A 57,671-nucleotide genomic window follows, 5' to 3' on the forward strand; every position below is an offset into this window, starting at 1 on the left:
ATGGTGTTGAGTTGTGCTTAATCCAGCCGGGCAAGCCAACGCAGAACGGATTTATTGAGAGCTTTAACGGACGATTTCGCGATGAATGTCTGAATGAGCACTGGTTCAGCGATATCGTTCATGCCAGGAAAATCATTAATGACTGGCGGCAGGATTATAACGAGTGCCGCCCGCACTCCACGCTGAATTATCAGACACCGTCTGAATTTGCGGCGGGCTGGAGAAAGGGTCATTCTGAGAATGAAGATTCCGACGTTACTAACTGAGTGTTGTATCTAATACTGGGGGCAGGTCACAGCGATAGACTTGCAATACAATCTCTCTGGCGTGCACAGCTGTCGCCGGTGCACCTCTCTCGACAATGTTATCGGTTAAGGCGCGTAAGTCTTCATGTGTAATCTCAGTCAGTTTCTGCTGGGCAAATTTTGCCTTCAACTCTCTTTGATATACCGAACGCCGCATATCACGCGTCGATTCAGCCATTTGATAGCCACGTAACCATTTCTCAGCCCATGCGCCAAAAGTCTCCGCATCTTTGATACGTGCTTTATCTCTGGCTTTTTCTCTCGCAGGCGATCTTCCACTAGCAACCATCTTTTTAGCTTCGTTGAGCCGTTCACGCGCTTCAGCAAGCGTAATCCCTCCGACACCATAGCGGCCAAACGTAACGGTCTCTTGTCTTCCGTTTATTGAATAGTTGTAGCGAAATGAGATCGTTCCAGCCGGAGTCACCGCAACATACAGACCATCGCGGTCATTAACTTTATAGAGTTTTTCCTTCGGCTTAAGGTGGCGCAGCCTGGTGTCAGTCAACATGGTTTATTGTTTTCCTATATCAATTAATACCATGTTGTAAAAAACTCAGAAAAGTCATTTAACTATCTGTTTTTAATTGAGTTATAAAAAATGAATACCATAACTCAACCGAGATTTATCACATGGTACTTTTTCAAATCTGAATTCAAAACCAGAGAGTACCATCAAAAATTCCATTGAAAAAACCGTGCTTCCCGTTGCTAACAGCTGCCAGAAAGTGCCAGACATAAAAACAAAAAGCCCGCAGTTACGCGGGCTTAGAGGTACTTTACTGCTTTTACGTGCAGGCTGTTGCCAGACGCGAAATCATTCCCACTCAATCGTCGCCGGTGGTTTACCTGAAATATCGTAAACCACACGGGAAATACCGTCGACTTCGTTGATGATGCGATTGGATACGCGGCCGAGGAAATCATATGGCAGATGCGCCCAGTGTGCGGTCATAAAGTCGATGGTCTCGACGGCACGCAGGGAAACTACCCAGTCGTACTTACGGCCATCACCCATCACGCCGACAGAACGAACTGGCAGGAAGACGGTAAAGGCCTGGCTGACTTTGTTGTACAGGTCGGCTTTATGAAGCTCTTCAATGAAGATCGCATCGGCACGACGCAGCAGGTCACAGTACTCTTTCTTTACTTCACCCAGTACGCGCACACCCAGGCCCGGGCCCGGGAACGGGTGACGGAACAGCATGGCGTGTGGCAGGCCCAGCTCCAGACCGATTTTACGCACTTCGTCTTTAAACAGCTCACGCAGTGGTTCAACCAGGCCCATCTTCATTTCTTTCGGCAGGCCGCCCACGTTGTGGTGCGATTTGATCACGTGCGCTTTGCCAGTAGCAGAAGCGGCTGATTCAATCACATCAGGGTAGATAGTTCCCTGGGCCAGCCACTTCACGTCTTCCAGCTTCAGAGCTTGTTCATCGAAGACTTCAACGAAAACGCGGCCGATGATTTTACGCTTGGCTTCCGGCTCATCTGTGCCTGCCAGTGCGTCGAGGAAGCGTTTTTCGCCTTCCACATGGATGATATTCAAACCGAAATGGTCACCAAACATCTCCATCACCTGCTCGGCTTCGTTCAGGCGCAGCAGGCCGTTGTCGACAAAGACGCAGGTCAGACGGTCGCCAATCGCACGGTGCAGCAGCATTGCGGTCACAGAGGAGTCAACGCCGCCGGACAGGCCGAGAATCACTTTATCGTTGCCGACCTGCACACGCAGACGTTCAACGGCATCTTCAATGATTTTAGCCGGAGTCCACAGGGCTTCACACTGGCAGATATCCAGCACGAAACGCTCCAGCAGACGCAGACCCTGACGGGTGTGTGTCACTTCCGGGTGGAACTGTACGCCGTAGAAGCGCTTCTCTTCGTTGGCCATAATGGCAAACGGGCAGGAGTCGGTGCTGGCAACGGTCACGAAGTCAGACGGGATCGCCGTGACTTTGTCGCCGTGGCTCATCCACACGTCCAGCAGCGGCTTACCGGCCGGGCTGATCGCATCTTCGATGTCCCGGATCAGCGCGCTGTTGGTCTGTACTTCAACCTGGGCATAACCAAATTCACGTTCGCTGGAGCCTTCCACCTTGCCACCCAGCTGCATTGCCATGGTCTGCATGCCATAGCACACGCCCAGTACCGGGACGCCTGCGTTAAACACGTAGTCCGGCGCACGCGGGCTGTCGTGCTCGGTGGTGCTTTCCGGGCCACCGGAAAGGATAATGCCGTTCGGGTTAAAACCACGAATCTGCTCTTCGGTGACGTCCCACGCCCACAGTTCACAGTAGACACCCAGCTCACGCACACGGCGGGCAACCAGCTGCGTATACTGCGAACCGAAATCGAGGATCAGGATGCGATGTTTATGAATATTTTCCGTCGTCATTGGGCTATTCCAGGCGATGTAGTACAAAAATTTCGGGGATTATACCCTAAGGGCATATTAAAACGCCCGGCTGTTTAGCCGGGCGTGGGGTTATCAGGAACCCATACGGTAGTTCGGAGACTCTTTGGTAATGGTCACGTCGTGAACGTGGCTTTCCTGGATCCCGGCACCGCTGATGCGCACAAATTCCGCTTTGGTGCGCAGCTCGTCGATGGTAGCACAGCCGGTCAGTCCCATACAGGAACGCAGGCCGCCCATCTGCTGGTGAACGATCGCTTTCAGGTAGCCTTTGTACGCCACGCGGCCTTCGATACCTTCCGGCACCAGTTTGTCCGCGGCATTATCGGTCTGGAAGTAACGGTCTGAAGAACCTTTGGACATGGCGCCCAGCGAGCCCATCCCACGATAGGACTTGAACGAACGGCCCTGGTAGAGTTCGATCTCACCCGGAGACTCATCGGTTCCCGCCAGCATTGAACCGACCATCACGGCGGCCGCACCGGCGGCGATCGCTTTGGCGATATCACCGGAGAAACGGATACCGCCGTCAGCGATAACCGGAATACCGGTGCCTTCCAGCGCTTCGACCGCATCAGAAACAGCGGTGATCTGCGGTACGCCCACGCCGGTCACGATGCGGGTCGTACAGATGGAGCCCGGGCCGATACCGACTTTCACCGCACTCACACCCGCTTCCACCAGCGCCAGTGCGCCCGCGCCGGTTGCCACGTTACCGCCAAGGATTTGCAGATCAGGATATTTCGCACGGGTTTCACGGATGCGCTGCAGCACGCCTTCGGAATGGCCGTGAGAGGAGTCGATCAGCAGCACGTCAACGCCGGCGGCGACCAGCGCATCCACGCGCTCTTCGTTACCGGCACCCGCGCCTACGGCAGCACCGACGCGCAGGCGTCCGTGCTCATCTTTACAGGCGTTAGGTTTACGTTCGGCTTTCTGGAAGTCTTTTACAGTGATCATGCCCAGCAGGTGGAAGCTGTCGTCCACCACCAGCGCTTTCTCGACGCGTTTTTCGTGCATTTTATGCAGCACCACTTCACGCGCTTCCCCTTCTTTGACGGTGACCAGACGCTCTTTCGGCGTCATCACCGCAGAGACCGGCAGGCTCAGGTCGGTGACAAAGCGCACGTCACGACCGGTGATGATGCCCACCAGCTCGTTTTCGCCGTTCACCACCGGGTAACCGGCAAAGCCATTGCGTTCGGTGAGCGCTTTAACTTCGCTCAGGGCGGTGGTCGGTAACACCGTCTGCGGATCGGTCACCACGCCGCTTTCGTGTTTCTTCACCTTGCGAACTTCTTCCGCCTGGCGCTCAATGGACATATTTTTGTGAATAAAGCCCAGGCCACCTTCCTGTGCCAGTGCAATGGCCAGACCCGCTTCGGTCACGGTATCCATAGCAGCGGACAACATAGGAATGTTTAAACGGATGGTTTTGGTAAGCTGGGTACTGAGGTCGGCCGTATTTGGCAGGACAGTCGAGTGGGCAGGAACGAGCAGAACGTCGTCAAATGTCAGGGCTTCTTTAGTGATTCTTAGCATGGCAATATCTCAACCTCAGGGTGAATGAGAACTTGTAAAATATTGCCGCGGCATTATACAGGGCGTAATCGATTGCCTCCAGCATTATTTTAAGAAAAATGCTTGATCCCCTGCGTGGGCCATGTAGTATCGGTTAATTAACCCTCTGATTTAAAGTTTGATCTTCATCACATGTCGCTACCGCCAACCGCCAATATTTTTACCGTCACCCGTCTCAATACAACAGTGCGCAAGCTGCTGGAGATGGAAATGGGCCAGGTCTGGCTGAGCGCGGAGATCTCGAATTTCTCCCAGCCTTCTTCCGGCCACTGGTACTTCACCCTGAAGGATGATGGTGCCCAGGTACGCTGCGCGATGTTTCGCAACAGCAACCGCCGGGTGACCTTCCGCCCGCAGAATGGCCAGCAGGTTCTGGTGCGTGCCACCATCACCCTGTATGAGCCGCGCGGCGACTATCAGCTGATTGCCGAAAGTATGCAGCCCGCTGGAGAGGGGCTGCTACAGCAGCAGTTCGAACAGCTGAAGCAGCGGCTGATGTCAGAAGGTCTGTTTGAGCAGGGCCATAAACAACCGCTGCCGGACCCGGCACATCAGGTTGGCGTTATCACCTCTGCCAGCGGTGCCGCGCTACACGACGTGCTACGCGTCCTGCAGCGACGCGACCCGTCCCTGCCGGTGGTCATCTACCCGACCTCCGTACAGGGCGCAGACGCGCCCTCAGGCATCGTACGGGCCATTGAGCTGGCGAATGCGCGCAATGAATGCGACGTGCTGATTGTCGGACGCGGCGGCGGATCGCTGGAAGATCTGTGGAGCTTTAACGACGAGCGCGTGGCGCGGGCAATTTATGCCAGCCGCATCCCCATCGTCAGCGCCGTCGGTCATGAAACCGATGTGACTATCGCAGATTTCGTCGCTGACCTGCGCGCCCCGACCCCTTCTGCGGCGGCAGAGCTGGTCAGCCGTAACCAGACAGAGCTGCTGCGTCAGCTTCTGTCCCAGCAGCAGCGGCTGGAAATGGCGATGGACTACTATCTTGCGCAGAAGCAGCGCACCTTTTCCCGCCTCCAGCATCGTCTGCAGCAGCAACACCCGCAGCTGCGTCTGGCACGGCAGCAGACCGCGCTGCTGACGCTACAGCGCCGGCTGGATGATGCCATGCAGCTGAAACTGCGCCAGGCGACGCGCCAGCAGGAGCACGTGGACCTGCGCCTTCGCGCCATTCGCCCGGAAATGCGCATTCAGCGCGCCGGGCAGCAGCTACAGCAGTGGCAGTATCGCCTGCAGCAGGCCATGCAGCAGCAGCTCAACAGCAATAAACAGCGCTTTGGCAATCTTGCCGCGCAGCTTGAGGGCGTCAGCCCGCTGGCAACGCTGGCACGCGGTTTCAGCGTGACGACGGCCGCCGACGGTCAGGTGGTGAAAAAGACCCAACAGCTGCACCCCGGCGATACGCTGAAAACCCGCCTGGATGACGGCTGGGTGGAAAGCGAAGTCACTGCCATCACCCCGGTGAAAAAACCGCGCAAACGCCGCTCCCCTGAATGACGGTTGAGACTGCCTGATAAGTCCGGGTCGTTACCCGGCAATCATCTGTCTGATATCGGCTAACACCTGCTGTTGATCCATTGGCTGCCGCTCGTTGATGCCCATATCAAAAGCTTCCAGGCTGGCATGAAGTTTCTGCAGTAAGGTTTCATCATCCCGCACAGCGATAATATAGGCATTTTCTAACGGCAGAAGATCGACCAGTCTGACCGCGTGTGGCTTGAGATAAAAATTAATATGTTCAAGCCAGGGCAGTGAATAGACGATTTCAGCGGGATCCATGCTGGCGGTTGACCAGTCGATCTCTTCAATCGCGGAGAAAATAAAATTCGCCGGATCTTCGGATATTGACAAATCAGACAACGTTTTCAGCTCCGGAATATAGCCGTTATATTCACTCCACTCCTCATAAACCATCAGGTTCTGTGCGCTAAGCTGTTGATAAAACCAGTCTAAAACCGTTAACGGCTCACTGTTTTCCGGGGTCTGACTCTGTAAGGGCGCGATATCCAGTTGCGGAATACACTGCTTCAGAACAGCGATCAGATTCTGTATCTTTTCCATTAACGTTTCCTGTTATTTATTATGCGTTACGTTGAACGCGCCGCCACGATAACGCCACCCGCACTTACGTTCTTTCGCCAGCGAACGGGCTGAAAGGATATTAACAAATAAAAAAAGCCCCTTCATTACTGAAGGGGCTTTGACTGTCAGGCCAGCGAGGGATCGCCAGGCTTTATTTGTCCAGGGCGTAAGCGATCACATAGTCACCGCGATCCGGCGACTGGCGTGCGCCACCGGCAGAAATGATGATGTACTGCTTACCGGTTTTCGGTGATTTATAGCTCATCGGACCGCCCTGGCTGCCGACCGGCAGTCGGGCTTTCCACACTTCTTTACCGGTTGAGGTATCGAAAGCGCGCAGGTAGTAGTCCTGAGTCCCGGCGATAAACACCAGACCGCCCTGTGTGGCCAGTGTCCCGCCCAGCGTCGGCATACCGACCGGCATTGGCGCATGCATTTTGATCCCTAATGGACCGGTATCCTGCACGGTACCCACCGGAACCTGCCACACGACCTTCTGCGTTTTCAGATCGATAGCCGACAGCGTACCAAACGGTGGTTTCTGGCAGGGAATGCCCATTGGCGACATAAAGCGGTTTTTATTCACCGCATACGGCGTACCTTTCAGTGGGACCGCACCCATACCGGCGTTGACCGCTTCCCCACCATCGCTGGCTTTCGCATCAGCCTGCACCGGTACCATCTGTACCCACAGGCCCAGGCGCATATCGTTGACGAAAATATAGTGGTTGTTCGGATCGGTCGACAGGCTGCCCCAGTTCATGCCACCCAGCGATCCCGGGAAGCTCAGAGACAGGTCAGTACCGGGTACGGTGTACAGGCCATCGTAACGCATGGATTTAAAACCAATACGGCAGGCCAGCTGATCGAACGGCGTCGCCCCCCACATATCAGATTCTTTCAGCGTTTCCGCACCAATCTGCGGCATGCCCACTGATTTTGGCTGGGTCGGCGTGTACTGCTCGTTGGGAATGTTGCCGGCTTTTACCGGGACTTCTTTCACTTCAGTCAGCGGCTTGCCGGTCAAACGATCCAGCACAAAAATCTGCCCTGCTTTCGTACCGAATACGATAGCGGGCCTGGTGCTACCGTCTTTCTGCGGGAAGTCGATCAGGCTAGGCTGCATCGGAATGTCGAAGTCCCACAGATCGTTATGCACGGTCTGATAAACCCACTTCTCTTTACCGGTGGTCGCGTCCAGCGCCAGGATGGAGGCCCCGTATTTGTGATCCAGCGCGTTACGGTTGGCGCCCCACAGGTCGACAGACGAGCTGCCCATGGGCAGGAACACGGTGTTCATGCCGGCGTCATAAGACATGGGGGCCCAGGAGTTTGGCGTACTGCGAGCATAGGTTTTACCCGCTTCCAGTGGCGCATTTGGATCTTCATTGCCCGGGTCAAACGCCCAGCGCATTTCACCGGTGATAACGTCAAAGCCGCGCAGTACGCCGCCCGGCATATCAGTCTGCACGTTGTCGGCCACACGGCCACCCACGACCACGGTGGTACCGGCCAGCGTCGGGGCTGAGGTTAACTGGTATTTCGGATCGCTGGCGTCGCCCAGACCGGCTTTCAGGTTAACTACCCCTTTGTCACCGAAGTTCTGACACATTTCACCGTTTTCGGCGTTGATCGCCACCAGACGTGCGTCAATGGTATTCATGAGAATACGGCGCTGACAGGTATCACCTGCGGCCAGCGTTACCGGCTTAACCGGCGTTGAGCCCGGTACCGTCGGCTGTTCAAGCGGTTTACTGGCGTCAAAGTAGGCCAGGCCACGGCAGCGATTCCATACCTGAGACTGCGCGTTGATCTCGGTTTTCCAGATCTGCTTGCCGGTATCGGCATCCAGCGCAATCACGTTGTTGTGGGGGGTGCAGAGGAATACGCGGTCACCGACCTGCAGCGGAGTTTGCTGATCTTCCGCGCCGCTGCCAGTCGGGCTTTCAGGAATATCACCGGTGCGATAAGTCCAGACTGGTTTCAGGTCTTTTACGTTATCACGGGTGATCTGATCCAGCGCCACAAAGCGGCTGCCGCCTGCGGTATTGCCGTAGTTATCCCAGTTTTTCTGTTCAGTGGACTTATCCACCGGTACCAGCGGCAGTTCATGGCCGTTGGCGACGGTCGGGTGCGGCTGGAACATGCCGTACAGCGTGGCCAGCAGGCCGACGACGGTCACGGCGCTCAACGCGTAAGCGCCTTTCGCCCCCGCAGGTTTGCCTTCATGCTTACGCAGGGATGGCCAGGTGACTAGCGTCAGCAGCAGTATTCCTGCCAGGAACATCAGGCGCGACACCAGCGGCCAGAAGTCGATCCCGGCATCCAGCACGGCCCAGATTGCCGATCCCACAAACACCAGACCATATATCACCACGGCGGAAGCCCGGCGGCGGAAGAACTGGATAGCAGAGAGCACGGTGACGATACCGGCGATCGCGAAATACCAGCTGCCGCCCAGGGAAACTAACTTTCCCCCCCCGATGACAAAGTAAAGGCCCGTTGCCAGTAAAATTAAACCCAGCAGGAAACACCACAGGCCCAGCCATTTTGATGACCCGGCATTGATTTGAGGCATAGCAGAAATACTCCTGGAGAAGACAAGGCTTTTTTTGATGAATACCTTATCTTTATTAACATGTTACACGGATAGCATCCGGTCCTGCATTGACTGCGGAGGCTCTGAAGTCACGGCTGGCGTGGCAGAGCACCGGGAGCAAGCGGCAGGATTGTACCATCAGGTTCGTAATTTGCTAAACACAAAATTAACAAGCGGCTGACTGCCAGCTTTATCAGGTCGGGAGTCCGCACAAAAAGATTAACGTGATAAAAAGAAAGGATTAGCCCTGTTCGGGTGCTACAGGCAGCCACAGCAGGCGCTTTTTAGAAATTAACCCATGACCCTGCTGACAAAAGTAGTCGATCGCGCCACAGGCTTTGAGCACGTGCAGTGGGTGCTGGCAGTCGGGGCAGCAGGCGGTGAAAGGGTGCTGGCATTCGGGGCAAACGCTGCCACCGTCGGTGGCGTTCTGGCGCTGACAGCGCGGGCAGGGTCTGTTCATTCAGTCTCTCCTTTGTCTTTGCGGTTAAGCATAAAACAAAGGGGGCCATCAGGCCCCCTTACGGATCAACGTTTGTTCTTTTTGAGATGACTCATCAGGCGCTGGCGCTTACGCTGCTGATTTGGCGTCAGCAGGTTACGCTTACCTTCGTACGGGTTATCCCCCTCTTTGAACTGAATACGGATTGGCGTACCCATAATTTCCAGTGAACGGCGGAAATAGTTCATCAGATAACGTTTGTAGGAATCCGGCAGGTCTTTAACCTGATTACCGTGGATCACGACAATCGGCGGGTTATACCCGCCGGCGTGCGCATATTTCAGCTTCACGCGGCGGCTACGCACCAGTGGCGGCTGATGATCGTCGGCCGCCATGTTCATAATGCGCGTCAGCATGGAGGTGTTAACACGGCGGGTAGAACAGTCGTAGGCTTCGGTCACGGATTCAAACAGGTTACCCACGCCGCTGCCGTGCAGGGCGGAAATAAAGTGAATGCGGGCAAAATCGATAAAGCCCAGACGGTAGTCCAGCTGCTCTTTCACCTCATCACGGATTTCCTGTGACAGGCCATCCCACTTGTTGACCACGATCACCAGTGAGCGCCCACTATTGAGGATAAAGCCCAACAGCGAGAGATCCTGATCGGAAATGCCTTCGTGCGCATCAATCACCAGCAGCACAACGTTGGCATCTTCAATTGCTTTCAGGGTTTTGATCACCGAGAACTTTTCGACGGTTTCAGTAATTTTCCCGCGCTTACGCACCCCGGCGGTGTCGATCAGAACATATTCACGCCCGTCGCGCTCCATCGGAATATAAATACTGTCGCGCGTGGTACCCGGCATGTCATAGACCACCACGCGCTCTTCACCAAGAATGCGGTTAGTGAGTGTTGACTTACCGACGTTCGGACGACCGACAATGGCCAGCTTGATCGGCAGATCCAGCGGGTTAAAGTCATCTTCTTCATCTTCCGGCATTTCACCGCTGGCTTTGGCTTCTTTCGCCGCGAACTCCGCCCAGTAGGCTTCGTTCTCTTCTTCTTCTGTCAGCTCACGCTCAGGCGCGACCACGTCCATCCACGGCAGCAGCACCAGCTCAAGCAGGCTGGTCACACCGCGCCCGTGAGAGGCGGCAATCGCATGGATTTCACCCAGCCCCAGCGACCAGAAGTCAGTGACGGCAGAATCCGCATCCAGACCGTCGGTTTTGTTCGCCACGATAAACGTTGGTTTGTCGCGCGAGCGCAGATGTTTGGCAATAGCCGTATCTGCAGGCATCAGCCCGGCACGCGCATCAACCATAAACAGCACGACATCGGCCTCTTCAATCGCCAGCAGCGACTGTTCCGCCATGCGCGTTTCCACGCCCTCTTCATTACCGTCGATACCACCGGTATCGATACAAATAAACTCACGCCCTTCTATTTCGGCGCGGCCATATTTGCGATCTCGGGTAAGCCCGGGAAAATCTGCCACCAGCGCATCTCGTGTGCGCGTCAAACGGTTAAACAGGGTGGATTTTCCCACATTGGGACGCCCGACCAGCGCGACCACAGGTACCATAGTGAAGCCTCATAACTAAAAAATAAGCGCCTGGCTGCGATATTATTCGCTGTGCAGGCAGATTAACTGCCGCTCTACTCAGGCCGATGGCGCCTAGAATAACACGCCTTGGATAAAACAAAACGGCCCCTGAACAATCAGGAGCCGCTTACCCTTCATCTCACTGCCTGCCGCGATGGTGGCAGACGGTGATTTTTGGGGCTCAAACTGACCGGCGAATTAACGCGTAATCGCGTAAACCTCACCGTCTTTGGACTGGATCAGCAGCTTATCGCTGGCAACCACAGGTTCAGTCTGGAAGCCAGAACTGTCCAGTTTCTGTTGCGCAACAAAACGCCCGTCATCCGTATTGATCCAGTGCAGGTAGCCTTCTGCATCACCGACCACCAGGTAGCCGTTATACAGCACCGGCGAGGTCAGGTTACGGTGCAGCAGATCGCTCTGACGCCACAGAGTCACTCCGCCGTCAGTATTCAGGGCAATCACGCGGTCATCCTGATCCACCAGGTAGATACGGCCTGCATCAACAATCATGTCATGGACTGAACCGATTTCGCGTTTCCACAGGATCTGACCAGAGCGCAGGTCCAGCGCCGTCAGGTTACCGTTGTAGGCCAGTGCGTAAACCACACCGTTAACAATAACCGGCGTGGTATCCACATCCGCCAGGCGGTCGATTTCAGTCGCTCCGCTTGGCTGGGAGATGCGCTGCTGCCAGATAATCTGGCCCTGGTTCATGATCACGGCGCTGACACGACCGTTATCGCCGCCAACAATGGCCGCGCCAAATGCCGTCGCTGGTGCAGACTCGCCGCGCAGGCTCAGCGCCGGAACATCGAGGTTAACGGTCCATTTGATATTGCCACTGGTCTGATCCAGACCCTGCAGCATACCGTTACTGGTGTGAACCAGTACCAGACCATCGCTGACGACCGGACGGGACAGTACTTCACCCGCCGCTTTGGTCTGCCAGGCGATCGAGCCATCGCTGGTGTTCAGTGCGAATACCTGACCGCGCTCGCTGCCGATATAGGCATGGCCCGCATCAACGGTCACACCACCGGAAAGCAGTGCAGGGATATTGCTGGAGAAGAAACCGGTTTTTTCCGACAGGTCCACTTTCCACTGTTCTTTGCCGTCGCCGGAGTTCAGGGCTTTCACCACGCCGTGGCGGTCAGCAGCATAGACGGTATTTTCTGCCCAGGCCGGGTGCAGGTTGGAGTAAAAATCACCTACGCCATCGCCAACCGAAGTGCTCCAGACTTTTTGTGGTTCGAACTGGTTTTGAACCGTTGGCAGTGGTGACATTTTCACCACGTCCTCTTCACCGCTGAACCATGAACATCCGCTGAGTAAAGTGACTGACATCAGTCCCGGCAGAAGTAACTTACGCAATTCCATGAAATCCCTCTTGTGCCTGTTCAGGCCAAATATTAGAGCCTTATACCAATCCCGCAGCAGCCAGCATTCGCCGTTGCTGCGGTGACAGGCTGGAAATTAACCCGGCAGATTATTCACTTTCATTTGCAGCATCTCTTTCAGCGACGATGAGGCATCAGAGTCGATCCCCTTAGTCCACGCATCACGTGCACCCTTTGCGTCGCCTTTGCTGAGTAACGCTTCGCCGCGCACGTCAGCCACGATAGCTGCCCAGCCGTCACCCTTAACGCTATCCAGGGTTTTTAACACGGCGTCAGGCTGTTTCTGCTGAAGCTGGATACGCGCAAGGCGCAGATTCAGCACGGCCTGCAGGTTGGCATCTTTGGTGCTTTTCAGGCCACTCTGCAGCTGCTGTACGGCTTTATCCAACTGATTATTATCAATATAGCGTTTTGCCAGATCCAGTGAAGCCAGCGCACCGTAAGTATTGCTGTTTTCACTGGCAAACTTCGCCACCGCATCAAGCGAGGCAGGTTTGCTGGCGTCCAGCGCCGACGTGACCTGCTGGTAAGAGGCAGAGACTTCGCGCGACCCGCTGTCCTGGTGATGACTCCAGTAACGCCAGCCAAGCAGTGCCCCAACCCCCAGAACGACGCCGACCACTAATGCTTTGCCATTTTGAGCAAAGAAGTTCTTCAGCGCATCTACCTGTTCGTTTTCGTTGCTATATACTTCCACGCAATCTTACTCCTTTAAATCGTGCCGCTGCAGGGGCTTAACGCTGTAACAGTGACGCCAGCGCGGTTGCCGCATCACGTTGAGCCAGCGTTTGCTGCTCACCATTACGCAAATCTTTAATCACCAGCTGGCTATTAGCCACTTCGTCTTCGCCAAGTACCAGTGCAATGCGGGCGCCCCACTTGTCTGCACGCGCAAACTGCTTCTTAAAGTTGCCGCCACCAAAATTAGTCATCAGCTTCAGTTCAGGCAGCGCATCGCGCAGCTGTTCTGCCAGCTTCATCGCAGCACTCTGTACGCCCTCACCCGAAGCGATAACATAGACATCAACAATGCGCGTCGGTTCAAACTCCGGATTAACGGCCTGCACCAGCAGGACCAGGCGCTCCAGGCCCATCGCGAAACCGACGGCCGGCGTTGCGCGCCCACCCAGCTGTTCGACCAGACCATCATAGCGGCCCCCGGCACAGACGGTGCCCTGGGAACCCAGGCTGCTGGTAACCCACTCAAACACCGTACGGTTATAGTAGTCGAGACCCCGCACCAGACGCTGATTGACGGTATAAGCGATGCCGGCATCATCCAGCAGGCTGCACAGCCCGGTGAAATGCTCACGGGATGCTTCATCCAGGTAGTCACCCAGCGTTGGCGCGTCATTAAGCAGCGCCTGAACGTCCGGGTTTTTGCTATCCAGCACGCGCAGCGGGTTAGTATACATGCGGCGTTTGCAGTCTTCATCCAGCACGTCAATATGCTGTTCCAGGAAGGCCACCAGTGCATCGCGGTAGTTCGCACGCGCGTCCAGGGAACCGATAGAATTCAGCTCCAGACTCACGTGATCGGCGATACCCAGCGCTTTCCACCAGCGGGCCGTCATCATGATCAGTTCGGCATCGATATCCGGCCCCTGCAGGCCAAACACTTCGGCACCAATCTGGTGGAACTGACGGTAGCGGCCTTTCTGCGGACGCTCATAGCGGAACATGGGGCCGATATACCACAGGCGTTGTTCCTGATTGTACAGCAGACCGTGTTCAATGCCCGCACGCACACAGCCAGCGGTGCCTTCGGGACGCAGCGTCAGGCTTTCACCATTGCGATCGTCGAAGGTATACATCTCTTTTTCAACCACGTCGGTGACTTCACCGATAGCGCGTTTGAATAACGGGGTCTGCTCTACAATCGGCAGGCGAATTTCGCTGAAGCCGTAGCTGCCTAACACCTGTTTCAGGATCTGTTCAATCCGCTGCCACACGACCGTGTCAGCGGGTAAATAGTCGTTCATGCCACGGATGGCCTGTATATTTTTCGCCACTGCAATGTTCTCATCAATGAGTGCCCGCCCCGGGATAACCCACCGTTGTGGTCCCCAGGGCATTACCGGGCGCGATTAATTATTTTTCGACCTGCTGGATATCAATCCGGCGTGATGCGTCCAGGATGGTGGCTTTCGCACGGATGCGCGCTTCCAACTGGTCAATCATATTGTCGTTATCAAGACGCTCGCGCAGACGCACGCCGTCCTCGTAGAAACCACTTTTTTTACTGCCGCCAGTCACACCCATGGTGGAAACGGTCGCTTCACCGGGGCCGTTAACTACACAGCCAATGATAGAGATGTCCATCGGGGTGATAATATCTTCCAGCCGCTCTTCTAGCGCATTCACCGTACCGATAACGTCAAATTCCTGACGTGAACAAGTCGGGCAGGCGATAAAATTGATCCCGCGTGAGCGAATGCGCAGCGACTTCAGGATATCAAAGCCGACTTTCACTTCTTCCACCGGGTCCGCCGCCAGCGAGATACGCAGGGTATCGCCAATGCCTTCAGACAGTAACAGGCCAAGACCAATGGCGGATTTCACCGCGCCCGCTCGGGCGCCACCGGCTTCGGTGATGCCTAAGTGCAGCGGCTGGTCGATCTGCTTAGCCAGCAGCCGATAGGATTCAACGGCAAGAAACACATCGGAGGCCTTGACGCTGACTTTGAACATATCAAAGTTCAGACGGTCAAGAATATCCACGTGACGCATGGCGGATTCCAGCAGCGCCTGGGGATTAGGCTCGCCATATTTTTCCTGCAGATCTTTTTCCAGCGAACCGCCGTTCACACCAATACGGATAGGAATATTGTAGTGGCGTGCACAGTCAACGACTGAGCGGATGCGCTCTTCGTTGCCGATATTGCCGGGGTTAATGCGCAGGCAGTCCACCCCATATTCGGCCACTTTCAGCGCGATACGGTAGTCAAAATGGATGTCAGCGACCAGCGGGACGTTAACCTGCTGTTTGATCAGACGAAAAGCTTCCGCGGCATCCATGGTCGGCACGGAGACACGTACGATGTCGACACCGACACGTTCCAGCGCTTTGATCTGGGCGACCGTCGCGGCAACGTCGGTGGTACGGGTATTGGTCATGGACTGAACGGCGATAGGTGCACCGTCACCCACGGGCACCTTGCCGACGTAAATGCGTTTTGATTTGCGACGGATAATGGGTGCTTCGTTATGCATATTCTTTCTCCACAATTACTCGAGACCAGAGAAGATGCGTTATTGCGCACCTAAAGTCAGGCGAGCAACCTGGTTAGTACGGATATAACGACTCAGATCGACAGGTTTGCCCTGATACTCAATCTGTACTGCGGCTGGCGCACCAATTTTTAAGCGATACGGTGCTGTACCAGCAAGGCTCAGTTTGCCCCCGCTGCGCTGAATACCGCTAAACAATTTCTTGCCTGCGGCGTCGGTCACTTCCAGCCAGCAATCGGCGGAAAAATTCATAATGACGGCATTCGGGTCAACTGCAGGCTGGCTGACGCCTGCGCTGCTGGTAGGCAATTGACCACTGGCACCGGTATCAACCGGTGCCTGGCTTGGTGAAACCACGGCAGGCTGAGTATTGTCAGCCTGCGTGTTCGCCACAGAGGGCGCTTCCGCCGTCGGCGTGGCAGCAGCAGGCGCACTGCTGGTGTTCGCCGACTCTGCTGGCGTAGTGTCTAACGGAATCGCCGTCTGCGAGCCGTTATCGGCACCGCTGCTGGCGTTATTGTCAGTTAAGGGGATGGACTGGCTGTTATCCCCTTCAGGTGAAGCATTCTGATCGGCCATCGTCACCAGATCATCCTGAGCGGCTTTATGATTCTGCCACCACCAGGCTCCCGTCAGGCCCACCACAACAAACAGCACCAGCCAGGTGAAGATCATCAACCAGCCGTCGCGTTTTTTGCGGCGTTTTCCGAGGGAGTAGCTTTGCATCGGTTCAACTTTTGCGGCTCTGACCGGGGCTTGTTTTGCCATCATCGGTAGCAGCTCTTCTTCCGGCACACGCACCAGGCGTGCGTAGGAGCGAATATAGCCACGCAAGAATGTCGACGCCAGATCGGCAGGCGACTTGTCCTCTTCAATATCACGAACGGTGGAAAGTTTCAGGCAGAGGCGTTCAGCAACATTCTGCTGAGTCAGGCCCATAAGCTCACGGGCACCACGCAGGCGCTCGCCTGTTGAATTTACGCTAGATTTTTCTTGAGTGGCTTCAGTATTCATTAGCTAAAAAATGCTGGTACTGTATCGAGTGTGGAAAAATTCGCGCAAGCTGTACCCCATAATGTTGAACGTCATCGAGTTGATTTGCCTGCGCGGCGAAGCGAATCTCTAACCACAGGCTTTCTGCCGAAACCGGAAAGTTTTGTCGGTAAATATCCAACAGAACCCGCGATTCTGCGCGTTTTCCCTTTCCAAATCGCCTTTCGGCTTCTGCCAGCATAGGCAATCCTTTGGCTGGTTCGGTCCGCACCGCGTCCATCAGTGCGTGATAGGCTTTTTCATGCTGCCCGGCATTCAAAAAGCAGTAGCCCGAATTTTCAACACTGTCAGCACGAAGCCCGTTGGTTGAATCATCCATGGCCCTGCGGAACTGCCGTTGTGCCGCATCATACTGCCCTAATCCGCAGAGAAACGCACCGTAATTATTAAGCACATAGCTGTTTTGCGCTGCTAATTTAAGGGCGCGGCGATAATGTAACTGCGCGCTGCGGGTATCGCCAGTCTGCTGTCGGTAACGTGCCATCGCCAGCTGGCTGCGGTAATCCCCAGGGGCAAGATCGAGCGCACGCTGTAAATTCCTGCGTGCGGCGTCATTGTTGCCGCGTGCCAGATACGCCATTCCTAACTGAATCCGTGTTTCAACCAGCCCGTCCGGCTGCGGTAATGTCCGGCAACTCGCCAGCAGCACCAGCAGCAAAACGGCAGCCCGCCCTGTTCGCATCTCTGTGACTCCCTGTCAGTATTAACGCACTATCGTACGCCAATCTCACCAGGGTCAACACGGTTCAACCGCGGATAAGGCTGGGTTTCAGATCGCCTTCACAGATATCGCTTCACCGGCCATTTTCTTTTTCAGTGTGCGCTTGGTACGGTCAATCACGTCCCCGGCTAACTGGCCGCAGGCAGCATCGATATCATCACCACGGGTTTTACGCACAATAGTAGTAAATCCATAATCCATCAACACTTTAGAGAAGCGATCGATGCGGCTGTTCGAACTGCGTCCATAAGGTGCGCCCGGGAAGGGGTTCCATGGGATCAGATTAATTTTACACGGCGTGTTTTTCAACAAGGCTGCCAGCTCATGGGCATTATCGGTACTGTCATTGACGTGGTCGAGCATCACGTACTCGATGGTGACACGCCCCTGATTAGCGTTGGACTTGCCAATATAACGGCTGACCGAGGCCAGGAACGTTTCAATATTGTACTTTTTGTTGACCGGCACAATTTCGTCACGAATTGTGTCATTCGGCGCATGAAGCGAGATCGCCAGCGCAACATCGATCATATCACCCAGCTTATCCAGCGCCGGAACCACGCCGGATGTTGACAGCGTTACGCGACGTTTTGACAGGCCGAAACCAAAGTCATCCAGCATGATTTCCATCGCCGGCACCACATTAGTCAGGTTGAGCAGCGGCTCCCCCATGCCCATCATCACCACGTTGGTGATGGGACGCTGGCCGGTAACTTTGGTGGCACCGATAATTTTCGCCGCACGCCATACCTGACCAATAATTTCGGATACGCGCAGGTTGCGGTTAAAGCCCTGCTGCGCTGTCGAGCAGAACTTACACTCCAGCGCACAGCCCACCTGGGAAGAAACACACAGCGTGGCGCGGTCTTTTTCGGGGATATAAACGGTTTCGACCTGCTGGCCGCCGACCTGGATAGCCCACTTGATGGTGCCATCTGTCGAGCGCTGCTCTTCAGCCACTTCCGGCGCACGGATTTCGGCAACCTCTTTCAGCTTGTTCCGGAAGACCTTGTTGATATCGGTCATCTCATCGAAGTCATCACAGCAGTAGTGATAGATCCATTTCATGACCTGATCGGCACGGAACGGCTTTTCTCCCATACCGGCAAAAAACTCACGCATCTGCTGACGGTTGAGGTCGAGCAGATTCACTTTTTCTTTTTTAGGGGTGGCGATTGCAGGAGATGCAGGCGACGGCGTCACAATAAGTTCTGACATAATTTTCTCTGGCCTCGTTGTTACACGTTATGGCACTGGGTTTGGAGTGAATAAAATAGAAGCGCCCCCGAACACAGCTCAGGGGCGCATTATTGTACTCATGACGTGATAAGGGTTAAAGGAGCAAACTCACTTTTTTTGTAAACCCCGTTCCGTCAGGCAGCCGGATTAACGGGTGCGCGGGCAGATTTCGCCTTCACCGAAGAAATAAGCGATTTCACGGGCAGCAGATTCGGCAGAATCAGAACCGTGAGTCGCATTCTCGGTAAAGCTGTCCGCGTAGTCAGCACGCAGGGTACCGGCCAGCGCGTTCGCCGGGTTCGTTGCGCCCATCAGATCACGATGACGCTGCACGGCATTTTCACCTTCCAGTACGGAAACCACCACCGGGCCGGAGGTCATGAATTCAACCAGACCATCAAAGAACGGTTTGCCCTGGTGTTCCGCGTAAAAACCCTCTGCCTGCTCTTTGCTCAGGTGCAGCATTTTGCTGCCAACGATTTTGAAGCCAGCGCTTTCAAAACGGTTGAAGATGGCACCGATCACATTCTTTGCCACAGCGTTTGGTTTTACGATGGAAAATGTACGCTCAATAGTCATTGTTGACCCCTGTCTTATCTTTCGAGTTTAGCCGCGAAAACGGTTCCCGGCCGGGAAAATGGCCGCAGATTATAGGGGGCATCGCGTGAGATGCCTACCGGAGATTCAATAATTTATCGAAAAATCCGATCCTCATCGCGACATTTTTTCCCCACCTGCGACTATTTTACGCAGGCAGGCAATCGATGACCAGAAAAGCGCCTGGGGATCCGTCTGAAATTAGCGGATTAAGGCCACATTGATCACCCGGCTGTCTGCCCGGCCGCGATCGTCAACTGCCCGGATACGGTATTTACCGGGGCGGGAAGGCCGCCAGTCGAGGGGCGTCTTACTGGCGCTTGAGCCAAGATATACATCGTCGACAAACCAGTAAACGGTGGCGCTGTCTGCATCGGTCACCGCACTGAAGCTGATATTGTCCCGCCCCTTCTGCGACTGCCGTAGCTGGTAAGTCGTATGTCTCAGCGGCGATGTGATGCGTGGCGCATCCCCCTCCACCGCCCCCTGCTGGCAACTTACCGAAGGCGGAGCACGTTTGGGCAGGCCCGCCTGCATAAAGACCTGGGCCAGGTCTGAGGGCCAGAACTCAAACACTTCAACGTGACTGGTTTGCGGATCCCAGGGAGCACAGACCGGCTGACCGCTGTGATTGTCGATGCGCAGTGGCCGGTACACCGTATCCACGTTGATCGGTGATTTTCCGGGGATAAACCAGCTGCGTCCACGCTGCTGACACCACTGCGTCGGCAGATCTCCGCTCGGCAGGCAAATTTCCACGCGCTTCAGATGCGGCGGAAAGCGGTGTTCAGGTTCACGCAGCCCGGGATAGCTGGCGATGACGCTATCAATGATATTGAAGAACAGCGGCGCGGCGGCTTCTACGCCCACAAAGGCGTTATTCCCCTGGCCGTTAAAGTTCCCCTGCCACACCACCAGCACATACGGGCCGAAGATCCCCACGCTCCAGGCATCACGAAAGCCCCAGGACGTTCCCGTTTTCCAGTAGACCGGTAGCGATGATGGACGCTGTGCCAGCGTATCCCCCGGGCGACGGTGCTGGCGCAGGATATCCAGCGTCATAAAGCTGGCCTCTTCACTCAGCAGGCGGAATGCCGGTGGCTGAGGCGTCTGTTCCCGCATCCGCAGCGCCCGCAGCTCCCCCCGGTTTGCCAGCATCGCATAGAGTTTTGCCAACTCCTGCGCCGTCACTTCCCCGCCGCCCAGAACCAGCGACAGTCCGTAATGTTTCTCACTGGCCAGCCCGCTGATGCCGGCCAGCTGAAGAAACTGGTAAAAACCCGGCTGGTGCAGCCGGGAAGCAATGGTCACCGCCGGGATATTACGGCTGAAATTCAGCGCATCGGTGGCGGTGACCGGCCCGAGAAAGCGGCGGTCAAAATTTTCCGGCGCATAGCTGCCAAAAGAGTAAGGAACGTCTTTCAGCACCGTCATCGGATGTAAGATCCCCTGCTCCATGCCGAGCGCATAAATAAAGGGTTTCAGTGCCGACCCCGGTGAGCGCCTGGCATTCGTGCCGTTGACCTGACCCTGTATCTGGCGATTGTAATAGTCGGCTGACCCGACCAGCGCCCGTACGCCCATATCGCGGCTGTCTACCAGCAGCACCGCAGTATTGTGGATGCCCCGGCTCTGATTACGGCGGATAAACGCGTTGACCTGTTTTTCCACCAATTGTTGCAGGCCGGCATCAAGCGTGGTGTCGACCCGTGACGCCCGCTCCCCGTTCTGCAACTGTTCAATAAAATGGGGGGCAATATAAGGCAGATTCTGCGGCTGGCGCAGGGCCAGCGGCAATCTGAACAGGGCCTGCTGGCTGCTGTCGGTGGGATGGGCGTGCTGCCACCGCTGAAAAAGGCGGTTACGCGCCTGCATCAGCGGAGGACTGACCTCACCGCTGCGGGGATTCATCCGCAGGCTGGGTGACTGAGGCAGTACCGCCAGCGTCAGCGCCTCTGCCAGTGTCAGCTCCGCCGGCGGTTTATTAAAATAGATCAGGCTGGCCGCGCCGATGCTCTCAATGTTTCGCCCGTAAGGCGCAGCGTTAAGATAGGCCTCCAGAATATCGTGTTTGGAGTAGCTCAGTTCGAGCTGGATCGCCCGTAATACCTGAACCATCTTGCCACCGGGTGAGCGCGTATTGATCTTCCAGTGCATGCGGGCAAGCTGCATGGTGACAGTCGATCCTCCCTGCCGGCTGCTTCCCAGCACATAGCTGCGCCAGAAGCCGCGTGCCAGGCTCAGCGGGTTGACGCCGGGATTATAATAAAACCAGCGGTCCTCATGCAGCAGCAGCCCGTCCACCGCCAGCGGCGAAATGGCCTCCAGCGGCGTCCACTGACGATAGCGATCGTCGCTGGCCAACGACAGACGCAGCAGCGTACCGTGCCGGTCATACCACGCTGTTGACAGCGGCACCCCGTGGGACAGTGGCGGGTGCGGCCACAGCCGGATGCCTGCCAGCAGCAGCGCCAGTAATCCCAGCGCCACCGCCAGATTTTGCAGCAGCCGTTTCATCGCAGCAAACGCCTCGCGGCAGGACTATTCAGCTGCCACCACCGTGATTTTTCCACTACTGGCTGACATGGCCTGAATGTCACGATCGTACATCGCCTCTCCGTACGCCGGAGGGATAACAAAGCTGCCGGTATTGGTGGCTTTGATCTGGTAAACGAACTCCTGCAGTTCCGTACTGGCGCCCCCGTAAATAATCACCCGATCTTCACGAATGTCGCTGTAGTCCGGCGCCCAGGTGGATCCACTGACGGCCAGCGGCGACTGCCATCCTGCTGAGGCGGCGTCAGCCGTTTCATCCTCATCGGCTTCCGGCGGAGGCGGCGTCTGCTGAACCACTTCAAAACCGCCCGGCAGCAGATCCACAATCGCCAGATTGCTCAGTGCCGCTTTCGAGTTAGCGCGGATTTTCAGATGGACGTTAAGGGTTTGCCCCAGCGTGACCTTGTCGACCACTTTACCGGCGGCGTCCGTGTAGTCGCGGCTGATTTCCAGACCACGGCTGATCGCCTTCTGCGGTGCTTCCCTGTCGTAACCGGCTTGTGTGACCACATACCAGGCCGGTGCGTTTCCGGCATTTCGGAACTGAACGGATGCTGCCGCTGAACTGAAGTTCCCCTGAGCAAAGCGCCCCTGCAGTGCCGAGATCAGCTGCGGAGTGCGGTTGTCGCGCCCCAGCTGGTTGATGGTCAGCGCTGCCGCATCGTTTTGCCTGGCGACCTGCTCCGAATAGCTTTCCAGCGCCAGAATGCTCATTGCCGCTGAGAAGGTGGTGTAACGCTCTTCACGCAGGGCCATGACCATGTTTTCCAGCAGCTGCGGTGGGATCGCGGCCACTTTCTCCGGGAAGTGGCGGGTGATCAGATACAGCCGGGTGGCGTCCTGCACCAGCGGATCGTAGTAGTTCTGTGTCCACCAGCTTTTGTCATACGCCTTATTCAGTGCCTGCCAGCCCGGATCAAACAGCCGTTCCGCTTCATCATCGGCTTTCAGCAAACGCCAGGACGAGGCCAGATAGAGCGCACTGAGATCGGTCTGCCAGCTGTCAGGATAGCGTTTTTTTAGCGTCTCCTGCACTGAGCCGAGCGCACTGGTGGTGATCTCACCCTGACGCGTCAGCAGATAAACCGCCCAGGCACGCAGTCGCAGGTGGTAGAGATCGTCATATCCGCTGGCGGCCAGCGAACGCAGCGCAACATTGGCGTCCTCCAGCATACCAGCAGGCAGCGGATAACCAGCCGCTTTTGCCTCCAGCAGGTACTGCACCACATACGGCGTAATAAACGGATCTGCCTGCGGCGTCGCCATCCACAGACCCACGGCACCCTCGCCATTCTGTCGGGAGCGCAGCACGTCGAGAATGCCCTTCAGCTGCTGACGCACGTTAGCGGCATCCAGCCCGTTGCGCAGCTCGGGGTGTTCGCTTTGCAACAGCAGCGGGATGGACTGGCTGACAATCTGTTCAGAACAGTAATAGGGGTAGTTCGCCAGGTATGTTGCCAGACCGCTGGTCAGCACCAGCGGTGAATTCGATACCGACGCCTGGCGCTGCGCAAAAGCATCAAACATCAGGCGCAGGTTATCCACCTGCTGCTGACTGCCGTTCATCCGTCCCATCACCGTCTGGATGCGGAACGGCATTGCAGGACGTACAGAAGTACTGATCGTTCGCTGGCTGGTTTTATCCGCATACTGCGCGCTGAAGACCAGTGGCGCATCGCCCAGCTCGGCTTTGGCACGCAGACGGAAGCTGACCACGCCCTCCTGTTTTGCCGCCAGTTGCAGCGGCTGGGCGGCCTGACCCACCACTTCCAGCTGAGGGGGTGGCGTCACATTAATCGTCACGGGCAGTTTGTCATTGCCCTGCCCTTCTCGGTTATTGCTGACGCCCACGCTAACGTCAAATTCATCCCCCGGAGCCACCATTGCCGGAACGTTTGGCGTCAGGATAATGTCATCACGTACGGTGGTGCCAGTCTGCGCTTTACCGATTTTATCCGCCGTAACCGAAATGGCCATCACGCGGATCCTGCCGTTGAAGTAGTCCGGCACCGGCCAGCTAAACCGTGCCTGCCCGTTTACGTCAGTGATGCCCGACCAGAAAGCGACCGGCTTGTCGCGCTTGCGTTTAAACGGGTTGAGATGCAGATCCAGCCCTTCGCCACCGTCCCCGCCTGGCGCAGAGGTCAGCGACATCAGCTTGCTGAACTCCGGCAGGATCAGATCGAGGATCTGCGCGCTTTCCACATTCAGTTCACGCTTGCGGAAGAAATAGTCCAGCGGATCGGCCAGGCGATAGCGTGCAACCTGCAGGATCCCTTCATCCACCGCGAATACCACCACCTGCTGCGGCCCGTCGGTGGTGACGTCGACCGTCAGATCGTCGCCCGGCTTGATCACCTGCGGTGCCGCCAGCTGCAGGCTGTTCTTACGCGCATCATTACTGATTTTAAACGGCATAACCCCGTAACTCAGCGGGCTCATAAAGATCTCGTCCGAGTTAATATCACGCACAAACTGCACGTTGATATAGGCATTGCCCTCCAGCCCGGCCGGAATGCGGATCTTCTGCACGGAGTTGGTCGTGGTGGTGTGGAACCACTGCCAGCTGTAAACCCGATCCTTTTCAATGGTGATCAGCCCGCTGCCGGTATAAGGCGCGTTGATCGCCACTTCAATCTCACTGCCCGGCTGATAGTTATCGCTGTTCAGCTTGAGTTTCAACTCCGCATTGCGGTCGAGTGAGCGGGTCAGGTTGGCGTTTCCGGCCACGCTGTAAGCGATACGGTTCAGCACCTCGCCTTTGGCATTTTCCACCACCAGCACGTAATCACCGGGTTTGTCGGTAGCCAGGGCTAACGTATGACCGCCGACAGGAATATCCAGTGGCGTTTCCGACAGCGGGATCTCTTTCAGCTTCGACTGATACTTGAAGACCCCGGACTCCTGGCGGGTGAGTACCGACAGATATTTTTGCTGCAGAAGATGCAGTGACAGGCCGTTGATAGCCATAGTGTCCAGCGACGGATTGATGGCGATCAGATTGACGTTGCGCACGGCATTCTGATGGATATAACCGAGGTCGCCGTCGGCTTTCACACCGATCAGGTAATCATAGGGCGAGACCAGCGTACGGGCCGTGGCCGCCACCGAACGACCGCCTCCGGCGACAAAGGCGTCTGACAGCAGCTGCAGCTGGTAGGTCGACTCGCCAAAACCGCTCAGATCCAGCTTGATCGCAGCAGCACCGTTCTCGTCGGTGGTGCTGTCTTCCAGTTCAGTTTCATAACCCTCGCTGGCCGAACGCGCTTCATAGAAGGCGTAGTCTGCATAGCGATCAAAGGCCGGATATACCGGACGCAGGGTCATTTTAGACGCCACGCGTCGCCCCTGCGCCGGGGTACCGAACAGGTTCTGTACGTCGATACTGGCCTTCAGCGCATCCGGTTTTACCCACCCCTGTTGATGGTCCGGGGTCAGGGTCAGTCTGACCTTCAGCTGGTCAGGCTCGAACTCCTTCACGTTAACCGCCGTACTGCCGAGCAGACGCGTGGAGTCATCGTCTTTACCCGGCAGGTAAAGGTAAATATTCCATTCCCCCGTCGGCGAGCTCTCTTCAGTGGTGAAACTCAGCTCGTTAAAGCCGCTGGCACTGAGGGTCAGCGGGACGGTACGCATCAGCTTATCGCGAGGGTCACGTATTTCAGCACGCACCGGAATGCCGCCCACCGGCACCGCCCAGTCAGCAGCACGGGTGATCACACCAATATGGAACGTATCGCCGGGACGATAGACACCCCGGTCAGAGAAAAGATAGCTTCCGAGGGTGCGCGTATCATCCGGGGTGGTTTCGCCATAGACGTCAAAACGGGAGAAATCGAGGCCACGGTCATTATCCCGTCCGGTCGGCAGGAAGGAGACATCCCCGTCTTTTTCCACAAGGAACATCACCGCTTCGCGTTCGCTGGTATAGACCTCCAGCGACGGGAAGCTGACGTGTCCGTCTTCAGCAGTCTGGCGGGTTAGCAGTTTTTCGCCATTTTTTGCCACTACCGAGACCTGCGCCCCGACGACCGGCTGACCGCTGCTGATCGACTGCACAAACAGATCGCGGGTTTTATCCTGCGAACGTTTGGCAATAATGCCCAGATCGGTCACCACCACAAAGCGTGAGTCGCCGGTGATTTCCTGCTGTCCGTCCTCTTCCTGATACTCCTCTTCGCCCGGCTCAGGCTCTTTCTGCTGCGGTGACCATTCAGACAGGGTCAGCAGGAACACGCCGCGATGAGAGTCCGGACGGGTAGAGAGATAGCGCGACAGATCGACGCCCTGATAGCTGACCTCGCCCGGTTTGTCGTTATTCACCGTCGTCTGGTAGCGGAAGCGCTCGGTAAAGTACTCATCGTTCAGGCGGTTAAAATCAGCCGATGCAAACTGGCGGCTTTTAAACGAAACGATGTGCTGTAACTGGCTGGGGATAACCCGCTTAATGTCAACGCGCAGTCCCGGTACATTGCGCGCTGCCACGCTGATACGTTTATCGCCGTTGACCGACAGCAGTGCCCCCTGGGCAGCAAACTGTAGCAGCTTCGGATAGTCCGGCACCTGAACCACGCGCCAGACTTTTTCAGCCATTTTGTAGCCACCGCTGGAGGTCATCGCGTTATCGGTCAACACCAGCAGGTAGCGTTTAGCCGGGGCATCAAATTTAAAGCTGAACTGCGGCTGCCAGGTTTCTTCTGCGTCATTCAGGCTTAACGGTACTGCCGGGGAGCGATCAATGATGCTCTGATCGACATTGTCTTGATCCCAGACGGTATAGTCCACCTCTGACAGTTCGCTGGCGGGACGGCGCGGATCTTTCTCCGGCAGCAGCCAGGCTTTGACCCCTTTTCTCACGTCCGCATCGCGCACGGCATCGCTGAAGCCGATTATCAGCGCGCGTTCGCCCTGGCTGCCTGGCTTATCCACTACTTCAGCGCTGATATCATTCAGGCTCAGGCTGTAGAGATTCGGTACGTTCACCCAGCCGTTGGTCTTACGCGTCACCGGACTGCCGGGATGCGAAGAGGCCACCCCACTGTTAACCTGCAGATGCACCGCACCGCCGTGATCCATCGGCTGTAAAGCCGAAGAACGCACCCAGGCATTGAGCTTCTTTTCATCCCAGGTCACGCTGTACTTCAGCGGCTGCTCAGGCTGCCCCCGGGCTGCCGTCAGGCCCAGCGAGAGCTGTTTTTCCACGCTCTGCACATCGGCAGGGGCTGTAAACCTGAGGTTAAAAATCGCGCTATGCTGGCTGTTGTCCTGCGGATCCTGATAGTACTCACTGCTGACGATCTGATAGTCAAAAGCGGGAACCGTGAAGGTATAACGGGTCTGTTCAATACGGATCTGGGGGGCCAGCAGCGTGTCAGGCTTCAGCGTGACTTCGTAGCCTGCGCCCATTGGCAACGGCTGCGCCGGGGTAAATACCAGCGTCCAGGCGTTCTGCCACTGCCACTCACCGGCCAGTGATGGCTGAACACTGATGCCCTCGGTGATCTTTTTACCGACAAGGGTGACCGGGGCAACCGACTGGTTAAACCGGAGCGTCAGCGTCTGTACGGCGGGTTTAGCCACGCTGTAGTCAACCGCTTGCGGGTTTACTGCCTGCACGCTGCTGTGCTGGATGGTCAGCGGTGCCATCTCAATCGGCCTCGGGCGGTTCTGCCACCAGTGCCAGCCATAGACGCCAGCCACGCCCGCTGCGACCAGCAGCAATACGCTAAGGGCAATCTTCTTCGGATGTTGCTCAATACCCTGCTCCAGACGGGTAAAGCGGGCTTTCAGGGGGTTTACCCAACGGGGAGCCTGCCAGTTGACCTCACCCAACAGCGGGCGCAGCAGCCATCCCAGCATGCGGAAAAACCGCGACAGGAGCCAGCACAGCCCTTTTATCAGGGTAAAAGGTAAGCGCAGGATAAACGTGATCACATCCATCAGAAGGAACCTTCCATGTTACAAAATTGGTCAAAGAGTAATAGTTTCTCCGGGCAATATCTATCGGCGGTGGCAAAGATTTTTCAGGAATCCAGAGCCAGCTCTGAATAGCGTGATTTCGCCTTGTGATAGCTGACAAAATCACTGACACTCAGCTAAACGTTACTGACAATGAGGCCGCGATGACGACTCCTTCTCTTTTTGTAACTGCTGACTGGTTGGCAGAACATCTGAATGACGACAACCTGCAGGTTCTGGACGCGCGCATGCTGCCGCCAGGCCTGGAGAAAACCCGCAACGTGCAGGAAGAGTACCAGGCGGAACACTTGCCGGATGCGCCGTTTTTTAATATTGAAGCCCTGTCTGATCACACCAGTGCTTATCCACATATGTTGCCCCGGGCGGAGACCTTCGCCGTGGCGATGCGTGAGCTGGGCGTCCACAATGACAAACACCTGGTGATTTACGATGAGGGTAATCTGTTCTCTGCCCCGCGTGCCTGGTGGATGCTGCGGCATTTTGGCGTGAAGCAGATTTCCATTCTGGCCGGAGGGCTGGCGGGGTGGAAGCAGGCGCAGCTGCCGCTGGCGAGTGGCCCGGTGAAACTGGCAGAAAGCGAATTCGAAGCCGATCACGGTGAAGGCGAAGTTAAACGCGTAACGGACGTGCTGCTGGCCAGCCATGAAGGCGGCGCACAGATTATTGATGCCCGTGCCGCCAACCGCTTTCACGGTGAGGTGGACGAGCCGCGGCCGGGGCTGCATCGCGGGCGTATCCCGGGCAGCCTTAACGTTCCGTGGAATACCCTGGTCACCGAAGGACGCTTAAAACCAGCGGCCGAACTGCAGGCAATTTTCAGCCAGCAGGGCCTAGATCTGTCACAGCCAGTGATCGCCAGCTGCGGCTCCGGAGTCACCGCCGTGGTGGTTATCCTCGCACTGACCAGTCTGGGGTTAAAAAACGTGGCGCTGTACGACGGCTCCTGGGGCGAATGGGGGGCACGGAACGATCTGCCGATCGTCAACGATTCCTTATAACGCAGACTGAAGGGGGCGGATATTGCAGTCCGCCCCCACCTTTCAGTCGATATTCTTCACTTTAAAGTCCCGCAGGAAGCTGCCCCAGCGCCGTTCGTAGAAGGGCGTGATATGGGCAACAAAGAAGTGACTGATGCCCTTTTCGCCTTCCACAACCTGACAGATATCAATCGGGTCATCCTCTAACAGCGTATCGGTCGCCACGCTGCCTGCGGCCTGGATAATCGCCTCAAGATCGCCCTCACCTTCGATGCCAATCAGTAAATTGGCAGGCTGGTCTGCATGCTCTTTGATCTGCGCGACGTAGGCACGGCGAACGGTTTTGTATTTCGCCAGTAGCTGGGTCAGCGAGTCAATCATCTGCGCAGGCGGTTCGGCGAGCTCCGATAACAACAGCGACGTTCCGCCCTCCAGCACCGTCTGCTGGCTCAGAGCGCTGCTGCCCTCGCCTAACAGATGTGCAATTTCACGCGGGGAAAACTCTTTGCCATTCGGTAATTTAGGGTTAAGGAACAGCGCTTCGCCCAGCGTCATTTCAAACAGCGTACGTACCGGCAGTACCAGGTAGGCCTGCTCACCGCTGACCGCCTGCTCCAGGGCTGCCGCCGACGTGAAAAATGGAATAATGCTGGTGCCGTCGTCTTTTTCCCAGTGCTGTAAATCCACCGGCGTACTGGCGTCAACCGCCTGTTCAGGGTGGGCACTCTCGCCCGGCACCACTACGCTGGCGTCCATCAGCAGCGTAAAAAATTCCGGGCGATGTGCCGGCTCCGTCGCCGCCAGTTTTAGTACTTCTTCCAGCCGCGGGTTTAGTTCGTTCATGAATAGGTTCCAGAGTGTACAGCGGGCGGACCGGAAAACAGGGCCGCCCCGACGAAGGGCCGATCGCTTTGTGATCGGCCTGAGATATTACGCCCGGTTTAACAGCAGGTTAGCGACAGTACGGACGCCCAGACCGGTTGCGCCGGCAGCCCACTGATCGACCGCACCTTTGCGATAGGTCGCAGAGCAGTCGATGTGCAACCAGCCCTGCTGGTAGTCGCTGATGAAGTGTGACAGGAACGCCGCCGCCGTGCTGGCACCGGCAGAGTGCGACGGGCTGGCAATATTGTTCAGGTCAGCAAAGTTTGACGGCAGATGGCTGCGGTGGAACTCGGCCAGCGGCAGACGCCAGAAGGGTTCATTTTCACCCTCTGCGCTGCGCATCAGTGACTGTGCCAGTGCGTCGTCAAAGCTGAACAGGGCATGATAGTCATTGCCCAGCGCGGTTTTTGCCGCACCGGTCAGCGTAGCCGCGTCGATAATCAGCTCCGGGTTCAGCGCGCTGGCATCGATCAGACCATCGGCCAGCACCAGGCGACCTTCGGCATCGGTGTTCATCACTTCCACTGATTTACCGTTGCGATAGCGAATAATATCGCCCAGCTTGAAAGCGTTGCCGCTGACCATATTGTCCGCACAGCAGAGGATCAGCTTCACGCGCTTTTTCAGGCCACGGCTGACCGCCAGCGCCAGTGCGCCGGTCAGGGTCGCTGCGCCGCCCATATCTGACTTCATGGAGTCCATAAAGCCACTCTGCTTCAGGCTGTAACCGCCGGTATCAAAGGTGATGCCTTTACCCACCAGACAGGCGTAAACCGGCGTGTCATCGCTGCCGCCCGGGTTATAATCGAGTGTCAGCAACACCGGGCTGCGTGATGAACCCCGGCCGACCGTATGCAGTCCCATGTAGTTTTGGGCTTTCAGATCGTCACCCTTGATAATGCGGTAGCTGACCGCATCGCAGGCAACGTCGCACAGCAGATCGATGGCACGCGTCGCGAGCTGTTCCGGGCTCAGTTCTTCCGCCGGCAGGTTGATGGTGTTACGCACCCAGTCGATAATTTTCAGGCGATTAGCCAGTTCCTGCTGGTCGCTCTCTGCCAGCGTGGCCCACTGCACCTCACGCTCGCCTTTTGGACCACGATAGCCCTGCCAGAACGCCCAGCTGTTTTCCAGATCCCAACCCTCGCCGCTCAGGCTGACGTGGCGGATGCCCTGGCTATCAATTTTTCGCGCCGCGCGCTGAATGGTAACCAGCGGTTCGCTGCCGGTCAGGTGGATCGTCATGCCACTGTCATTGCTGCTCAGGGTGGCTTTTTCCCCCCAACGCAGGTCGGCCGCGGCCGTTGACAGGGTAATATTCATAGGGGTGGTCATCGCATGGCTCCTTTTGATTTTTTCATCTTTCAGACCGGGATTGCCCGATCGCTGCGATTTTTCCGCAGTTCGATTGTACAGCCAGACTAACAGAAATGTGACAGGGATGTTTTTGCTGGATGCGACTGCGGATGCAGAGCGTGTCAGACGGGCCGAAAAATCCGGCCCGTGGGTTCAATGCCGGGTCAATCAGCCGGCCTGTTTCGCACCGCTGGCTTTGAAGGCTTTCCACTGCGGCGTAAGCTCGCGCAGGCGACTGACGGACTTTTGCACCAGTTGAATAGCGTAGTCGATCTCTTCTTCGGTGGTAAACCGGCCAAGAGAGAAGCGAATTGAGCTGTGAGCCAGCTCATCGTTCAGTCCGATCGCCCTCAGGACGTAGGACGGTTCCATACTGGCCGAGGTACAGGCCGATCCGGTCGATACCGCCAGATCCTTCAACGCCATAATCAGCGACTCGCCGTCAACGTAGTTGAAACTGACATTAAGAATATTCGCCGCGCCCTGCGCCAGAGAGCCATTGAGGCAGACCTCATCAATACTGCTCAACCCCGCCCACAGGCGGCTGCGCAGTGCGCCAAGCCGCGCCATCTCGCTGGTCATCTCTTCTTTTGCAATGCGATACGCTTCACCCATTCCGACAATCTGATGAACCGGTAGCGTCCCTGAGCGCATTCCGCGTTCGTGCCCACCGCCGTGGATCTGCGCGTCCAGGCGGATACGCGGCGAACGGCTGACATACAGCGCACCAATGCCCTTCGGCCCGTAAATCTTATGAGCGGAGAAGGACATCAGGTCGACGTTCAGGACGCTCAGATCGATGGGTAATTTGCCCACGCTCTGCGTGGCGTCAACGTGGAAGAGAATGCCGCGTTCACGGCACAGATCGCCGATGGTGGCGATATCCTGCACCACACCGATCTCATTGTTGACGTGCATAACAGACACCAGCACCGTATCGTCGCGAAAGGCGTCAGTCAGCTGTTGCAGGTCGAGCGTGCCGTCATGGCGCGGGTTGAGATATGTGACGCTGCAGCCCTCGAGCTCCAGCTGTGCACAGGTGTCCAGTACCGCTTTATGTTCTGTGGTGCAGGTAATAATGTGACGGCCCTTTTCCTTATGGAAGCTGGCTGCCCCTTTTATCGCGAGGTTATTGGCTTCGGTTGCACCGGATGTGAACACGATTTCGCGCGGGTCAGCCCCGACCAGTTCAGCAATCTGGTTACGCGCCACATCAACCGCTTCTTCTGACTGCCAGCCATAACGGTGAGAACGGGAAGCCGGGTTGCCAAAGGTACCGTCCAGGGTGAGATACTGCATCATTTTAGCGGCCACGCGAGGATCGGCGGGCGTGGTGGCAGAATAATCCAGATAAATCGGTAATTTCATTGCTCGTTAAGCTCCGGGAGGTTTATCGATTGCCGCCCTTCTGCGCCCTGAAATCTTTGCTGGAAGCAGAAATGAATAAAAGGCCCGTGCAGGCCTTTTATTCATTTCCGGGGGCGAAGAACGGGCCCCGCCCGGACTGCGATCAGGCGCGCAGATTGACGTTAATGGTTTCCTGCATACGCCCATTAGGCGCACGGCGGATTTCATTGCTGTTCTGACGGTCAGCCACTTCCAGGATCTCCTGATTGTTGACCAGTTCAGCCAGCGTAATATTGTTGAGGAAGTCGCTAATGCGCTCACTCAGGTCACGCCACAGCACATGCGTCAGGCAGCGCTCGCCACCCTGACAGCCTTCTTTGCCCTGGCACTTTGTCGCATCCACGGACTCATCAACGGCAGTGATCACCGCACCCACCGCGATAGCATCAGCGCCTTTACCCAGCAGATAACCACCACCCGGACCACGTACGCTGGCCACCAGACCATTCTTACGCAGACGGGAGAACAGCTGCTCAAGATAAGAAAGGGAAATGCCCTGACGCTCTGAAATATCCGCTAAAGGCACCGGGCCTTCATGGGAATGCAGCGCAACATCAAGCATAGCGGTAACAGCATAACGGCCTTTGGATGTCAGTCTCATGGCGTTTACAACCTCGGTTATAACCCTGGATGGGTGTTAACAAAATATGGACGCAAGTCTGACATTCCCGAGTAAATTGGTCAAGTATTTAACCTACTAAAACACTCAACTATTTAACCAAGTAAAACACTCAACTATTATGCTGCTATTTTAACCACTCGTACGGACTCATTCGCCCTGTTTTTTCTCTAAAGATGACAGCATTCCACGCAGAATATTCAGCTCGTCCCGCTCCGGACGCGCACGGGTAAACAAACGACGCATCTTACTCATCACCTGTCCCGGGCTGGCTTCACGCAGGAAGCCGCTGCCGATCATCATTTTTTCCATGTGCTGATAGAAGCGTTCAAGATCGTCAACCAGCGGGTACGGTGACTCCGCCGCAGCTTCCTGTGGGGTGTCGAGCGACTGAAGGTAGGCCATTCGCACTTCATAGGTAATCACCTGGACGGCCATCGCCAGATTCAGCGAGCTGTAGTCCGGGTTGGCGGCGATGGCGACGTGATAGTGGCATTTTTGCAGCTCTTCGTTCGTCAGACCAACGCGCTCACGGCCAAAGACCAGAGCGACCGGTGCCTGTTGCCCCTCTTCCACGCTTTTCAGACCGCACTCACGCGGGTCGAGCATCGGCCACGGCAGGGAGCGGGAGCGCGCACTGGTGCCCACAACCAGGCTACAGCCGGCAATGGCCTCATCAAAGGTGTCGACAATTTTCGCGTCACCAATCACATCGCTGGCCCCGGCCGCCAGGGCAATGGCCTGCGAGTCCGGTTTGACCAGTGGATTGACCAGATAAAGGTTGGTTAAGCCCATGGTTTTCATCGCGCGCGCGACGGATCCCATGTTGCCGGTGTGAGAGGTCTCCACCAGCACAATTCGGATATTTTGCAGCATAAGGATTCTGAAGTCCGGGAGTTAATTTGGCGATACTAACATATTTTAAGGACATTTACCGTTATGCCCTGCTATACTACGCGCCGATTTATATCAGATAAATGATATACCGTTCTTTAACATCCAGCGAGACGAAACTTAATATGCATCCAATGCTCAACATTGCCGTGCGCGCTGCGCGCAAGGCCGGAAACGTAATTGCTAAGCACTATGAAACCCCGGACTCAGTCGAAGCCACCCAGAAGGGCAGCAACGATTTTGTCACCAATGTTGACCGTGAAGCGGAACGCCAGATTATTGAAGTGATCCGCAAGTCCTACCCTCAGCACACCATCATTACTGAAGAGAGCGGTGAACTGCAGGGCGAAGACCAGGATGTACAATGGGTTATCGATCCGCTGGATGGCACCACCAACTACATCAAACGCCTGCCCCATTTCTGTGTTTCCATCGCCGTGCGCATTAAAGGCCGTACCGAAGTCGCGGTGGTGTATGATCCGATGCGTAATGAACTGTTCAGCGCCGTTCGCGGCCAGGGCACCCAGCTTAACGGCTACCGCCTGCGCGGCGGCACCGCCCGCGATCTGGATGGCACCATCCTGGCGACCGGTTTCCCGTTCAAACTAAAACAGCACGCGACCCCGTATATCAACATCGTAGGCAAACTGTTTACCCAGTGTGCAGACTTCCGTCGCACCGGCTCTGCTGCGCTGGATCTGGCCTATGTGGCCGCGGGTCGCGTTGATGGTTACTTCGAGATCGGCCTGAAACCGTGGGATTTTGCCGCCGGTGAACTGCTGGTGCGTGAAGCAGGCGGTCTGGTTACTGACTTTGTTGGCGCACATGGCTATATGCTGTCAGGCAACATCGTCGCCGGTAACCCGCGCGTCGTGAAAGCAATGCTGGCCAATATGCGTGACGAATTGAGTGAAGCCCTGAAGCGTTAATTGCTGTCGTAAAAGGGCTACCGGAGACACACACTCTCCATTCAGGGCTGACCACGCAGTGGTCAGCCCTTTTTTATGGCAGAAACATCGGACGGATGCCGCCGGACATCGCCGGCTGAGCGCTGACCCACAGAAGCGCGCCGGCGGCGACCAGCAGGATCCCCCCCAGCAGCGCCAGGCTGTTCAGCGCCACGCCGTGCCAGCCAGCCTGGCCACGGTTCTGGGTTAACCGCCGGGCCAGCGCACGGGAGAGCTGCACCAGCAGGGCCATCGCCGACACTGTCATCGCGGTGCCAAGCGCCATCACCACCGCCGACAGGACGCCCCAGAGGTACACGCCGATCACTTTCGAGAACAGCAACATCATGATCGCTCCCGAGCACGGCCGCAGGCCCATCGACAGCACCACGGCGGCCCGGGTTTTCCAGCCAGTCACCTGGGACAGCATCGCGCTGTCCGGCACGTGCTGGTGGCCGCAGCCGCAGTGGTCGCTGTGCTGATGATCGGCAGGCAGGATGCGGGTGATGGTCATTCGCGCTGCCGGCGGGCGCAGCGCCAGCCGCAGTTTTTTCAACGCGCGCCAGCACAGCCAGAGCCCCAGCCCGCAGACCAGTAAATAACTGCCCTTCTCCAGCCAGTAGCTGCTGAGATGAAGCTCACGGGACGACCGCTGTAACACGCCGAGCATCACGGTCACCAGCGCGATGGCCACGCCCCCCTGTACCACGGCAGCGGCCAGCGTCAGCTGCAGACTGGTTTTCATTTTGGTCGGATGGGTGGCCAGGAAGGTGGCAATCACCACTTTGCCATGCCCGGGCCCGAGCGCATGCAGCACGCCATACAGCAGGCTGAAGCCCATCAGCGTCACTCCTGCCTGGTGAGGATTACTGGCCACCTGCTGCAGTAACCCGGTCATGTGCTGATGCAGTTCCTTCTGCCACAAAATGCTTTGCAGCAGGATTTGCGGCCAGTGCTGCCAGCCCCACACGCCTGCCCCCGCCAGCATCACCATCAGCAGTGCAAAAGGCCAGATCGCCGCCCTGTGCGGCAGACGAACGGTGTCGTTTACTGACATATCAGGGTCACCGTCTGGGCAAACTGCCGCCCCAGATCCATCTCTTCAGCGGGCGCATCGGCTTTATCCAGTGACAGCGCATAGGCCTGCATGGAGGCATCTGGTTTTGGGGTGTGCAGTTCGAAACGGCACTGCGATGCCAGTTCAGCAGGGACGGTCAGGGATTTTTCAGAGTCGTAATACATATCTACAAAGTACGTCGGATCGAAGGTGGAAAAAAGGTAACGCTGGCCTTTCAGCGCCTGTGGGTGGGCCAGCGGCAGGATAAACTCCAGCACCGCCTTGTGCCCTTCTCGCGACAGATGATACTCCGGGGGCAGATTGTCGAATTTGACAGGCTGCTTCTGGTGCCAGAACTCGCTAAAATAATGCTGGCCCAGCACGTTTGCCATCACCTCTGCCGCCAGTTTTTTCCACACCACCGAGTCTGGCTTTGCCGTTCCGGCATCGTACAACAGGTCAGCAGAGGTAATTTCATCCATCACCCAGCGCATTTTCAGCCCGGTGAGCCGATCACCCTGGTGAACCAGGGTGGTCTGCATATCGATAAAACTGTGCGGGTGCGCCCCGGCACGCTGGGTCAGAAGCGCCATCAACACGACAGCGGCTGCCACCCACCTGTTATAATATAACAAAATAAACCCCACCTCAGTTTTTGTCGATTATTTTTGTGACCTGTCTTAAAAGCTCTGAATAAAAGCGCCCCCCACCGGCCACAGCGTCTGCGGGTCAGGCTATTCTTAGCAGAATCAATCGTCACTGGGATCACAGATGATGAGTGCACACTCACCAGAAATTTCTGTCCTGTCCAGTCAACAGCGCCGTTGCCACCTGCTTTTAATGCTCTGCCTGCCTGCGTCCCCTGTAACTGAGGAGTCGGTTTGCCAGCTTAACGGAGTGGAACACGCCGTAACCCGGCAAGATATAGCGAAGGTCGCAGAGGAAATCCAGCGTTATCACCGTCTTGTCATTGAGCAGGACGGTCAGGGCGCGCTGTCACTTTGTGGAACGGATTTGGATCGCCGCCTCTGTCTGCTGCACGGCCTGCGCCGTGCGCTGCGCCTGTCGCCATCATTTATTCATACCGATTTTTCCCGCGCCATCAGACAGCAGCTTCATTCGCTACCCGTTGATAAAGCGTTGTATGATGAACACAATCTGCTGGCGCTAATTCAGCACTGCTCACTGCATCTGGGGCGGGAGTTCAGCCCCCGTGACGCCCAGTTCCTGCAGGTCTGGCTGCGTTTTTCCCTCGCCTGGCCCTGCCAACCCACCTTCACCCCGGTTCAGCAGCGGTGGCTGAGAGGAAAAAGCGAGTCGGCGCTGGCGGAGGAGATAGTCCGCTGCTGGCGCAAGCGTGGCTATCAGGCCACCGCCAGTGAGAGCGACCTGCTTACCCTGCTCTTCAGCCAGCTGCATATCCCGATGCTGCAACATCCTCACGCAGAGCATGAGCGCCAGCTGCTGCAGTCTGTTCAGCTGTTGATTCAACGCTTTCAGGCGCTGTCGGGCATGGTGTTCAGTAATGATGACGGGCTCAGTGCGCAGCTGTATACGCATCTGGCACAGGCCCTGGAGCGTGCGCTGTTCGCTATCGGCATTGACCACAGCCTGGTTGAGGATATCGCCCAGCAGTATCCCCGGCTGTTACGCACCACCCGTGAGGCGGTGGCCGCTTTTGAACAGCAGTACGGTGTCCAGTTCAGCGATGAAGAGATGGGGCTGATTGCGATTATTTTCGGGGCGTGGCTGATGCAGGAGAGCGCCCTGCAGGAAAAACAGGTGCTGTTGTTGATCGGTCACGATCGGGAGCTGGAACGTCAGGTCGAACAGCAGCTGCGCGAACTGACGCTGCTGCCGCTGAATATCAAGTATCAGGATGTTGCCGATTTCCAGCGTCACAGTGCGCCGAAAGGCATCGCGCTGGTGATCACCCCCTATGCCACCCCGCTGCCGCTCTATTCTCCCCCGCTGATCCATGCGGAACTGCCGCTGGGAGAACACCAGCAGCGCAGCATCCGTACGCTGCTGGAGTCGTAATCAGCTCACTTTTGGCCGCAGGAAGAGCACCGGTACAACCAGTAGCGCCATCACCCAGAATACGCCCCCCTGCAGATGCTGGAACAGCACGCCACAGACCATGGTCATCAGGGCGATCCCGCCGCCCATCGCCAGCGCCGAGTAGACGGACTGCAGCCGGATAACTTCTCCGCCGTCACGGGCGGCGATAAAGCGCATCGCGGCCAGATGGCAGAGGGTGAAACTGCCGCAGTGGAGAATTTGTGCGGCGATCAGCCAGCCCAGATCGGTGGATGAAGCCATGATACTCCAGCGTACCAGCGCCGAAATACAGGAAAGTAGCAGCAGATCACTCGCGCTCCAGCGGCGAAACAGCCGGTGGCTGGCGGCAAAAATGATGATTTCAGCCACCACCCCCAGCGACCACAGGTAGCCCACCGTGCCCGATGAGTAGCCCGCCTCCTGCCAGTAGATGGCGCTGAACCCGTAATAGGCCGCATGTGCCCCCTGCATCAGCGTCACGCACAGCAGGAAACGCCAGACGGCGTTCTCACTCAGCATCTGCTTCCACTGCGCCCATCCGGCATGCTGTGCCTGTTTTTCCGCCCCCTGCGGCATCACCGCAGGCCGCAGCAGCATCCCGCCGATCATCGCCCCGCAGCCCACACACAGCAGCACTAAAATAGCGTGGTAGGAAAAATGAGTCACCAGCACGCCGGTGAGGGCTGAACTGATAACAAAGGCGAGCGATCCCCAGAGCCGCACCGGGCCGTAGGGCAGCGCAATCTGCCGCTGCCAGGTGGCGGCCAGCGCATCGCTCAGGGGAACCAGCGGTGAGAAGAACAGGTTGAACCCCACCATCACCAGCAACAGCCATAACCACTGGGAACCCGCCCAAAAGCCGAGCGCAAACAGCAGGGTCAGGAGCGCCAGCAGGCGCAGCACCGTAATCAGTCGGGAGGGATTGGTAACGCGGGAAGCAATCATCAGGCTACCGGCAAAGCGCGCAATCATGCCACACCCCAGTAACAGACCGATTTTTTCCGGCTGCAGACCGCTGTCTTTTAACCAGACGCCCCAGAAAGGCAGATAGACGCCATAGGCGAAAAAGTAGGTGAAGTAGCTCAGTCCAAGCCAGTACGTGGAACGTATCGTCATTTTCCCTCCGACAAAGTGGAGGCTAATGTACACCGTGGCGGGAGATAAAAAAATAGCGGGACACGTTGGTGTCCCGCTATCAGTGGTCAGGCTCCCCTGTGGCTGCGAGGAGACGCGCTCAGGTTATGCGTAAACCGGGAAGCGCGCACAGATATCCAGTACCTGCTTCTTCACGCGCTCGCTCACGCCTTCGTCATTGATATTGTCAAGAATATCGCTGATCCAGCCTGCCAGTTCGCGGACTTCTGCTTCTTTAAAGCCGCGACGGGTCACCGCCGGGGAGCCGATACGGATACCGGACGTCACAAACGGGCTCTTCGGATCGTTAGGAACGCTGTTTTTGTTCACGGTAATATTGGCACGACCCAGGGCAGCATCCGCTTCTTTACCGGTCAGGTTCTTGTCCACCAGGTCCAGCAGGAACAGGTGGTTGTGCGTACCGCCGGAGACAACGTTGTAGCCACGCGCCAGGAAGACTTCCACCATCGCTTTGGCGTTTTTAGCAACCTGCTGCTGATAGGTTTTGAACTCAGGCTCCATCGCTTCTTTGAAGGCGACCGCTTTCCCCGCGATAACGTGCATCAACGGGCCACCCTGGCCACCTGGGAAGACGGCAGAGTTCAGCTTCTTGTAAAAATCTTCGTCGCCGCCGTGCGCCAGGATCAGACCGCCACGCGGACCGGCCAGCGTTTTGTGGGTGGTCGACGTCACGATGTGCGCATGAGGAACGGGGTTAGGGTAGACATCAGCCGCGATCAGACCCGCAACGTGCGCCATATCGACGAACAGGTAAGCGCCTACCGTGTCGGCGATTTCACGCATTTTGGCCCAGTCGCACACGCCTGAGTAAGCAGAGAAGCCGCCCACGATCATTTTCGGCTGGTGCTTTTTCGCCAGTTCGGCCAGTTCGTTGTAATCAATCTTACCGCTTTCGTCGATGCCGTAAGGAATAACGTTGTACAGTTTACCGGACAGGTTAACCGGGGAACCGTGAGTCAGGTGGCCACCGTGGGCCAGGTTCATCCCCAGAATGGTATCGCCCGGCTGCAGCAGCGCGGTATAAACGGCGAAGTTGGCCTGAGAACCTGAGTGCGGCTGCACGTTAGCGTAGTCGGCACCGAACAGCGCTTTCGCACGGTCAATCGCCAGTTGCTCAACGATATCCACATACTCACAGCCACCGTAGTAGCGTTTGCCCGGATACCCTTCCGCGTACTTGTTGGTCAACTGAGATCCCTGAGCCTGCATCACGCGTGGGCTGGTGTAGTTCTCTGAGGCAATCAGCTCGATGTGCTCTTCCTGACGCACTTTCTCCTGCTCCATCGCCTGCCATAATTCGGCATCGTAATCGGCAATGTTCATTTCACGCTTTAACATCTGCATCTCCTGACTCAACTGACTTTCAAAAATGAATGCCCCCTCGGGGGTGATGGTAAACAGTTTAAACTGTTTACCCACCCGTTGAATAGCATCACGGCCGCCTTTTTACGCAAACGATTGGCTTCAGGATTGGCAAGGGTTAGTTACAGTTTTCTGCCAGCCCCCGATCGGGGCGTATCCTCGCCCGCCGCAGACAGGCTGTTGTTCTGAAGCGGATGTTACGTGCGAAAAAATACCCCTTAACTCATAAGGTGTATTTACAGAATTAGCTGCGCGGTTATAAGATACATTTAAAATACATGTTTATAATCCCTGCTAAGGAGCACGCCATGCTGGACAGCCAAACCATTGCTACTGTGAAATCCACCATTCCCGCCATTGCTGCACTCGGCCCGCGCCTGGCCGCCCATTTCTATCAGCGTATGTTCAGCCACAATCCTGAGCTGAAAGACATTTTTAATATGAGCAATCAGAGCAGCGGCAACCAGCCTGAAGCGCTGTTTAATGCCGTCTGCGCCTATGCCAGCAACCTGGATAACCTTGCGGCCCTGGGCCCTGCGGTGGAAAAAATCGCCCAGAAACATACCAGTTTTGCGATCCGCCCGGACCAGTATCCCATTGTCGGTAAGCACCTGTTGGCCAGCATTGATGAAATGCTGCATCCGGGAGAAGAAGTCCTTGAGGCCTGGGGTAAAGCCTATGGCGTGCTGGCGGGGATTTTTGTCCAGCGCGAAGAGCAGATTTATGAAGAGACCGAGGAGAAAGTCGGGGGCTGGCGGGGGGGGCAGCGTGAGTTTGTCATGAGTGAGATCACGCCACAAAGCACGGTGATCAAAAGCTTTATCCTCACCCCGACGGACGGTCAGCCAGTGGCAGACTACAAACCCGGCCAGTATCTCGCCCTGTGGGTGAAAGATCCCTCTTTTGCCAATCAGGAGATCCGCCAGTACTCACTGACCCGCACACCAAACGGTCGCGACTACCGTATTGCCGTTCGTCATGAGGAAGGGGGGGTTCTTTCCAGCTGGCTGCATCAGCAACAGCCGGGCCAGCGGGTCCACCTGGCACCGCCCGCCGGGGATTTCTTCCTCGATGTGACCCCGGAGACACCAGTGACACTGATTTCGGGTGGTGTGGGCCTGACGCCCATGCTGGCCATGCTGAACCAGCTGGCAGCCGACAAACATCCTGCCTGTGTCCAGTGGCTGCACGCCACGGAAAACGGGGCCACACACGCCTTCGCTGAAGAAGTGACCAGACTGGGCGCACGGCTGCCGCAGTTCTGGCAGCATGTCTGGTATAACCATCCGCAGGAACAGGATCAGGGCCGCTACGACAGCCGCGGGCTGATGAACCTGCTGCCGCTGGAATCCCGTCTGAGCGATCCGGCCATGCACTACTATCTGTGCGGACCGCTGGCCTTTATGGCGCTGGTAGAGAAACGCCTGCTCGAACTGGGCGTGACGAAAGACCGTATTCATTATGAAGTCTTTGGTCCGCATAAGGCGCTGTAACCCGGCCCTGCGGGGACACCTTCGCCTGTTGCTGAATGTCAGCAGCAGGCGACAGGGTTCCACCCGTTTCACCCCGGATGTCTTTCCGCCCTATTTCTCCGCCTGACGGCGCGCCTCCGTCACCTGCTCAGGTTTCACCCCCGGGGCCTGATTGCCCCAGCTGTGACGCACGTAGTTCATCAGTTCGGCCATCTGAACATCATTCAGCGCCCAGCCGTAACCCGGCATGGTCTGCGCCATCCCCTGCTGTGTAACAGGCGTCTGTGCCCCGTCCAGCACCACGCGCAGCGCGGTCAGCGGATTGTCCGCCGTAAGCGTGGCATTCCCTGCCAGCGCAGGAATGGTGTGAGCGTTGCCCTCACCCTCACTGCCGTGGCAGGTTGAACAGTACATGGCATAGGTTTTCGCCCCTGCGGCGGAAGGCGTGGCGGGATGACTGCGGGCTGCCGGGGCCGCAGGCAGACTCCGCAGATAGACGGCCATGCTGGTGAGGTCGGCCTCCGTCAGATACTGAGTACTGTGGGTGACCACGTCCGCCATCGGTCCGGCTACCGCGCCCCGGGCACTACGCCCGGTTTTCAACAGCGCCACCAGCTCCTCCTCCGGCAATCCTCTCAGCGAGGGAGCATACCAGCCGTCCAGCTCTGCGCCGCTGAGATAAACATCACTCTGCTGATCCAGCGCCTGCTCCTGCATTCCCCAGCCGCGCGGCGTGTGGCAGCTCCCGCAGTGCCCTGCCCCCTGCACAAGATAAGCCCCCCGGTTCCATTGCGCACTCTGTTGCGTATCAGGCTGATAACGGCGGTCTTCATGAAACAGTACGTTCCAGATGCCCAGCGGCCAGCGCGCCGAAAGCAGCCAGGGAATGTCGCTGTCGCGGTTCGCCTGGCTACTGGCGGGCACCTCCCGCAGCAGAAAGTCGTACAGCGCGTGCATATCCGCCTCGCTCATTTTTGCATAAGCGGTGTAGGGCATGGCCGGATAAAGACGATGACCGTCACGAGCTACACCCTGTCGCATCGCCCGGTCAAACTCTGCAAACGTGTAGCGTCCAATGCCGTGTTGTTTATCAGGGGTTATATTGGTGCTGTAAATATCCCCTACCGGCGTGGCAAAGCGCAGCCCGCCCGCCATCGGTACGCCCCCCTGCGCGGTATGGCAGGCCGTACAGTCGGCTGCTTTTGCCACGTATTCCCCCGGCGACATCGCCCAGGTCGGGCCGCCTGCCAGCAGCATAAGGCTGAAGATGGCCCTCTTCATGACGCTTCCCCCGGGGCTGACGTGCCTCCTGCCGGCTCATTGACCGCCCGCCAGGCCTGATCGATAGCCGAGTGTGCGTAAGGGCTCCAGTCGGCGTCGGCGTTGGCAATGAAAATATTACCAACGGGCGCACGGGCGCGTTCGATAGTTCGTTGTGCCTCTTCTTCATCATCAAACATGCCGCTCAGGGCATAAGAGTAGCCGTGTGACCAGCGGTTAACGGTGATCGCCTGGATATCACGCTGATGGTCGAAACCTGCCGGGCCGAGCATCGCCTGCAGCTGTTCACGGATCATCTGCTCATGTACCGAAAACGGCGTGCCCAGCAACATGGCGCGCCCTTTGCGTGACTGCTCACGCGGGCTGAGTCCGCTGCCCGGCAGCGTTGGCACATACACCATGTGCAGCCCGATGGGCAGCCGGGGATCGTGCGGGTGGTGATAACCGCCCAGGCTTACCGGATAGTCGAGCTTAACGCGGGAGTATGGCGCACCGGGCGCATAAAACTCGTGGATGCCCAGCTGAATAAACGGCTGCCAGTTGGCAATCTTCACCTTGCTGTAGACCAGCGGTGCCTTAACGTTTTGCTTCAGTGCCTCCTGCTGCGCGGGCGACATCTGCGGCACCAGATAGGGGATCATCATGTTATAACCGGCCATTATCACCCGTCCGGCGCGTACACGAGTCAGCGTATCACCGGTCATATAGCTCACCTCAGCGTGGTTACCCACATTTACCACCTGCATCCCGGTGCTGTTCAGGCGCAGTCTGACGGGGGAATCCGGCCGGTCTAACTGGCTGTAGTCAAATGTCGCCTGCACGATATCATTCATATTCTGTCCGGCGGAGGTCACAGACGGAATAAGTTTGCGCACCATCAGGCGGGCCAGCGTGGCGTTCCCGTCCGGGAAGTGGAAGACGTAGGGGTCGTCAAGATCGGCCTGAGATTCCTCATCCAGCGGCGGCAGTCCCATACCGTCCAGGCCGGGCAGGTCGCAGATACGCGCATCGCTGCAGGCGGTGGCATCAATACCGACGGCCTGAAAATCGTTAGTCGACTGCTGGAAGTAGCGGATAGCCTGTTCACTTAACCCCACTTTCTCACGCAGGAAGGTGCTGTAACTGTGCTTATCCAGCCAGGCCACTTTTTCCTGCTGGCTCAGTCCTGGCAGATAATCCTTCGGTACCGTATGCAGCGCAATCAGCGCCTCACGGTCGCTTTCCGGCAGCGGAAAATCATTGATAAAGGCCTGCCACGAGCGTCCGTTAAGCCGGTCACGCGGAATATCGTCGGCCACTACCCTGCCCGGATCGCCGCTGACCACTTTGTCCACGCCGAAATTTTTCCTGTCAAAGTAAACTCCACGACTGAGGCCCAGATCCGGGTAGAAGGTTTTATCAAAGCCCTGCTCCATGCCGTCAAGACTGATGCCGAGAGTGTTAATCAGATCCATCACCACCGGGCTAAAATTGGAACGCGGAGACTGGAAGGATTCACTGCCGCCGTAACCCAGCAGCCCGTTAAGCTCATTACGTTTAGCATGGCCGCCAAAGTCATCATGGTTATCAATCAACAGAATACGCTGCTGTTTCCCATGGAGCTGCTGCCAGAAACAGGCGGCCGCCAGACCGCTGATCCCGGCCCCGACCACCACCAGATCGTAGTCTTCGGTTACCGGCTGAGAGTCGAAATCGAACGCCACATTATCGCGGCCCAGGCGGTGGGCATTTTCAAAGGATCCCGGATGGTTGCCGCGCAGACCGGTAAGCGAAGGAGGATAGTACAGCGTCTTTTGCGCCTGTAACGGCGAGGCCTGTAATATCTGCAGGGGGGTCATACCGGCGGCGACAGTGATCGCGACGCCGTTGAGAAAATCGCGGCGGGTGATAGCCATAATCGTCCTTAACTGTTGAAAAGTGGCAGTTCAGCCTGAAGGCTTCGGGGGGCTTATTGTCCGGACAGGAGAGCGATTGTCAAAGGAAGGGAGAAAGACGGGCAGAAATAACAACAGGGGCCTGAACCGACAGGCCCCTGAGCAGTCACGGGCGGTTTAAATCGCCTCTTCGTCTTCTTCACCGGTGCGGATACGCACCACGCGGGCGACGTCAAAGACGAAAATTTTCCCATCGCCGATTTTGCCCGTCTGCGCCGTGCGCATAATGGTATCCACACAGGTATCAACGATATCGTCAGCAATGACGATTTCAATTTTTACCTTAGGCAGAAAGTCGACCATATATTCAGCACCACGGTACAGCTCGGTGTGGCCTTTCTGACGACCAAAGCCTTTGACTTCCGTTACGGTCATCCCGGTGATGCCGACTTCCGCCAGCGCTTCACGCACATCATCGAGTTTGAACGGTTTGATAATTGCATCAATTTTTTTCATGGCTGACCCTTTTCTCTCCCTCCGTACGCGGACGGATAATCAGTTAACTATATACCCGTAACACTCAGCCTGCCTGCGCCTGGGTGGCAAACCGGTGATCGCCATGGGTATAGCGGATGTCCGTCTCTTTTCAGGCAGATAAACTACCATAACCGGACCGGCTAACCGCAGTGAAAATTACTCTTTAAAATCGGCAGCATCCAGTTCGTGTCGCGATAACAGCTTATAGAATTCTGTGCGGTTGCGTCCCGCCAGCCGTGCGGCGTTGGTGACATTGCCACGGGTCATTTGCAGCAGCTTACGCAGATAGTTCAGTTCAAACTGATTGCGCGCCTCAGCAAAGGTCGGCAGCGCCGTATTCTCCCCGGCAAGCGCCTGTTCCACCAGCGCTTCCCCGATCACCGGGGCGGACGTCAGCGCCACGCACTGCTCAATCACATTCACCAACTGCCTGACGTTGCCCGGCCAGGCGGCGGCAATCAGACGGCGCATCGCATCGATGGAGAAACTGCGTACAAAAGGCTTATGCCGTTCGGCAGACTGCTTAAGCAGATGATTAGCCAGCAGGGGGATATCTTCAGCGCGCTCATGCAGCGCCGGGATCTTGAGGTTGACCACGTTAAGGCGGTAGAACAGATCTTCGCGAAACTCTTTCTTTTCCATCGCCTTAGGCAAATCACGATGTGTGGCAGAGATGATGCGCACATCAATGTCGAGGTCGCGGTTGCTGCCCAGCGGGCGAACCTTTCGCTCCTGCAGCACGCGCAGCAGCTTGACCTGTAAAGCCTGTGGCATATCACCGATCTCATCGAGGAACAGCGTCCCGCCCTCGGCGGCCTGGAACAGCCCTTCACGGCTGCTAACAGCGCCGGTAAAAGCTCCTTTCGCATGGCCAAACAGCTCTGATTCCAGCAGCTGCTCCGGCAGAGCCCCGCAGTTGATGGCAATAAAGGTTTTGCCCGCGCGCGGACTGGCGGCGTGTATCGCCTGGGCCAGCACCTCTTTGCCGGTGCCGCTCTGGCCGTTGATCAGCACGCTGACATCGGACTGCGCCACCATCCGCGCCTGATCGAGCAGACGCAGCATCACCGGACTGCGGGTGACAATGCTTTCGCGCCAGGTTTCATCACTGGAAGGGGCGCGGTGGGCCAGCGCCCCGTCGATAGCTTTATACAGGGCATCGCGGTCGACCGGCTTGGTGAGAAAACTGAACACGCCCTGCTGCGTCGCCGCCACCGCGTCAGGGATCGAGCCGTGGGCAGTGAGTATAATGACCGGCATCCCCGGCTGCAGCTTCTGGATCTCAGCAAACAGCGCCATGCCGTCCATCTCGTCCATACGTAAGTCGCTGATCACCAGATCGATTGTCTCGCGGTTCAGCACCCGCAGTGCTTCCGGCCCGCTTTCTGCGGTGGTGACGCTAAACCCTTCACTGGTCAGGCGCATCCCCAGCAGCTTTAACAGACTCGGGTCGTCATCGACCAGCAGCAACCTTGCTGACTTTTTCATCATGGGTTGGCATCATCCTGTGGCAGATTATCAGCCGGGGCCTCGCCGGGACTGTGGCTATCCGGAGTGGTGGTATCATCGCCGTGGCTGGTGCTATCGGAAGCATCCGGAGAGCGGCGCGACGACAGACGACGTTCAATATCGGTCAGGGTATCGAGCTTGCGTCGGGTCACCACAAGTTCGTTCTTCAGGCGGATTTGCTGCTGGCGAAGCGCGTCCAGCTGACCGTCGCTGCTCTCCTGCAGGTGGGCATAGCGCATCCGCTCTTCAGAAAGTTGTAACTGTGAGCCCTGCCCTTCGCGCCACAGCATCAGTAACGGGCGTACCGATGCGGGATAGTCATAGCTGTAACTGTCCAGACGTTTAAGAAACTCACGTCGCTCAACGGGCGTCACGTTGCCATTATTCAGTAATACCGCCTGTTTGAAGGCGCTCTGCCAGTCATTACCAGGCCAACGACGGGCTTCTGCACGGGCATCCACGGGCGACAGTCGGATACCACAGTCGATGGTGCGCAGCCAGTAGAGAGGGTTCCCGGTGGCAGCAACATCCGCAAATGCCCAGATATTCTCGCAGGCAACACTCTGATAATCGACAATTTTGACATCAGGTTCGCTCACCGGGATATCCGCACGGCTGACAACCTTCTGAGTTGCTGGCTGACTGCATCCCAGCAGCCCCAGCGCCAGTATGACAGTAACGGCAAATCTGCCCAGGCGTCCGTCGTGCGGCGCGGCAGAAAAACGTGATGATTCCATTATGATAACGTCCCGGCGGTGGTGTTTAATTCGATGCGGAAGCAGACATCAGCATCAACGCTGTCAATCAGTTGTAAGTCCCCCTGCAGCCGTCGCAGGCAGTCTTTGGCAATACTCAGCCCCAGTCCGCTGCCTTTGACCGCCCCTTTACGTTGCAGGTTTCCCTGGAAAAAGGGTTCAAAGATCATTGCCTGTTCCGCCGCAGGAATGGGGGTTCCGGTGTTCGCTACCTCAATGAGGACGCGGTTTCCCTGTTGCCGGCTGCGGATCCAGATATTTCCGGATTCTGCACCGTAGTGTACCGCATTGGAGTAAAGATTATCGATGGCCCTCAATAACAAAGTCGGTTCAGCACGGCAGCGGTCTGCCTGCAAATCGATATCAATATGAAGCAGTTTAGCGCGGGCCGTCAGACTGTGGGAGGAAACCAGCGTATCAATTAACGGCCGCAGTTCGACATCTTCCAGCGCTACCGGTCCATCGGCCAGCTTGCGGTTATAGTCCAGCAGCTGTTCGATCAGCGTTTGCAGGTGGCGGCTGCTGTCGTTAAGAATGCTGACGACCTCTTTCTGATCGGGCGTCAGGGGCCCGGCCACCTGATCGGCAAGCAGTTCGGTGCCCTCACGCATACTGGCCAGCGGGGTTTTTAACTCGTGGGAGATATGGCGCAGAAACTCATGCCGTTGGGACTCCAGCCAGGCCAGACGCTCGCTGAGCCAGAGGATCCGTTGTCCAAGTGAACGGATCTCACGCGGCCCTTTAAAGGCGAGGCTTTGTCCCAGCGGTCGGCCTTCTCCCAGCCGATTAATCATCCGTTCAACCGCCTTCACCGGGCCGATAATCATCCGGGTGAAGAGCATGACCAGACCGAAACTGAGCAGAAACAGGATCAGCGCCTGCCAGCCAAAATACTGACCCCGTTCGGCAATCTCACGCTGCAACTGCAGACCGCGTGAAAACACCACTTCACGCGTGGCCTGCACCAGCTGGCTGTTAGCGGCAGAGAACGCTTCAAGCTGGTCGGCTGCCGCAGGCACCGGGCTGCTGTTGACGCATTTAATCTGACTCAGCTGCGTCAGGTTCTGACGCAGAATCTGCCAGGTGCGCATATCTGGCAGCACCGGAGCGTGGGCATCCAGCATTTGCGAGTAGCGGCTACGCTGAGTCTGATAAAGCCGTGCCAGCATCGGGTCGTCCAGCACACAATACTGACGGTAGCTGCGTTCCAGCTCCAGTGCGGTACGCGCCATGGCTTCACTGCGGCGCACATCGGTCAGCGTGGTACGGTTGGTATCGGCGGCGCGGTCACTCAGCGCCGACAGACTTTCCCAGGCCTGCCAGGCCAGCACCAGTAACGGTAATAACACCAGTAAAAAGGCCATCAGCACCAGCTGACGTAACGATCGCGGTAACAGACGCCATTTCTTCACGACACAGGTTCTCTTTGCAGTAGTTACGGCGATGCTAGCTGAGAGTGAGCGGATAAGAAAGTGCGCGGGGAGAAAATGAAAATGGCCGGTTCAAAGAACCGGCCACTGGTGTTACGCCGGAAAGCCCGCGTAACTGAATAGGTGGTGCCTAACTCAACGTTGCGTCCGATGTTTGATAACGTCACAGAGTGAACGATTATCGGTATGGTGGACGACAGGCACCGTATTGTGCGTCATTCTGGGTGTTATGGGCACTTGACCGCTTGCGCAGGGCTGTCATAACCAGGTGAATGAGCCACTGAGGGTAATATAGCAATAACTGTGCCATATTGAAAATATATTTTTAAACCGCTGAAATATTTGGATTTTAATGCTCTTCTACCTACAGCACAGCCCATTTTTGACCATCGGGTCTGCAAAACTGTCGCCAAATGGCTACACCATTCAGACGAAAAAAAACAAGCATTAAAAATCAGTTGCTTAGATGTCTCCTTTTGGAGACAGGGCGGGGGCGACTTTGTAGTGAAATAGCAACACTGGCTGTCTGACCGCCGTAAAACCCCAAAAAAACCGGCCTCCTGAGAGGCCGGTTAGCAGGTACAGTCGTTCGCTCAGGCAGGGGTTTAGCCCAGTTGTTTACGCGCATTACGGAAAATACGCATCCACGGGCTGTCCTCGCCCCACTCTGCCGGATGCCAGGAGTTGCTGACCGTGCGGAAAACGCGCTCCGGGTGCGGCATCATAATGGTCACGCGGCCGCTTTCGTTCGTCACGGCAGTAATCCCGTTCGGCGAGCCGTTCGGGTTCGCCGGGTACTGCTGCGTCACCTTGCCGAAGTTGTCGACGAAACGCAGCGCCACCAGACCTTTGCTTTCCAGCTGGGCCAGATGCGCATCGCTGCGCACCTCCACGAAGCCTTCACCGTGCGATACCGCAATCGGCATGCGTGAACCGGCCATGCCGTCCAGCAGCAGCGACGGGCTGGCCGCCACTTCCACCAGGCTGAAGCGGGCTTCAAAACGTTCGGACTGGTTACGCACAAAACGCGGCCACTCTTCGCTGCCGGGGATCAGCTCGCGCAGGTTAGACATCATCTGGCAGCCGTTACAGACCCCCAGCGCCAGCGTCTGCGGACGGTGGAAGAAGGTTTCGAATTCGTCGCGCACGCGGGTGTTAAACAGAATCGACTTGGCCCAGCCTTCGCCTGCCCCGAGAACATCACCGTAGGAGAAGCCGCCACAGGCCACCAGCGCCTGGACGTCCGCCAGGCCGCGACGGCCTGCCAGCAGATCGCTCATGTGCACATCAACGGCGTCAAAACCGGCACGGTGGAAGGCTGCCGCCATCTCAACGTGAGAGTTAACGCCCTGTTCACGCAGCACCGCCACTTTCGGACGTGCGCCGGTCGCGATGTACGGCGCTGCGATATCCTCCTGTGGCTTAAAGGTCAGCGCCACGTTCAGGCCCGGATCGCGGTCATCTTTCTTCGCGTCATGTTCCTGGTCTGCGCAGGTCGGGTTATCGCGCAGGCGCTGCATCTGCCAGGTGGTTTCTGCCCACCAGGTACGCAGCGTGGTGCGACTTTCACTGTAAACGGGCGTATCGCCTGAAGCGATCACAAAGCGATCGCCTTCCACGGCCCGGCCCAGCAGATGAATGCAGTCGCTCAGACCATGATCGGCAAACACCTGCTGCACCGCCTCACGATCGGCGGCCGCGATCTGGATAACCGCGCCCAGCTCTTCGTTAAACAGGGCTGCCAGGCTGTCGCTGCCCAGCGCCGCAATGTCGACTTCTACGCCGCAGTGGCCGGTAAAGGCCATCTCTGCCAGCGTCACCAGCAGGCCGCCGTCAGAGCGGTCGTGGTAGGCCAGCAGCCTGCCATCGGCCACCAGCGCCTGGATAGCGTTATAGAAACCTGCCAGCTGCTGCACGTCACGCACGTCGGCAGGCTTGTCGCCCAACTGACGGTAGACCTGCGACAGCGCCGTTGCCCCCAGCGCATTGACGCCTTTACCCAGGTCAATCAGCATCAGGGCATTGTCACCCGTCTGCAGCTGTGGGGTCACGGTTTTACGCACGTCCTCCACGCGGGCAAAGGCGGTGATCACCAGCGACAGCGGAGAGGTCATCTCACGCTGTTCGCTTCCCTGCTGCCAGCGGGTTTTCATCGACATAGAGTCTTTGCCGACCGGGATGGTGATCCCCAGCGCCGGGCACAGCTCTTCACCTACGGCTTTCACTGCTTCATACAGCCCGGCATCTTCGCCCGGGTGACCGGCAGCGGCCATCCAGTTTGCCGACAGTTTGATACGCGTCAGCGGGCCGATGGCGGTCGCCGCGATATTGGTGAGCGCTTCCCCTACGGCCAGGCGACCGGAGGCGGCAAAGTCGAGCAGCGCTACCGGGGCACGTTCGCCCAGCGCCATGGCTTCACCGTAGTAACTGTCGAGGCTGGCGGTGGTCACCGCACAGTTGGCCACTGGGATCTGCCATGGCCCGACCATCTGGTCCCGGGCCACCATACCGGTGACCGAACGGTCGCCGATGGTGATCAGGAAGGTCTTCTCCGCCACGGTCGGCAGATGCAGGACGCGGTTTACCGCATCCGCCACGGTGATCCCGTCACGCGCCAGCGGCTCGCCTTTCGCTTGCAGCGAGGCAACGTCGCGGGTCATTTTCGGGGTCTTACCCAGCAGCACGTCCAGCGGCATATCAATGGGGGTATTGTCGAAATGGCTGTCCGACAGAGACAGGTGCATCTCTTCGGTGGCCTCACCAATCACCGCGTACGGAGCACGCTCGCGCTGGCACAGGGCATCAAACAGCGCCAGGCTGTCCGGGGAAACGGCCAGAACATAGCGCTCCTGGGATTCGTTACACCACACTTCCAGCGGACTCATGCCAGGCTCATCGTTCAGAATGTCGCGCAGATTGAAACGTCCGCCGCGTTCACCATCGCTCACCAGCTCCGGCATGGCGTTAGAAAGACCGCCCGCTCCCACGTCATGGATAAACAGGATCGGGTTCGCTTCACCCAGCTGCCAGCAGCGATCAATCACTTCCTGACAGCGCCGTTCCATCTCAGGGTTATCACGCTGCACAGACGCAAAGTCGAGGTCTGCATCTGACTGGCCCGAAGCCATTGAGGATGCGGCCCCGCCGCCCAGGCCAATATTCATCGCCGGGCCACCCAGCACGATCAGTTTGGCACCGACGGTGATTTCACCTTTCTGTACGTGATCGGCACGGATATTACCGATACCACCCGCCAGCATGATCGGCTTGTGGTAGCCGCGCAGTTCTTCGCCATTATGGCTGTTGACGCGCTCCTCGTAAGTACGGAAGTAGCCGTTCAGGGCCGGACGACCAAATTCGTTGTTAAACGCTGCGCCCCCCAGAGGGCCTTCGGTCATAATATCCAGCGCGGTAACAATGCGATCGGGCTTGCCGAAATCTTCTTCCCACGGCTGTTCAAAGCCGGGGATACGCAGGTTCGATACGGAAAACCCGACCAGTCCGGCTTTGGGTTTTGCGCCGCGCCCGGTGGCCCCTTCATCGCGGATTTCGCCACCGGAACCGGTAGCGGCACCCGGCCACGGCGAGATCGCCGTCGGGTGATTATGGGTTTCCACCTTCATCAGGATATGGGCCTCTTCCTGATGGAAATCGTAATGGCCCTGCGCGTCCGCGTAGAAGCGCCCGACCTGAGAACCTTCCATCACGGCGGCGTTGTCTTTGTAAGCTGACAGCACGTGATCGGGGGTCTTCTCAAAGGTGTTTTTAATCATTTTGAACAGCGACTTCGGCTGAACCTGCCCGTCAATCACCCAGTCGGCGTTGAAGATTTTATGGCGGCAGTGCTCAGAGTTGGCCTGAGCAAACATGTACAGTTCGATATCGTTCGGGTTGCGCCCCAGTTGTTCAAACGCCGCCTGCAGGTAATCGATTTCGTCATCAGCCAGCGCCAGCCCCAGTTTAATGTTGGCCTGAACCAGCGCGTTACGCCCTTCACCCAGCACGTCTACACTCTGTACCGGCGCAGGCTGATGCTGAACGAACAGCGCGTCGGCCTGCTTCAGATCCGTAAACACGGTTTCCATCATGCGGTCGTGCAGCAGGGCCGCCAGTGCCCCCCACTGCGCTTCCGTTAACTGTGGCGCCTTGACATAGAAAGCCAGACCGCGCTCAAGACGCAGCACCTGCGGCAGGTCGCAGTTATGGGCGATATCCGTCGCTTTGGAAGACCAGGGCGAAATGGTACCGGGACGAGGCGTCACCAGCAGCAGGCGACCTTCCGGGGTATGTTCAGCGAGAGAGGGGCCGTATTTCAGCAGGCGCTGCAAACGGGATTTTTCATCCGTGCTTAGCGGCGCGCTGACATCAGCGAAATGGACGTACTCAGCGTAAATGTCACTCACCGGCAGGTGAGCATCCTGAAAACGGGCCAGCAGTTTGTTAATACGAAATGCCGACAGAGCGGGCGAACCACGCAGAATTTCCATCATTAAAGATCTCTCGTCTCGAAGCGCCGGGCGACGCTTCATTGGGCGCAACAGGGGAAAACGGGCGGTATTATAGTGAATCCGCACCCGTTACGAAACCGTTTGCGCAGAATTTATCGCGATAAGGAATTGCCTGAAAAACACACAAATCGGATGGAATTCAGTTGCGGAGCCGCGCGGAGTTGCGCAGAATGCCCCACGCTCAGGGCCAATTATAGACCACAAATACTGCCATAGAAGACAGACACCTGAGAACCATCGAGAGATAACTATTTGAAACGCCTTAAATTTAATTATCTGCTGGTCGGACTGATCACGGTACTTCTGGCGCTTGCGCTGTGGCCGTCTATCCCATGGTACGGGGACTCCACCGACCGGATTGCACAGATAAAATCGCGGGGAGTACTTCGTGTCAGCACGATTAATTCTCCGCTGACTTACTACACGGTCAATAAATCACCAGCGGGTATGGACTACGAGCTGGCGAAGCGCTTCGCCCGTTATTTAGGTGTGAAGCTTGAAGTCACCGTTCGTCCTAATCTGGGCGATCTGTTTGATGACCTGGAAGATGACAAGGCCGACCTGCTGGCGGCCGGCTTAATTTATAATAATGAACGGCTGGCGCGTTTTCGTGCGGGCCCGTCCTATTATTCCGTTTCCCAACAGCTGGTGTACCGCATTGGCGCTCCGCGCCCCAAAAACCTCGGCGATCTGAAAGGTCGCCTGACGGCGGCATCCGGCTCAGCCTATCTTTCGACGCTGCGCAATGTGAAAGCGCATCAGTATCCTGACCTCGACTGGGCGATCTCCACCGATCAGACGCCCCAGGGCCTGCTGGAGGCGGTGGCAGACGGCAAACTCGATTATACGGTGGGGGACTCGGTCACCATTGCCCTGATGCAGCGGATCCATCCGCAGCTGGCTGTGGCCTTTGACATTACCGATGAAGAGCCGGTCACCTGGTACGTGCAGCACGAGCAGGACGACAGCATGAATGCGGCCCTGCTCGACTTCTTTAACCAGATGAGCGAAGAAGGTGCGATGGCCCGACTGGATGAGAAGTATCTGGGTCACGTCGGCACCTTTGACTATGTCGACACGCGCACCTTCCTGCGCGCCATCGACGGCACACTCCCGGACATTCAGCCGCTGTTCGAGAAGTACGCGCAGATTATCGACTGGCGTCTGCTGGCGGCCATTTCCTACCAGGAATCACACTGGAACCCGCAGGCCACTTCACCGACCGGGGTACGCGGCCTGATGATGTTGACGCGTAACACCGCTGACAGCCTGAACGTCAGTGACCGTACCGACCCCGAGCAAAGTATACGCGGCGGCAGTGAGTATCTGGTACGCATGATGGAAAAGGTGCCGCCCACCGTGCCGGAAGATGAACGTATCTGGTTTGCGCTGGCGGCCTATAACATGGGGTACGCCCATATGCTTGATGCACGCAAGCTGACGGAAAAGCAGAAAGGGGATCCGGATAGCTGGGCTGACGTCAAAGTCCGCCTGCCCATGCTGAGTCAGAAACGCTACTACAGCCAGACCACCTACGGCTACGCGCGCGGTCATGAAGCTTATGCCTACGTGGAAAATATTCGCAAATATCAGCTGAGCCTGGTTGGCTATCTGCAGGATCAGGAGAGAAAGCTGGCCCAGCAGGCGGCGATGGAGGCCGAACTGGGCAGCGGTTATCCGGCGGTGGCAGCAAAAATCGCGCTAAACTGAACCGACTCAGTCGGACGGAGGCACCGGAACAGACGGCCGGCCTCTAGAGGCGGAGAGCCTTCTTTTCGGCCCGGCGCTGGCGGAAAAAGTCGCTCAGCAGCGCAGCACACGCTTCCGCCAGTACCCCCTGTTCAGTCTGCACGTGATGATTCATTCCCGGATGCCCCAGAACGTCCAGCAGTGACCCCGCAGCCCCGGTTTTTGCATCCCGTGCGCCATACACTAACCGTCCCACGCGCCCGTGGATCATCGCCCCTGCGCACATCACGCAGGGTTCCAGAGTGACATACAGCGTAGTGTCCAGCAGGCGATAGTTCTCGATCACCTTCCCCCCCTGCCGGATCGCCATCATCTCGGCGTGTGCCGTTGGATCGTGATGACCGATCGGGCGGTTCCAGCCTTCACCAATCACCCGCCCCTGATACACCAGCACAGCGCCCACAGGGACTTCGCCCTCGTCCCAGGCACGCCTGGCCAGTGTCAGCGCATGGCGCATCCAGAATTCATCGTTATTGTCAGTCACCCGCGTCTCCGGCAAAAAAAAAGCGCGACATTATATCGTCAATTGTCGGTTATTCCAGTTGCTGTAGCTCCCCCACCGGGGTAACTCTGAAGCGGTGCTGGCAAAAAAACAGTAACGGGTTGTCCTGCTTACTGTCGCTGTAACCGCTGTAAAGCTGCAGCGGAGTCCCAATCTGCTCTTCCAGCTGCGCCACCTTCTCATGGCCCAGGCAGCGCATTGCCAGCACCCGCCCGCCCCAGGCTCGCCCCATCTGACTGGCGATCAGTTTAACCTGCGGCAGAAATGCTGAATCGAAGTAGACCTGCTCCACCAGGGGCTGCGGCGACCCGGTGATCAGCCAGACGTCGGCATCCTCACTGCTGAGATAGTCCGTCAGCCGCTGCTGCACCACGGGGAAGGCCGTCACGCGCTGGCGGAACCAGAGGGCAAACTGCTGCTCACGCGCCTTCAGACGCGCCTCACTGTGGCCAAAGGTGATTGACCACAGCAGCAGGCTCATTGGCCAGCGTGCGGCGCGGCCCTTCAACAGCAGGCCAAGACCAATAACCGGTAGCAGAGGCGCAACCAGCAGCAGGTTCAGAGGCTGACGCCACAGCAGCCAGCGCATATAGGTGCCGAACATATCCTGCTGATGCAGGGTGCCATCAAGGTCAAAAAATACCACACGTCGTTCCCGACTGGTTGTCAAACCTCACTCCTCAGGGTCGTTGAACCCCATAAACCATGCAAACAGGAAGCCGCAAATCACGGCTGTCAGCCACCCCACCAGATACATCATCACTTTACCGGCCACGATGGTCATCGCCAGCGGCAGGCCGGAAAGCCCAAATGTAATAAGGGTAGCGACCTTAGCATAACCGATCACGGCGCCGCCAACCGCACCGCCCAGGCAGGCCGCAATAAAAGGGCGTCCCAGCGGAAGCGTAACGCCAAAAATCAGCGGCTCACCCACGCCGAGAATGCCCACTGGCAGCGCCCCTTTAACCAGTTTTTTCAGCCTGGCATTGCGCGTTTTCATTAATACTGCCAGCGAAGCCCCGACCTGGCCCACTCCGGCCATCGCCAGGATAGGCAGCAGTGCGTTATAACCGTGCGCCTGCACCAGCTCCACGTGAATTGGCACCATACCCTGGTGAAGGCCGGTGAGCACCAGCGGTAAAAAGGTGCCTGCCAGTATCGCACCTGCCAGCACACCACCGCGATCGATGGCCAGCGTGGCCCCATGCGCAATAGCGTCAGAGATCATACCGCCCAGCGGCTGTAACAGCACGATCGCCAGTGATGCAGTAATAAGTGTAGTCAGAAGCGGATTAAGGATCAGCTCCAGTGACTCAGGCAGCCGCTGGCGGAGGCGCTTTTCAATCCAGCACATCATGACCACCACCAGCAATACGGCGATCACCCCACCGCGTCCGGGCTGGAGGGGTTCGCCAAACAGGGTGATCTGCGCCAGCGCCGGGCTGGAAAGGATCCCCGCCATAACACCACCGAGAGCGGTAGAGCCGCCAAAAACTTTGGCCGTATTAACACCG

Annotated in this window: 42 protein-coding genes and 1 pseudogene (1 of these 43 running past the window's edge); 7 read left to right on the forward strand and 36 right to left on the reverse strand. The window is 57.1% G+C overall.

The annotated features are described in order from the left end of the window. The coding region (locus tag ACZ3HG_RS20430; protein ID WP_465334169.1) for an integrase core domain-containing protein at positions 1-266 on the forward strand (266 nt) is incomplete at its 5' end. Between the two features lie 31 nt (positions 267-297). On the opposite strand, the pseudogene ACZ3HG_RS20435 reads toward ACZ3HG_RS20430, so the two are convergent. From ACZ3HG_RS20435 to guaB, 3 genes and pseudogenes are all read right to left on the reverse strand, one after another. Continuing rightward, a pseudogene (locus ACZ3HG_RS20435) lies at positions 298-816 on the reverse strand (tyrosine-type recombinase/integrase); the annotation flags it as partial. 306 nt (positions 817-1,122) lie between these two features. After that, positions 1,123-2,703: a glutamine-hydrolyzing GMP synthase gene (gene guaA, locus ACZ3HG_RS20440; RefSeq protein ID WP_191934706.1), complete on the reverse strand. Its 1,581-nt coding sequence runs from the start codon at positions 2,701-2,703 to the stop codon at positions 1,123-1,125. A 93-nt stretch (positions 2,704-2,796) separates the two neighbouring features. Next, on the reverse strand, positions 2,797-4,263 hold the full coding sequence (guaB, locus tag ACZ3HG_RS20445) for an IMP dehydrogenase (protein ID WP_346577348.1): 1,467 nt from the start codon (positions 4,261-4,263) through the stop codon (positions 2,797-2,799). A 171-nt stretch (positions 4,264-4,434) separates the two neighbouring features. Between guaB and xseA the strand changes: the two genes are divergently transcribed. Then, a complete protein-coding gene (xseA, locus tag ACZ3HG_RS20450; protein WP_465334172.1) occupies positions 4,435-5,811 on the forward strand; it encodes an exodeoxyribonuclease VII large subunit in 1,377 nt (458 codons plus the stop codon). 30 nt (positions 5,812-5,841) lie between these two features. On the opposite strand, the gene ACZ3HG_RS20455 is transcribed toward xseA, so the two are convergent. From ACZ3HG_RS20455 to ACZ3HG_RS20520, 14 genes are all read right to left on the reverse strand, one after another. Then, positions 5,842-6,375: a hypothetical protein gene (locus tag ACZ3HG_RS20455; protein ID WP_465334174.1), complete on the reverse strand. Its 534-nt coding sequence runs from the start codon at positions 6,373-6,375 to the stop codon at positions 5,842-5,844. 172 nt (positions 6,376-6,547) lie between these two features. Further along, the gene (locus ACZ3HG_RS20460; RefSeq protein ID WP_465334176.1) at positions 6,548-8,974 is read right to left on the reverse strand and encodes a glucose/quinate/shikimate family membrane-bound PQQ-dependent dehydrogenase; all 2,427 of its coding nucleotides are present in this window, start codon (positions 8,972-8,974) and stop codon (positions 6,548-6,550) included. 262 nt (positions 8,975-9,236) lie between these two features. Further along, positions 9,237-9,458 carry a YfgJ family double zinc ribbon protein gene (locus tag ACZ3HG_RS20465; RefSeq protein WP_191934702.1) on the reverse strand — a complete coding sequence of 74 codons (222 nt, stop codon included), beginning with the start codon at positions 9,456-9,458 and terminating at the stop codon, positions 9,237-9,239. A gap of 65 nt (positions 9,459-9,523) precedes the next feature. Then, a complete protein-coding gene (gene der, locus ACZ3HG_RS20470; protein WP_062744687.1) occupies positions 9,524-11,023 on the reverse strand; it encodes a ribosome biogenesis GTPase Der in 1,500 nt (499 codons plus the stop codon). A 219-nt stretch (positions 11,024-11,242) separates the two neighbouring features. After that, positions 11,243-12,424 carry an outer membrane protein assembly factor BamB gene (gene bamB, locus ACZ3HG_RS20475; RefSeq protein ID WP_191936858.1) on the reverse strand — a complete coding sequence of 394 codons (1,182 nt, stop codon included), beginning with the start codon at positions 12,422-12,424 and terminating at the stop codon, positions 11,243-11,245. 96 nt (positions 12,425-12,520) lie between these two features. Continuing rightward, positions 12,521-13,141, reverse strand: a complete 621-nt coding sequence (locus tag ACZ3HG_RS20480; protein WP_191936859.1) for a tetratricopeptide repeat protein — start codon at positions 13,139-13,141, stop codon at positions 12,521-12,523. A 37-nt stretch (positions 13,142-13,178) separates the two neighbouring features. After that, positions 13,179-14,456 (reverse strand): histidine--tRNA ligase, encoded by a 1,278-nt coding sequence (gene hisS / locus ACZ3HG_RS20485; RefSeq protein WP_191934699.1) that lies wholly within the window; start codon positions 14,454-14,456, stop codon positions 13,179-13,181. Positions 14,457-14,535: 79 nt separating this feature from the next. Then, a complete protein-coding gene (gene ispG, locus ACZ3HG_RS20490) occupies positions 14,536-15,657 on the reverse strand; it encodes a flavodoxin-dependent (E)-4-hydroxy-3-methylbut-2-enyl-diphosphate synthase (RefSeq protein ID WP_062744679.1) in 1,122 nt (373 codons plus the stop codon). 39 nt (positions 15,658-15,696) lie between these two features. Further along, on the reverse strand, positions 15,697-16,689 hold the full coding sequence (gene rodZ, locus ACZ3HG_RS20495; protein WP_465334180.1) for a cytoskeleton protein RodZ: 993 nt from the start codon (positions 16,687-16,689) through the stop codon (positions 15,697-15,699). Then, the gene (gene pilW, locus ACZ3HG_RS20500; RefSeq protein WP_465334182.1) at positions 16,679-17,410 is read right to left on the reverse strand and encodes a type IV pilus biogenesis/stability protein PilW; all 732 of its coding nucleotides are present in this window, start codon (positions 17,408-17,410) and stop codon (positions 16,679-16,681) included. Before pilW ends, rodZ begins: the two co-directional genes overlap by 11 nt. 87 nt (positions 17,411-17,497) lie before the next feature. Beyond that, the gene (rlmN, locus tag ACZ3HG_RS20505; RefSeq protein ID WP_191934696.1) at positions 17,498-18,667 is read right to left on the reverse strand and encodes a dual-specificity RNA methyltransferase RlmN; all 1,170 of its coding nucleotides are present in this window, start codon (positions 18,665-18,667) and stop codon (positions 17,498-17,500) included. 168 nt (positions 18,668-18,835) lie between these two features. Further along, positions 18,836-19,267, reverse strand: a complete 432-nt coding sequence (gene ndk, locus ACZ3HG_RS20510; RefSeq protein WP_062744669.1) for a nucleoside-diphosphate kinase — start codon at positions 19,265-19,267, stop codon at positions 18,836-18,838. 219 nt (positions 19,268-19,486) lie between these two features. Further along, positions 19,487-21,802: a penicillin-binding protein 1C gene (gene pbpC, locus ACZ3HG_RS20515; RefSeq protein WP_465334185.1), complete on the reverse strand. Its 2,316-nt coding sequence runs from the start codon at positions 21,800-21,802 to the stop codon at positions 19,487-19,489. Positions 21,803-21,826: 24 nt separating this feature from the next. After that, positions 21,827-27,781, reverse strand: coding sequence for an alpha-2-macroglobulin family protein (locus ACZ3HG_RS20520; protein WP_465334187.1), 5,955 nt, complete (start codon positions 27,779-27,781; stop codon positions 21,827-21,829). Positions 27,782-27,963: 182 nt separating this feature from the next. Between ACZ3HG_RS20520 and sseA the strand changes: the two genes are divergently transcribed. After that, positions 27,964-28,818, forward strand: a complete 855-nt coding sequence (gene sseA / locus ACZ3HG_RS20525; protein WP_465334189.1) for a 3-mercaptopyruvate sulfurtransferase — start codon at positions 27,964-27,966, stop codon at positions 28,816-28,818. Positions 28,819-28,860: 42 nt separating this feature from the next. Here the strand turns inward: sseA and sseB are convergent, their stop codons facing one another. From sseB to trmJ, 5 genes are all read right to left on the reverse strand, one after another. Then, positions 28,861-29,640 (reverse strand): enhanced serine sensitivity protein SseB, encoded by a 780-nt coding sequence (gene sseB, locus ACZ3HG_RS20530; protein WP_191934692.1) that lies wholly within the window; start codon positions 29,638-29,640, stop codon positions 28,861-28,863. Between the two features lie 87 nt (positions 29,641-29,727). Beyond that, the gene (pepB, locus tag ACZ3HG_RS20535; RefSeq protein ID WP_465334192.1) at positions 29,728-31,017 is read right to left on the reverse strand and encodes an aminopeptidase PepB; all 1,290 of its coding nucleotides are present in this window, start codon (positions 31,015-31,017) and stop codon (positions 29,728-29,730) included. A 189-nt stretch (positions 31,018-31,206) separates the two neighbouring features. Next, positions 31,207-32,406, reverse strand: coding sequence for an IscS subfamily cysteine desulfurase (locus ACZ3HG_RS20540; protein ID WP_465334194.1), 1,200 nt, complete (start codon positions 32,404-32,406; stop codon positions 31,207-31,209). A gap of 142 nt (positions 32,407-32,548) precedes the next feature. Further along, complete coding sequence (iscR, locus tag ACZ3HG_RS20545; RefSeq protein WP_062744652.1) at positions 32,549-33,046, reverse strand: Fe-S cluster assembly transcriptional regulator IscR; 498 nt, start codon at positions 33,044-33,046, stop codon at positions 32,549-32,551. 168 nt (positions 33,047-33,214) lie between these two features. Then, positions 33,215-33,940: a tRNA (cytosine(32)/uridine(32)-2'-O)-methyltransferase TrmJ gene (trmJ, locus tag ACZ3HG_RS20550; RefSeq protein WP_465334196.1), complete on the reverse strand. Its 726-nt coding sequence runs from the start codon at positions 33,938-33,940 to the stop codon at positions 33,215-33,217. A 143-nt stretch (positions 33,941-34,083) separates the two neighbouring features. Between trmJ and suhB the strand changes: the two genes are divergently transcribed. Continuing rightward, on the forward strand, positions 34,084-34,887 hold the full coding sequence (gene suhB / locus ACZ3HG_RS20555) for an inositol-1-monophosphatase (protein WP_191934688.1): 804 nt from the start codon (positions 34,084-34,086) through the stop codon (positions 34,885-34,887). 73 nt (positions 34,888-34,960) lie between these two features. Here the strand turns inward: suhB and ACZ3HG_RS20560 are convergent, their stop codons facing one another. Together ACZ3HG_RS20560 and ACZ3HG_RS20565 are read right to left on the reverse strand one after the other, a co-directional pair. Then, positions 34,961-35,962 (reverse strand): nickel/cobalt transporter, encoded by a 1,002-nt coding sequence (locus ACZ3HG_RS20560; RefSeq protein WP_191934687.1) that lies wholly within the window; start codon positions 35,960-35,962, stop codon positions 34,961-34,963. After that, on the reverse strand, positions 35,953-36,555 hold the full coding sequence (locus ACZ3HG_RS20565; protein WP_191934686.1) for a DUF1007 family protein: 603 nt from the start codon (positions 36,553-36,555) through the stop codon (positions 35,953-35,955). Before ACZ3HG_RS20565 ends, ACZ3HG_RS20560 begins: the two co-directional genes overlap by 10 nt. Positions 36,556-36,733: 178 nt before the next feature. Here ACZ3HG_RS20565 and csiE point away from each other — a divergent pair, with 178 nt between their 5' ends. Beyond that, positions 36,734-38,002, forward strand: a complete 1,269-nt coding sequence (gene csiE, locus ACZ3HG_RS20570) for a stationary phase inducible protein CsiE (protein ID WP_465334199.1) — start codon at positions 36,734-36,736, stop codon at positions 38,000-38,002. Here the strand turns inward: csiE and ACZ3HG_RS20575 are convergent, their stop codons facing one another. Next, on the reverse strand, positions 38,003-39,139 hold the full coding sequence (locus tag ACZ3HG_RS20575; protein ID WP_191934684.1) for a 3-phenylpropionate MFS transporter: 1,137 nt from the start codon (positions 39,137-39,139) through the stop codon (positions 38,003-38,005). Positions 39,140-39,262: 123 nt separating this feature from the next. Next, entirely contained in the window at positions 39,263-40,516 is a 1,254-nt protein-coding gene (gene glyA / locus ACZ3HG_RS20580; protein WP_191934683.1) for a serine hydroxymethyltransferase, read from the reverse strand. Positions 40,517-40,848: 332 nt separating this feature from the next. On the opposite strand from glyA, the gene hmpA reads away from it, so the two are divergent. Continuing rightward, positions 40,849-42,033, forward strand: coding sequence for an NO-inducible flavohemoprotein (hmpA, locus tag ACZ3HG_RS20585; protein ID WP_191934682.1), 1,185 nt, complete (start codon positions 40,849-40,851; stop codon positions 42,031-42,033). A 90-nt stretch (positions 42,034-42,123) separates the two neighbouring features. Here hmpA and ACZ3HG_RS20590 read toward each other — a convergent pair whose 3' ends face one another. From ACZ3HG_RS20590 to purL, 7 genes are all read right to left on the reverse strand, one after another. Then, positions 42,124-43,293: a c-type cytochrome gene (locus ACZ3HG_RS20590; protein WP_465334202.1), complete on the reverse strand. Its 1,170-nt coding sequence runs from the start codon at positions 43,291-43,293 to the stop codon at positions 42,124-42,126. Continuing rightward, on the reverse strand, positions 43,290-45,188 hold the full coding sequence (locus ACZ3HG_RS20595) for an NAD(P)-binding protein (protein WP_191936868.1): 1,899 nt from the start codon (positions 45,186-45,188) through the stop codon (positions 43,290-43,292). Before ACZ3HG_RS20595 ends, ACZ3HG_RS20590 begins: the two co-directional genes overlap by 4 nt. Before the next feature lie 156 nt (positions 45,189-45,344). Then, on the reverse strand, positions 45,345-45,683 hold the full coding sequence (gene glnB / locus ACZ3HG_RS20600) for a nitrogen regulatory protein P-II (RefSeq protein WP_062744629.1): 339 nt from the start codon (positions 45,681-45,683) through the stop codon (positions 45,345-45,347). Positions 45,684-45,860: 177 nt separating this feature from the next. Continuing rightward, the gene (gene glrR, locus ACZ3HG_RS20605; protein WP_465334205.1) at positions 45,861-47,195 is read right to left on the reverse strand and encodes a two-component system response regulator GlrR; all 1,335 of its coding nucleotides are present in this window, start codon (positions 47,193-47,195) and stop codon (positions 45,861-45,863) included. After that, positions 47,192-47,950, reverse strand: a complete 759-nt coding sequence (gene qseG, locus ACZ3HG_RS20610) for a two-component system QseEF-associated lipoprotein QseG (protein WP_465334207.1) — start codon at positions 47,948-47,950, stop codon at positions 47,192-47,194. The genes glrR and qseG overlap by 4 nt, the downstream gene beginning before the upstream one ends. Continuing rightward, complete coding sequence (locus ACZ3HG_RS20615; protein WP_465334259.1) at positions 47,950-49,332, reverse strand: HAMP domain-containing sensor histidine kinase; 1,383 nt, start codon at positions 49,330-49,332, stop codon at positions 47,950-47,952. The genes qseG and ACZ3HG_RS20615 overlap by 1 nt, the downstream gene beginning before the upstream one ends. A 671-nt stretch (positions 49,333-50,003) precedes the next feature. Beyond that, positions 50,004-53,888 (reverse strand): phosphoribosylformylglycinamidine synthase, encoded by a 3,885-nt coding sequence (purL, locus tag ACZ3HG_RS20620; protein ID WP_191936869.1) that lies wholly within the window; start codon positions 53,886-53,888, stop codon positions 50,004-50,006. A gap of 270 nt (positions 53,889-54,158) precedes the next feature. Here purL and mltF point away from each other — a divergent pair, with 270 nt between their 5' ends. Next, entirely contained in the window at positions 54,159-55,616 is a 1,458-nt protein-coding gene (gene mltF, locus ACZ3HG_RS20625; RefSeq protein WP_191934675.1) for a membrane-bound lytic murein transglycosylase MltF, read from the forward strand. 43 nt (positions 55,617-55,659) lie between these two features. Here mltF and tadA read toward each other — a convergent pair whose 3' ends face one another. The 3 genes in view from tadA to ACZ3HG_RS20640 are tightly spaced (at most 49 nt apart) and all read right to left on the reverse strand, a layout consistent with a single transcriptional unit that may run on beyond the window. Next, positions 55,660-56,139, reverse strand: coding sequence for a tRNA adenosine(34) deaminase TadA (tadA, locus tag ACZ3HG_RS20630; protein WP_191934674.1), 480 nt, complete (start codon positions 56,137-56,139; stop codon positions 55,660-55,662). 49 nt (positions 56,140-56,188) lie between these two features. Beyond that, entirely contained in the window at positions 56,189-56,827 is a 639-nt protein-coding gene (gene yfhb, locus ACZ3HG_RS20635) for a phosphatidylglycerophosphatase C (protein WP_191936870.1), read from the reverse strand. A 3-nt stretch (positions 56,828-56,830) separates the two neighbouring features. Continuing rightward, positions 56,831-57,671, reverse strand: partial view of a PTS transporter subunit EIIC gene (locus tag ACZ3HG_RS20640; protein ID WP_465334211.1) — the 3' portion only. Its footprint extends 524 nt past the window's final position; only the last 841 of its 1,365 coding nucleotides appear in the window; the start codon falls outside the window, past its right edge; the stop codon is at positions 56,831-56,833.

It is taken from the genome of Erwinia sp. PME.40.26/001 (genome assembly GCF_055556675.1).

What these genes read in the sequence shown, in the direction of transcription:
- guaA (WP_191934706.1), bottom strand. Translation starts at nt 2,703, where the DNA reads ATGACGACGGAAAATATTCATAAACATCGCATCCTGATCCTCGATTTC.
- guaB (WP_346577348.1), bottom strand. Translation starts at nt 4,263, where the DNA reads ATGCTAAGAATCACTAAAGAAGCCCTGACATTTGACGACGTTCTGCTC.
- xseA (WP_465334172.1), top strand. Translation starts at nt 4,435, where the DNA reads ATGTCGCTACCGCCAACCGCCAATATTTTTACCGTCACCCGTCTCAAT.
- ACZ3HG_RS20455 (WP_465334174.1), bottom strand. Translation starts at nt 6,375, where the DNA reads ATGGAAAAGATACAGAATCTGATCGCTGTTCTGAAGCAGTGTATTCCG.
- ACZ3HG_RS20460 (WP_465334176.1), bottom strand. Translation starts at nt 8,974, where the DNA reads ATGCCTCAAATCAATGCCGGGTCATCAAAATGGCTGGGCCTGTGGTGT.
- ACZ3HG_RS20465 (WP_191934702.1), bottom strand. Translation starts at nt 9,458, where the DNA reads ATGAACAGACCCTGCCCGCGCTGTCAGCGCCAGAACGCCACCGACGGT.
- der (WP_062744687.1), bottom strand. Translation starts at nt 11,023, where the DNA reads ATGGTACCTGTGGTCGCGCTGGTCGGGCGTCCCAATGTGGGAAAATCC.
- bamB (WP_191936858.1), bottom strand. Translation starts at nt 12,424, where the DNA reads ATGGAATTGCGTAAGTTACTTCTGCCGGGACTGATGTCAGTCACTTTA.
- ispG (WP_062744679.1), bottom strand. Translation starts at nt 15,657, where the DNA reads ATGCATAACGAAGCACCCATTATCCGTCGCAAATCAAAACGCATTTAC.
- rodZ (WP_465334180.1), bottom strand. Translation starts at nt 16,689, where the DNA reads ATGAATACTGAAGCCACTCAAGAAAAATCTAGCGTAAATTCAACAGGC.
- pilW (WP_465334182.1), bottom strand. Translation starts at nt 17,410, where the DNA reads ATGCGAACAGGGCGGGCTGCCGTTTTGCTGCTGGTGCTGCTGGCGAGT.
- rlmN (WP_191934696.1), bottom strand. Translation starts at nt 18,667, where the DNA reads ATGTCAGAACTTATTGTGACGCCGTCGCCTGCATCTCCTGCAATCGCC.
- ndk (WP_062744669.1), bottom strand. Translation starts at nt 19,267, where the DNA reads ATGACTATTGAGCGTACATTTTCCATCGTAAAACCAAACGCTGTGGCA.
- pbpC (WP_465334185.1), bottom strand. Translation starts at nt 21,802, where the DNA reads ATGAAACGGCTGCTGCAAAATCTGGCGGTGGCGCTGGGATTACTGGCG.
- ACZ3HG_RS20520 (WP_465334187.1), bottom strand. Translation starts at nt 27,781, where the DNA reads ATGGATGTGATCACGTTTATCCTGCGCTTACCTTTTACCCTGATAAAA.
- sseA (WP_465334189.1), top strand. Translation starts at nt 27,964, where the DNA reads ATGACGACTCCTTCTCTTTTTGTAACTGCTGACTGGTTGGCAGAACAT.
- sseB (WP_191934692.1), bottom strand. Translation starts at nt 29,640, where the DNA reads ATGAACGAACTAAACCCGCGGCTGGAAGAAGTACTAAAACTGGCGGCG.
- pepB (WP_465334192.1), bottom strand. Translation starts at nt 31,017, where the DNA reads ATGACCACCCCTATGAATATTACCCTGTCAACGGCCGCGGCCGACCTG.
- ACZ3HG_RS20540 (WP_465334194.1), bottom strand. Translation starts at nt 32,406, where the DNA reads ATGAAATTACCGATTTATCTGGATTATTCTGCCACCACGCCCGCCGAT.
- iscR (WP_062744652.1), bottom strand. Translation starts at nt 33,046, where the DNA reads ATGAGACTGACATCCAAAGGCCGTTATGCTGTTACCGCTATGCTTGAT.
- trmJ (WP_465334196.1), bottom strand. Translation starts at nt 33,940, where the DNA reads ATGCTGCAAAATATCCGAATTGTGCTGGTGGAGACCTCTCACACCGGC.
- suhB (WP_191934688.1), top strand. Translation starts at nt 34,084, where the DNA reads ATGCATCCAATGCTCAACATTGCCGTGCGCGCTGCGCGCAAGGCCGGA.
- ACZ3HG_RS20560 (WP_191934687.1), bottom strand. Translation starts at nt 35,962, where the DNA reads ATGTCAGTAAACGACACCGTTCGTCTGCCGCACAGGGCGGCGATCTGG.
- ACZ3HG_RS20565 (WP_191934686.1), bottom strand. Translation starts at nt 36,555, where the DNA reads ATGGCGCTTCTGACCCAGCGTGCCGGGGCGCACCCGCACAGTTTTATC.
- csiE (WP_465334199.1), top strand. Translation starts at nt 36,734, where the DNA reads ATGATGAGTGCACACTCACCAGAAATTTCTGTCCTGTCCAGTCAACAG.
- ACZ3HG_RS20575 (WP_191934684.1), bottom strand. Translation starts at nt 39,139, where the DNA reads ATGACGATACGTTCCACGTACTGGCTTGGACTGAGCTACTTCACCTAC.
- glyA (WP_191934683.1), bottom strand. Translation starts at nt 40,516, where the DNA reads ATGTTAAAGCGTGAAATGAACATTGCCGATTACGATGCCGAATTATGG.
- hmpA (WP_191934682.1), top strand. Translation starts at nt 40,849, where the DNA reads ATGCTGGACAGCCAAACCATTGCTACTGTGAAATCCACCATTCCCGCC.
- ACZ3HG_RS20590 (WP_465334202.1), bottom strand. Translation starts at nt 43,293, where the DNA reads ATGAAGAGGGCCATCTTCAGCCTTATGCTGCTGGCAGGCGGCCCGACC.
- ACZ3HG_RS20595 (WP_191936868.1), bottom strand. Translation starts at nt 45,188, where the DNA reads ATGGCTATCACCCGCCGCGATTTTCTCAACGGCGTCGCGATCACTGTC.
- glnB (WP_062744629.1), bottom strand. Translation starts at nt 45,683, where the DNA reads ATGAAAAAAATTGATGCAATTATCAAACCGTTCAAACTCGATGATGTG.
- glrR (WP_465334205.1), bottom strand. Translation starts at nt 47,195, where the DNA reads ATGATGAAAAAGTCAGCAAGGTTGCTGCTGGTCGATGACGACCCGAGT.
- qseG (WP_465334207.1), bottom strand. Translation starts at nt 47,950, where the DNA reads ATGGAATCATCACGTTTTTCTGCCGCGCCGCACGACGGACGCCTGGGC.
- ACZ3HG_RS20615 (WP_465334259.1), bottom strand. Translation starts at nt 49,332, where the DNA reads ATGGCCTTTTTACTGGTGTTATTACCGTTACTGGTGCTGGCCTGGCAG.
- purL (WP_191936869.1), bottom strand. Translation starts at nt 53,888, where the DNA reads ATGATGGAAATTCTGCGTGGTTCGCCCGCTCTGTCGGCATTTCGTATT.